Below are 54,400 nucleotides of genomic sequence, written 5' to 3'. Positions count from 1 at the left end.
AGCAGCCCGCCATGCTCCTCAGCCAGATCGAAATAATCGAGCGCACGGGTGATATAAAGGTACGAGTTCGCGTCGAACCGATCGACGAAACTCAACCCCTGGTGCCGCAAATAGCTCTCGACCTGGAAATCGGCATCGAAGCCGAAGCTCTTGGCGCCGTCCGGCCGGTCGGGCCGCGCCTGGAGCCGCCGCCCGAACTTCTCGGTCAGCCCCGCCTCGGACAGATAGGTGATGTGCGCCGCCATCCGCGCGACCGCCAGGCCGGCAGCGGGGGGATCGTTCGATTCGTAATAGGCCCCGCTGCGCCACTTCGGATCGGCCATGATCGCCTGTCGCCCAACCTCGTGAAAGGCGATGTTCTGCGCCGAATGCCGCGCGGTCGAGGCGACCATGACACACGCGCGCACCCGCTCCGGATAGGTCGCGGCCCAGCTGATCGCCTGCATGCCGCCCATCGAGCCGCCGACCACGGCCTTCAACGGCCCGACGCCCAGATGGTCGAGCAGCATGGCCTGCGCGCGCACCATGTCGCGGATGGTGATGACCGGAAAGCGCATCGCCCAGGGCTCGGCGGTCGAGGGATCGATCGTCGCCGGACCCGACGATCCCATGCAGCTGCCGATCACGTTCGAACAGATGATGAAATGCCGCGCCGGATCGATCGGCTTGCCCTCCCCCACCAGCCGGGTCCACCAGCCGGGCTTGCCGGTGCGCGGATGGGGCGAGGCGACATGCTGGTCGCCGGTCAGCGCATGGCAGATCAGGATGGCGTTGGAGCCATCGGCGTTCAACGTGCCATAGGTTTCGTACCCGATCTCGACCGGGGACAGCAGCCCGCCGCCGTCGAGCCGAAGCGGCCCCGGCAGCACGACATGGCGCGACAGACCGAAACGCCGGTCGTCGCTATGGGATAAAGCGGAAACGGAAGCGGCCATGGAGGAATATCCGCTAGGCCGCGATGCTTGGCAACGCAAGGGCGGGGCCGCTATGGCGTTCGCCATGACCGAGCACAAAGCCCCCGAACCGATCTCCTGGGTCAAGGCGATCGCGCCCTATGTCCCCGGCCGTGCGACGACCGATGACGGACGCAAGGTCGTCAAACTCTCGGCCAACGAGAATCCGCTGGGCACCAGCGAAAAGGCGCGCGCCGCCTTCGCCGCCGCTGCCGCGCATCTGGAGCGCTACCCCGACCCGGGCGCGACCGCGCTGCGCGAGGCGATCGGCGCGGTCCATGGCCTGGACCCGGCGCGGATCATCTATGGCACCGGCTCGGACGAAATCCTGCACCTGGCGGCGGGCGCGTTCGCGGGACCGGGGGACGAGATCATCCATGTCCGCTACGGCTTTGCGGTCTATGAGATCGCGACCCGGCGCGTCGGGGCGGAGCCGGTGGTGGTCGCCGATCATGACTATGCCACCGATGTCGACGCGATCCTGGCCGCGGTGACGGCCAAGACCAAGGTGGTGTTCGTCGCCAACCCCAACAACCCGACCGGCACCTATGCGGGCGCGGGCGAGATCGCGCGGCTCCATGCCGGGCTGCCGAGCCATGTCCTGCTGGTCCTCGACCAAGCCTATGCCGAATATCTGGAGCCGGGCGAGGATGATGGCGGTCTGGCGCTGGCCGAGCGCGCGGGCAATGTGCTGGTGTCGCGGACCTTCTCGAAAATCCACGGCCTGGCGGCCGAGCGGATCGGATGGGGCTATGCCGCGGCCCCGATCGTCGACGCGCTCCACCGTATCCGCGCGCCGTTCAACGTCACCATCGCCGGGCAGAATGCCGCGATCGAGGCGATCCGCGACCGCGCCTTTGTCGAGGCGTCGCGCGCGCACAATGCGAAATGGCTCGGCTGGTTCGAGGAGCAAATCGCGGGCCTGGGCAATGCGGGCCTGCGCTGCGTGCCGTCCAAGGCGAATTTCTCGCTGGTGCTGTTCGAGGGCGAGTTGACCGCCGAGCGCGCCTATCACGGGCTGATGGATGCGGGCTATATCGTCCGCTGGCTGCCAGGACAGGGTCTGGGCCAGGCCCTGCGCATCACCATCGGCACCGAGGACGAGATGAAGGGCGTGCTCGCTGCGCTGCGTGCCATGGTCGGATCAGAGGGGAAGCGGGCATAATGCTGCCCTTCGCGCGGATCACCATCATCGGGCTCGGCCTGATCGGCTCCTCGGTCGCGCGCGCGACGCGCAAGGCGATGCCGACCGCGCGGATCACCGCCTATGATGCCGACCCGGAGGTGCGCGAGACGGTCCGCGCGCTCGACCTGGCCGACGACGTGGCGGACACGGCGGGGGCGAGCGTGATCGACGCCGACTTCGTCATCCTGTGCGTGCCGGTCGGCGCGATGGGCGCGGTCGCGGCCGAATTCGCCGACGACCTCCCCCAGGACGCGATCGTCTCCGACGTGGGCAGTTGCAAGGCCGCCGTCCTGACCGCGCTGGCCGAGGCGCTGCCCGGCACGACGATCATTCCGGCGCACCCCGTGGCGGGCACCGAGCGCAGCGGACCGGAGGCGGGCTTCGCCACGCTGTTCCAGAAGCGCTGGTGCATCGTCACCCCGCCCGAGGGCGCAGACGAACTGGCGGTCGAGCGGGTGGCGGAATATTGGCGACGGCTGGGCGCCGATGTCGAGCTGATGGCCCCCGACCATCACGACCGGGTGCTCGCCGTCACCAGCCATCTGCCGCACCTGATCGCCTATACGATCGTCGGCACCGCCAGCGACCTGGAGGAAGTGACCCAGTCCGAGGTCATCAAATATTCCGCCGGTGGCTTCCGCGACTTCACCCGCATCGCCGCATCCGACCCGACCATGTGGCGCGACGTGTTCCTGACCAATCGCGAGGCGGTGCTGGAGATGCTCCAGCGCTTCTCGGAGGATTTGAGCCAGCTGCAACGCGCGATCCGCTGGGGCAAGGGCGACGAGCTGTTCGAGTTGTTCAGCCGCACCCGCGCCATCCGCCGCTCGATCATCGACCAGGGCCAGGACGATGCACGCGAGGATTTCGGGCGGAACCACGAGGGCTGAGATAATCCTCCCCTGCAAGGGGAGGGGGCCGCCGCGAGCGACGACCTGCATGGAAGCCCCCCTCCGTCAGGACTTACGCCCTGCCACCTCCCCGTGCCGGGGAGGATTCCAGCGCATTCATCGCCGCATGCACCTTCGCCTCCGCCTCCGCGCGCGGCAGGCCCGGGGGGATCACCTCACCGAAGCGCAGCGTCACCACGCCGGGCCGCTTCAGGCCCTTTCGCGGCCACACGATCCCCGAATCGGTCGCCACCGGCACCACCGGCATGTTCAGCATCCGATAAAGGCCTGCAAAGCCGGGCTTGAGCGGCGGCGTCTCGCCGGGCTTTACCCGTGTGCCCTCGGGAAAGATCATGATCGCGCGGCCCTGCTTCACCGCGCCCTGCGCATCGCGCATCATGCCGCGCATCGCCTTGGCCGAGGCGTTGCGATCGACGACGATCGCGCCGTATTTGCGGACCGTCCATCCCCAGACCGGAATATTGGCCAGTTCGCGCTTCAGCACCATTGCCGGGCCGTCCAGGATGCGTTGCAGCTCCATCGTCTCGAACATCGCCTGATGCTTGGCGGGATACAGCGCCGGGGTCGTCGGCCGCGTCCCTTCCACCCTGACCCGGATACCCAGGATCCAGCGGGTGCACAGCCGATGGAATGTCGTCCAGGCCGTGGCCCAGTGCACCACCGCATGACGCCCGCCGACCGCGATCAGCGGCGACAGCAGCGCCATGACCGCCGACACCGGATAGAAGATCGCGACGAACACGATGTTGCGAAGAAGAATCACGCGCCAATCCCCGTCCAAAGCGCGATCCTGCGCAGGATCAGCTTGTTATATTCATTGACCAACGTGCCCATGCGCGGCTCCGACGGCACGCCGTCGCCCAGCACCAGCACCTGCTTGTCGAGCGCGGCGGTCAATTCCATCTTCGCGCGCGGCAGATGCCAGTCGGAGGTGACCAGCCGCACGGTGCGATAGCGATGCTGACGCACCCAGGTCGCCGTTTCCTCGGCATTGGAGCGGGTGTCGACCGCCTCGCCGCCCAGGTCGATGCAGCACGCGAACAGCGATGGCGATGTGCGATAGGTCCGCGCCAGGTCGATCGGCCGCACGCCCGGCGCGACGCCGGTGACCAGCATCCGCTTGGCCTGATGCGCCTTGAGCAGCGCGATCCCGCGATCGATCCGCCCCGGCCCGCCGGTCGGCACCACGATCGCATCGGTGGTGTTGTTCTCCAGCGGGTGCGGCAGGGTCAGCATGAAGGCCGCGAAGCCCAGGCACCAGGCAAGCGCCGCCAGACCGATCAGCCGCAGCATCAGAGCATCCGCCGCATCTGGCGCAACACCGCCAGCCGCGCCGCGACGACCGCCAGCGCGACGAAGCCGAACGGCAACGCGGTCAACATGCCCAGGTCGGCGACACCCAGTTGCAGGCCGCCGAGCAGTTCGGATTCGAGCGTGCCGACCTGCCGTGCGATCAGCAATATGGCCCCGCTCGCGATCACGCTGCCCGCCACCGCGCCGATCCCGGCATCGAGCGCGATCCGCCGCTGGAACAGCCGCGCCACCTGTCGGTCGGTCGCGCCCAGCATATGGATGACCTCGATCGTGGCGCGGTGCGCCTCCAGCCCGGCGCGCGCCGCCAGCATGACGACCGCCCCGGTCGCCACCAGCATCAGCAGGATGATCGCTCCGGCCAGCCAGGCGGCGGTGTCGAGCAGCCGCCCGACCGGCCCCAGCCAGGTCGCATGGGCATCGACCCGCGCCGCCGGGCTGGCCCGCGTCACCGCCGCCGTCACCCGCGCGATCGCGGCCGCATCGTCGCTGTTCAGGTCGACATCGACCAGGGCCGGGACGGGCAGGCCCGCCGCCTCGGCATCGGTGCCCAGCCAAGGCTCCAGCATCCGCGCCAGATCGGCCTGCGCCACCGGCGTCGCCCGCGCGACATCGGGCAGGGTGCGCAGCACGCGCAGTACCTGCGCGGCGGCGGCGTCGCGGCGCTGCGTCTCGCCCTCGACGATCTGGACGGTCAGCCGCCCCGCCATCTGCCGATCGAGCGCGCCCGCCGCATGCGCGGTCGCCAGCCCCGCCGCGCCGGACAACAGCGTCAGGAACAGCATGATCGCGATGACCCAGCTCATGACATGCGCGCCGCCGCCATCGTCGAGCGCGCGCGCCTCCGCCCCGCCCCGCGTCGCTTTGGTCCGTGTCACAGGCCGCTCCGCACGACCGTCGATCGCGGGGCCAGAGGGGCCGGGGGCTGCGCTGGTGTCGGCACCTCGGGCCATTCGGCGTCGACCAGGCGACCGCGCTCCAGATGCAGGTGGTGTGCGCCCGGCACCCGTTCGATCAGGTGCCAGTCATGCGTCGCCATGACGACGGTGGTGCCCAGGCGGTGCAGCGAGCTGAACAGGTGAAGCAGCCGTTCGGCCATGGCGGGGTCGACATTGCCGGTGGGCTCGTCGGCGACCAGCAGTTCGGGCCGGGCGATGACCGCCCGCGCGATCGCCACCCGTTGCTGCTCACCGCCCGACAGGGTCGCGGGCCGCGCGCCCGCGCGTTCGGACAGGCCGATCCATGCCAGCATCTCGCGCACCGCACGCGCAATCTCCGATTCGCTCATGCCCGCGACGCGCAGGGGGAGCGCGATATTGTCCGCCGCCGACAGATGCGGGACCAGCCGGAAATCCTGGAACACCACGCCGATCCGCCGCCGAAAGCCCGGCAGCCGGTCCCGCGGCAGGATCACCGCATCCTCGCCGAACAGGCGGATGATGCCCCGGCTGGGCCGCTGCGACAGATAGAGCAGGCGCAGGAGCGACGTCTTGCCTGCGCCGCTGGCGCCGGTCAGGAAATGGAACTGGCCCGAGCGCAACGTGAAGCTGACGTCGCACAGGGTTTCCTCGCCCGCGCCGTACCGAAGGCCGACATTCTCGAACTGGACGATGTTCGCCATGCTCCCTCGGCCTTGGCATGGCCCGCCGCTCTCTTCAAGTTCCGCGCTTCATGCTTGCCACGGCTAGGGGCGGCGTGCTTACTGAATGGACGGGGGCCTGAACCGGATGGCCTGTCCGTCTGTGACCCGTCCTGTTCGTCCCCGTCCTGTTCGTCGAAGTGCCTGTCCGCATGATCCTGGAATGCCCTGAGTGCCGCACCCGCTATCTGGTGCCCGACAGCGCGATCGGGCTCGAAGGGCGGACCGTGCGCTGCGCGAATTGCCGACATAGCTGGTTCCAGTCCCCGCCCGAGCCGGAGGACGAGCCGCCCGTGATGGCGCCCCTGCCGCTGGGCGATGTCACGCACGAGCCCTTGGCCGAGCCGGCCGCCCCGCCGCCCCCACCGCCGCCGCCCGTGATCGCGCCGACGCCCGCGCCGCCGATCCTGGCGCAGGAGGATGCGGGCTTCGACGCCTTTGCCCATCGCCCGCCGTTCCGCGCCCGCCGCAACCCGGTGCGCCGCTGGACGATCGGTGCGGTCGCGGCCTGCCTGTTGCTGCTGCTCGCCACCGCCGCGATCATGTGGACGGGGATGCCGGGCATCGGCGGCTGGCTGGGCCTAGGCAAGACCGAGTCGGCGCTTGAATTGCGGTCGAACCCGATCGAGCGGCGCGAGCTGGAAAACGGTTCGGAGCTGTTCGCGATCTCGGGTCAGATCATCAATCCCTCGGCCAGCGCCCAGCGGGTGCCCGACCTGCGCGCCGAGCTGAAGGATGCGCAGGGCCGCGTCGTCTTTTCCTGGGCGATCGCGCCGCAGCAGCGGACGCTGGGCCCCGGCGCCTCGATCGACTTCAACTCGGCCAAGCTGGACGTGCCGCCCAGCTCCAAGCGGCTGGATCTGAGCTTTGCCGGAGAGGGCCGCGCAACGAACTGATGCGGGTTGCTGGCGTGGGCTTCGGCCTACGCCGCCCGCAACCGCCGCGCGACGACCGCAAAGCGCGTCCCGTGCAGCACCGCCGCCACCAGCATCCCCAGACCCGATGCCCAGGCGAGCGCCGACGCCCCCCACCCCGCCGATACCAGCCACCAGCCCAGCCCGCCGGTCACCACGAAATAGGCGATGATGCTGTTGATCCCCGCCACAACCTGATCGTTCAGCGAGCGTAGCGCATAGACCAGCACGACCTGCACCCCGTCGAACACGATGAACGGTGCCCAGATCATCAGCATGGCGGCCGCCGCCCAGTGCGCGTCGGGCAGGGCCGGGAACAGGCCGACCACCGTCTGTGGTACGGTCCACAGCCCCAGGCTGCACAGGCCCATCGCCAGCGCCGCCATGCCGACCGCCAGCAGGCTGCGCGGTACAGCGGCGCGCGGCGCGCCCTCGCCCACCGCATTGCCCGCCCGCACGCCTGCCGCCGATCCCAGCCCGATCGCCAGCGCGAAGGTGACGTTGTGCAGCGAGAAGACGATCTGGAAGCCATGCGCGGTCGCATCACCCAGCCGCGTCGACAGCGCGATCAGGACGGCGAACCCGGCCAGCTCCAGCCCCGATGCGACGGCAGGCACCGCGCCGAATCGCGCCAGCCCGGCCGCCCCGGCCAGCGTCGGGGCCCAGGCCGCCCGGTCCATCCGCCGGAGCCCGCGCGCCTGTCCACGCGGCAGGGTCACCGCGCTCGCCACCATCGCGACCGCCCCGATGGCCGAGGCGATGACCGTCGCCAGTGCCGCCCCCACCGCCCCGAGTGCAGGCAGCCCCACCTCGCCCCCCGCCAGCGCCCACGCGAGCAGCGCATTGATCGGCAGGATCGACAAATTGACCATGGTCACGCGGCGCGGACGGCTGATCCCCTCCAGAAAATAGCTGGTGGCGATCATCACCATCTGAAACGGATAACCCAGCGCCATGACCGCCACGACCCGCGCGCCCGGTGAGACCAGCGGCGGCGCCACCCCGGTCCCGGCGAGCAAAGGTGCCGCCCCCAGCCCCAGGATCAGCATCGCCGCGACCCCCAGCATCAGCCCCAACACCATGCCGTCGCGCATCGCCTGCCCCGTGGCGGGCAGGTCGCCCGCGCCGTCGGCCCGCGACGCGCGCACCAGCACCCCCGACAGCCAGGCCAGCCCGGTGACGATCGCGATATAGGTCAGCGAACGGCTCGCCGAGAGGGCGGCCACCTCATGCTCACCCACCCGGCCGACCACGACCACATCGGTGACGTGCAGGATCGTCCAGTTCAGGCTGGTCAGCATCACCGGCCAGGCCAGGCCGAGCAGATGGCGCGCCTCTGTCCGGTAGGGGGCCCGATCGGGGGCCGGGGGCCGAACCCCATCGGGGCGGAGGTTTTGCGTCATGCCCCACACCTAGGAACGAAGAAGGTTGGACGAAAGGCATTGCGCAGTCCGTATCGCTTTGCTAGGGGCACCCGCCTACCAGCCCTCCGGCTTGCCGGTGGTGACTATCGAGTGCGGTCGTGGCGGAATTGGTAGACGCGCAACGTTGAGGTCGTTGTGGCCGAAAGGCCGTGGAAGTTCGAGTCTTCTCGACCGCACCAGATTTTCCAGAGCAGATAGGTTGATGGACGGCTCCGGCCGTCCCCCCCTTTCCGGACGACCGGCGGAAGGATGATCCATGCCCTGTGCTGTCTGCGGCCGCGCGATTCCCGACAAGGCCCGTCGCTGCGTTCATTGCGGTGCCATGCAACCGGCGAACGATGGCGATGCGCCCGTACCGGTCAACCGGATCGGCCGCGCGATCGGCATCCTTCTGGCCGCCGCATTGATCCTGTTGGTCGTCCTTGGCCTGATGAACGCGCCGCGCTGACGCCGATCCCCTGCGGCTTGGCCTGGCGCGTCAGTCCAGCGCGATGATCGCGGCGAGCGCGTCGATGCGCAGCGGCGAGACGAAGCGGAAGCCGAAGCGGCCATCCTTCACCCAGCAGATCGTGCCCGGGATGGCGGTGCCCAGCGGGTGCACGACGATGTGCCCGGCAAGACCCGGCTGGACCGGGCCCGCCGCCTCCAGCTTGGCCCCGCCGGCCGATACGTCGATCATCGCGGCGGTGAATTTCCGATCGCCCAGGCGGACATCGGCCGTGCGCGCGACCGGGAAGCGTGGCGGGCGCGGGATGGTCCCGTCCTCATTCTCGTTCGAGAAAATCTGTTCATAGGGCTGGGGCGAATCGAACTGCACGCCCGCCTTCTGCCCCTTTACCCAGCGCACCGTGCCCGAGACGGGTGCCAGACCGCGCACCTCGACGCAGATCGCATCGCCTACGGTCGGCACGTCGACGAACCGCGCCATCAGGCCATTGGCCGAGATATTGTGGACCAGGCACACGCCGGGCCGATCGCCGCACAGCTTGCCCAACAGCAGGACCGCCGAATGCCGCCGGCCCGCCCGCCGCTCGGCAGACGTCCCTTGCTGCTGTTCGACCTGTTCCATGCCCGTCCTTTCGACCAGGATCGCCCCCGTGCGATTTCCGGTTTCGGGCCTGCTCTAACCCAACGGACCTAAAAAACCACCAACTTTGCGCGTCGCCCGCGCCGGTTCATCCTGCGCTCAGCCGCCCACGGGCATCGGCCGCTTGTGGTCATGTCCAAAGCCCTGTAATTCGCGAGCCATCCCATGCCTCGCGCGTCGTCCCCCCGGTCCTCCCGGCCCCGCTCCTCCAAGCCCCGCTCTCCCTGGCGGCGCCGGATCGTCGTAACCCTGCAGATCCTGATCGGCCTGGCCGTGCTGGCGGTCGGTGCGCTGGCGATCGCTGTCTTCGTCGCCAAGTCGCAGCTGCCCAGCTTCGACGAGCTGAAATCCTCGCCCAACGGCCAGATGATCCGCGTCCATGCCGCCGACGGGTCGGTGATCGTCTCGCTCGGGCCGAGCTATGGCGAGTGGCTGCCCTATGACCGCATCCCGCTGGTCATGCGCGACGCGACCATCGCGGTCGAGGATCGCCGTTTCCGCGAGCATCCCGGCGTCGACCCGATCGGCATCGCCCGGTCGGTCCAGGTCCGCCTGGAAAAGGGCCGGTGGAAGCAGGGCGGCTCGACCATCACCCAGCAGATCACGCGCACCATCTTCCTGAACAACCAGAAGAAGTTCGGGCGCAAGTTCCGCGAGGCGATCCTGGCGCTGGCGATGGAGCTGAAATTCTCGAAGAACCAGATCCTCGAGCTGTACCTGAACAAGGTCTATTATGGCGGCGGCGCGTACGGCATCGACGCGGCATCCCGCAAATTCTTCGGCCACGGCGCGGACCATCTGAACCTGTCGGAGGCGGCGGTGATCGCGGGCCTGGTCAAGGCGCCGTCCAACTATTCGCCGACCGCCGATGCCGAGGCCGCCGTAGGCCGCGCGGGCGTGGTGATCGAGCAGATGGAGCGCAACGGCTTCATCACGGCGGGGCAAGCCGCCGCCGCCGATCCGCAAGCGCTGAAGCTGGCCCCCGAGCCCAAGCAGAATTCGGTCCGCTACTTCACCGACTGGGCGCTGCCGCAACTCGACATGCTGATCGACGAGCAGACCGCGCCGCTCGACGTATGGACCACGCTCGATCTGGGGATGCAGCGCGCCGCCGACAGCGCGATCCGCGCCGATGCGCCGCCGGGCACGCAAGGCGCGCTGGTCAGCCTGGACCGCGACGGCGCGGTGCGGGCGATGGTGGGCGGCCTCGACTACGTCTCGACCAATTACAACCGCGCGACGACGGCGGTCCGCCAACCGGGTTCGGCCTTCAAGCTGTTCGTCTATCTCGCCGCGCTGGAGGCGGGCCACAAGCCCGAGGACCAGGTGGTCGACGAGCCGGTCACCATCGACGGCTGGAGCCCGCGCAACGATTCGCGGCGCAATTCGGGCAACGTGTCCCTGCGCACCGCCTTTGCCTATTCGTTGAACACGGTCGCGGCCAAGCTGGGCCAGGAGGTCGGTTTCCAGACGGTCGCCGACATGGCGCGCCGCTTCGGTATCTCGACCCCGGTCAACACCCACCCCTCGATGGTGCTCGGCACCTCGGAAGTGCGCGTGATCGACATGACCAGCGCCTTTGCCAGCGTCGCGAACAAGGGGGTGAAGGTCACGCCCTATGGCATCACCAAGGTGACCGCGAACGGCCAGACCATCTACACGCATGAGGTGGACCGCAGCCGGGTGCTGGTCGCGCCCTATGTCGCGGCGCAGATGACTGACCTGCTGCAGACCGCGGTCAACACCGGTACGGGGCGTGCCGCACAGATCGGGCGACCGGTCGCGGGCAAGACGGGCACGACGACCAGTTCGAAGGACGGCTGGTTCCTGGGCTTCTCCAGCGGGATCACCACCGGCGTGTGGATGGGCCGCGACAATGGCAAGCCGGTCGCCGGGCTGCACGGCGGCACCGCGCCCGCCAAGGCCTTTGCCGACTATATGAAGATCGCCACCGCCAATCGTCCGATCGAGCAGTTCGAGACTCAGGTCACCCTGCCCGAATGGCAGCTGGAACCCGACGAGGAGAGCTATTTCGGCCAACCCGACGACGGTGTCCCGGCGGTCGATGCCGACGGCAACCCGCTGCCGCCGCCCACCGCGGCACAGCCCGACGACGGCAGCGAGGCGGTCGAGATCCCGACCCGCCGCGAACCCGGCAGCCCTGCGCCGATCCAGCAGCAACCGGGCACGCCGGGCCAGCCGCAACCGGCCCCGGACCAGCAGCCCGCACCACAACAGCGACTGGACCAGGCGTGGATCGACCGGGTGACCGGTCGCGGCAACGGGGCGGCCCCGCGTGGTGACGGGCGCGACGCACGGGTGCCCCCCGCGCCCCCGCGCGGTTCACCGCGTGAGCGTCAGGACGACCGACCGTACCAGTGAAGCCCCGCGCCATGCTGCCGCAACCAGGCGGTGGCGGGCGCCGGGTCCTCGCCCAGCAGCTCGGCGACGAGCGCGTGGAAGGCGGGGGCATGGTTCATATGGACGCGGTGCGCGACCTCATGCGCCACCGTCGCGCGGCGTACCTGGTCGGGTGCCAGGATCAGCCGCCAGCTATACCGGATCGCGCCGGTCGAGGCACAGCTTCCCCAGCGCGCCTTGGGATCGGCGACGCTGACCTTGGAAACCGCGACACCCGCGACGCGCGCGACCTCGGCCGTCTCGCGCGCCAGCACTTCCAGCGCCTGCCGCTTCAGCCAGGCCTCGACCCGGCGGCTGAGCGTTTCCAGCGGGCCCGAGGCGATCAGCCGGTTGCCCTCGCGCTGGATCACGCGGGCGCGCCCCTCCGCCCATTCCAGGCGCAGCACGGCATCGCCGAACGGGATGTCCGATCCCGGCACGAACGGACGCGGCCGGGGCAGGCGCGCGCGCTGCTCGGCCAGCCAGTCCTTCTTCTCCTCCGCCCAGGCCAGCGCCTTGTTCAGCGCGGCGCGCTTGGGCACGACCAGACGCGCGGTGCCGGTGGCGGGATCGACGCTCAGGCGGATGGTCTTGGCGGTCGGATGACGGACGACTTCGTCGATCACAATTCGCGGTCCACGACATGGTTTTCGAAATCGCCCGCATCGTCCTCGCTGATCGTCCAGCCGCGCACCGACTGTCCGGCGCGGTGGACGGCCTCGCGGTCGCCGCAGACCAGGTAATGCCAGTCGGGCAAGGGCTCGTTCGCGGCGCGCAGGCGATAGGCGCAGGTGGTGGGCAACCAGTCGATCGAACGGACATTGCCCATGGTCAGCCGCACGCACTCGCTGACATAGGCGCGGCGATGGCGGTAATTGGAGCATTGCCCACTGCGCCGGTCCAGCAGGCGGCACGCGACGTTGGTCGGCACCAGTTCGCCCGTATCCTCATCCTCCAGCTTGTGGATGCAGCATTTGCCGCAGCCGTCGCACAGCGCCTCCCACTGTGCGCGGTCGAGGCTTTCGATCGGCTTTTCCCAGAACCGCTCCATCAGCGCACCCACTGGTCCAGCGTCTTCGCCACCGCCTCGGGCCCTTCGTCCGCCGGGACCAGCGCCAGGGGCTTGTTGTCCGGGTCCATCAGATAGACCTGGCGGCTGTGGTTCACCAGATAGCCACCGCCCGGCGCAGGGTCGCCCTTGGCCGACCAGATGGCATAGGCCTTTTTCACCGCGTCGATCTGGGTGGGCGAGCCGGTCAGCCCGACGATGCGCGGGTCGAAGGCGGCGGCGAAGCGGCCGACCACCGCCGCCGTATCGCGTTCGGGATCGACGGTGACGAAGATCGGCACGATGGCCTTCGCCTTGGCCGGTGTGCGCTTGTCCAGCAGCTTCAGGCCCGCAGCGATCGCCTGCATGTCGGTGGGGCAGACATCGGGGCAGAAGGTATAGCCGAAATACATGACGCGGTAGCGCCCGGCGAAATCGCGGTCGGTCACGGTCCTGCCCCGGCCGTCGGTCAGCCGGAACGGCCCGCCGATCTTCGCACCCGCCAGCGGCGCCCGCGCGTCGGGTTGCCCGCCGGAGGGATCGGAGGAGCCGCAGCCCGCGACCAGCAGGGTCAGCGATGCCAGGAGAGGCAGAAATAATCGGGTCATGACGCCGATAGCCTTGCTGTGATAAATCGCCCGTTGCAAGCCATGGGTCCTCATTCAGGCCCTCATTCGGGCCCCCTGTCAGGAATGCCGTTCATGCCCTTTCGCCCCCTGTTCGCCGCCGCGCTGATGGCCAGTGCGCTTACCGGTGTCGTTGCCGCCCCCGCGTCGGCCCAGATGATGCAGTCGGAAAGCTACAAATTCCTTCAGGCGGTCCGCGAGGCCAAGGGCAACGACGTGACCAACATGCTGGACCGGCCGGGTGCCAGCATCATCAACACCCGTGACGTGACCAGCGGCGAAGGCGCGCTGCACATCGTCATCAAGCGCGGCGACGAGACGTATCTGCGCTTCCTCCTTCAGAAGGGCGCCGATCCGAACCTGCGCGACGGGCGCGGCAACACCCCGTTGCTGCTGGCGGTGGCGGGCGGCCAACCCGACATGATCCGCGTCCTGACCGCGGCCAAGGCCAATCCCAATATCGGCAATTCGGGCGGCGAAACCCCGCTGATCCGCGCGGTCCAGCGCCACGATATCGGCATGGTCCGCGACCTGCTGGCCGCCGGGGCCGATCCCGACCAGTCCGACAATGTCGCCGGGCTGACCGCCCGCGACTATGCCCAGCAGGACGCGCGTAACACCGCGATCGCCAAGCTGTTCGCCGACACGCCCAAGAAGACGCGCGCGGCGGTGGCCGGGCCTAAGTTCTGACCCGAAACATCCTTCCCGGCACTCGGCACATCCGGTGCCGGGAGGGATCAGATCAGCCCCAGTTCCACCAGCTTGCCGACCAGCACCGGCGGCATCGTGTCGATCCCGCTCGCCGCGCCGTCCAGATCGGGCGGGGCGTCCGCCGCCTCCAGATAGCGCCAGCCCTGATGCGCGCGGCGCGGCTGCGCCTGGACCAGCACCAGCGCGGGGTCGATATGGATCGCGCAGCGACCGCCCTCCGCCTCGCCGAACGACAGGATCGGCGAGCGCGCGATCAGCTGATGCTTCAGGATCCAGAACAGCGAACCCTGCCCCGCCACCTCCTCGTGCCGCTTGGGCAGATAGCGCGTGGTCAGGAATAGCGGCCCTTCCTGCGCCCGCATCTTCAGCCGTTCCGCCAGATGATCGATACTGGTCGCCCCGAATGCGACCTTGGTCAGATGAAGCGCCATGTCGACGGGCGATGTGGGGACGGCGGCATCGAAACGCCAGACAGACCCGGCATTGACTCATAAATCTACATATGTGACGTTACATGGATGAAGCGAGCCCGCCGTCCATCCAAACAGATGCTGACCCTGATGGCGGCGCTAGCCGACCGGGGCGGGCAGTGGTGGCATGGTTATGACCTGATGAAGCAGACCGGGCTGCAATCGGGTACACTCTACCCCCTGCTGATGCGCATGACCGAGCAGGGCCTGATCGAGGCCGAATGGCGCGCACCCGAACAGCCCGGTCGGCCGCCGCGCCATGCCTATCGCCTGACCGCCGCCGGGGTCGCCCATATCCGCGCGCACGCCGCGCCGATCGACGGCGCACTCGGGCTGGCCGGGGCATGAGGCGCACGCCCGCCCGGATCGCGATGACCGCCGCCTTGGCGCTGATGCACGAGCGCGAGCGCGACTGGGCAGAGGCCATGGCGATCGAATTCGACCAGGCCGAATGCGACGGACACGGCCTGGGCTTTGCGCTGGGGTGCGTGACGGTCGCCTTGCGCCGCCTGGCGACCTCGTCCGCCGGGTGGCATGTCCTGACCCGCTATGGGCTGGCGCTGGTGCTGCTGCTGCCCATGGCGCTGTTCCATCTGGGATGTGCGGTTCACGGCCTGCGGTACTGGCTGTTCGACACCGATCCCTATCTGGCCGTGCTGGAGGCCGGGAATGCGGGCCAGCGGATGATGGCCGTCGCCTATCGCAGCTGGTCGCCAGTGATCATGGTCGGGCTGGTCACGCTGGGGACGCTCCATATCCTGATCGCCTGGTGGATCACCGCCTGCGACTGGCGGCGGGCGGGCCGGGCGATGATCCTGGCGATCGTCATCGTCGCCGGATTGATGTTCGCCATCGCCGCGATCCATCCGACCCCTTGGGGCATGGCGCTGCAAGGCATCGCGCTGATCGCCGAGATACTGGCCGTTCCGATCCTGATGGCATGGGATCGGCGGCAGACCCGCTCTCCCATCGGTTAGGCTTCTCAAACGGAGACGTTTTCATGAACCATCGTCATTTGACGGGATGGCTGTGCCTGGCGGCCGCCATCCTGCCGCTGTCGGCCGCCTCCGCGCGGACCGGTGATCCGCTGGCCCTGGTCGATCGATTCGAGACGGCGCGGCGCGACTTCGACCCCGTCGCCCTGGCCCGGACGCTGGCACCGGAATTCGTCGAGATTTCGCCGCGTGGCGAGGTCGATCCGCGCGACGCGGTACTGGGTTTCTACACGCCCGATCAAAAGCATTCCGTCCCACCCATGGACAGCGACGAAGCCACCGTCCGGCTCGCAGGCGACACCGCGCTGGTGACACGACGCCTGTCGATCATCCTGCCGGGCGCGGGCGGCAAGCGTTCGGTACGGGCGCTCTATGTCGCGCATCGCACCAAGGCCGGGTGGCAGCTCCTGTCGGCCCAATACACGCCGATATCGCCTCCCGTGTCGAAATAGGACGGTTAAGAGGGGGAGGCACCGGTCTTCCCCCAACCGCCCATAAAAACCCGATAGTTTCTGCTTTCGATACTGACTTGCAATAACACCAGGCCGGTCATAGGAGGCCCCCATAACAGGGAGTTTCCGAATGCCGATCCTGATGCCGCTGATGGCCAGCGCCGCCGCCATCACCGCCCCGACGCCCGCTCCCGCGGCAACCGATCCGCAGGTCACCCGCGACGATATCGTCGTCACCGGCCAGCGTACCGAGGGCACGGACGACTATACGATCGAGGGGCAGACCACCGCGACGCGTATCCCGCTCACCCTGCGCGAGACGCCGCAGTCGGTCAGCATCGTCACCCGCCAGCAGATCACCGACTTCCAGCTGAACGACGTCAACCAGCTGCTGACGACGGTGCCCGGCATCAACGTCCAGGCGAACGAGACCGACCGCGTCTATTATTCGGCGCGCGGTTTCGACATCCAGACCTTCCAGATCGACGGCATCGGCGTCCCCTTCGCCTTCGGTATCCAGACCGGATCGATCGACACCGCCATCTATGACCATATCGAGGTGGTCCGGGGCGCGCCCGGCCTGTTGTCGCCGACCGGCAATCCGTCGGCGGTCATCAACTTCGTCCGCAAGCGCCCGACCAAGGACCTGCAGGCCAGCGCCAGCGTGCAATATGGCTCGTTCAACAGCCTGCGCCTGGACGCGGACGTCAGCACCCCGCTGACCAAGGATGGCAGCGTGCGTGCGCGCGGCGTCGGCGTGCTGTCCGACGCGGACAGCTATCTGGATCGCTATTCCCTGCGTCGCTGGACCGGATACGGCGTGGTCGAGGCGGACCTGGGCCCTGATACCGTGCTCAGCGGCGGTTACGGCCATCAGGATCACCAGAGCCACGGTGCGATGTGGGGCGCGCTGCCGCTGACCTATACCGACGGCACCCGCATCGACATGCCGCGTTCGACCAATGTCGCGCCCGAATGGGCGGGCTGGAACGTGATCGACCGGCAGATCTTCGGCGACCTGACGCATCATTTCGCCGGTGGCTGGGTCGCGCGGATCAGCGCGGTGCGCCGCGCGACCAGCGAAGCGGACGAGCTGTTCTACGTCTATGGCAATCCGGTGCGCGGCGCGCCCAACGGCATCGCCCCGGACCCCGCGAAGCCGGGGCAGTTCCTAGGCATCAAGAGCTATCCCGGAGCCTTCCGCGCGCAGACCCGCAACCTGACCATGGAAGCCTATGCCACCGGCCCCTTCACGCTGTTCGGGCGCGAGCATCAGCTGATGTTCGGCGTCAACCGCAGCGCGCAGGATTACAAGCAGGGGTCGTCCTATGATTATTCCAAGGTCGGCCTGACCCTGCCCTTCCCGGACCTGTTCCAGGGGACGTTCCCCAAGGTCACGTTCCCGACGCCCTTTTCGACCGACTATGCGTCGAGCCAGAACACCCAGACCCGTCGCGAGACCGCCTATGGCCTGGTCCGCTTCAACCTGGCCGATCCGCTGAAGCTGATGCTGGGCGGCAACGTCACCCATGCGCGCAGCGTCGGCTTTTCGTACGATGTCGACACCAATTACGACAATACGCGCTTCTCGCCGTTCGCGGGCGTCACCTATGACCTGAACCGGGCGCTGAGCGTCTATGCTAGCTATACGACGATCTTCAATCCGCAGGACGCGATCGGCCAGGACGGCCGTATCCTGGCGCCGATCAGCGGCAAGAATATCGAAGCGGGGATCAAGGGCGACTGGTTCGGCGGACGGCTGAACGCCAGCGCGGCGATCTTCCGCGTCCACCAGAACAATACCGCCGAGAGCATCGGCTTCGTCAATGGCCGCTTCGTGTCGCGCGGCGTGAACGCCAAGTCGGAGGGCATCGAGCTGGAGGTCGGCGGACGGCTGGCCGAGGGCGTGCAGGTCACCGGCGGCTATACATTGATGCGGGTCGAGGATCAGAATGGCGACGCGGCGCGCCTGTTCGTGCCGCGCAACACCGGGCGCCTGAACATCGTCTATTCGCCGCCTGCCCTGCCCGCGCTGAAGGTCGGTGCATCGGCCCAGTATCAGAGCGTGATCTATACCCAGACCCGCTCGGTACGGCAGGACGGCTATGCGCTGGTCGACCTCATGGCGAAGTACGACATCACCCGCCGCATCGCGCTGTCGGCGAACCTGCGCAACCTGACCAATGCGAAGTATCTGACCGCGTTGACCTTCGACGGCGGCTATTATGGCGCGCCGAGGTCGATCCTGGGGACGGTGACGGTCCGGTATTGAGGCACGGCCATTCCTCCCCGGCACGGGGAGGGGGACCGCCGCGAAGCGGTGGTGGAGGGGTGTAACCGCTCGCGAGGAAAGACCTCGCTGGCCGGGACACCCCTCCGTCAGGCCTACGGCCTGCCACCTCCCCTGCAAGGGGAGGAATATTTACAAACGAAAAAGGGCGCCGGTGGAAACCCACCGGCGCCCTTTCCTGATTTCCGGCGCTAGCCGTCAGTCGCGAATTACGCGGCCTGCGGCAGAGCGGACTTCGCCTGTGCGACGATCGCCTTGAAGGCTTCGCCCTCGTGCATGGCGATGTCGGCCAGGACCTTCCGGTCCAGTTCGACGCCCGCCAGCTTCAGGCCGTGCATGAACTGCGAATAGGTCAGGCCCTCGGCCCGGACACCCGCGTTGATGCGCTGGATCCACAGACCACGGAAGGTCCGCTTCTTAACCTTGCGGTCGCGATACGCATATTGACCGGCCTTTTCGACGGCCTGGCGAGCGATGCGGATGGTATTCTTGCGACGGCCATAATAGCCCTTCGCCTGTTCCAAAATCCGCTTATGCTTCGCCTTGGTGGTCGTGCCCCGCTTGACGCGTGCCATATCTTTCTACCCTTCCAGAAATCAGTTCAGGCCGTAAGGCGCCCAGGCCTTCACGGTCTTGGTGTCGGCATCGGACAGGACCGAGGTGCCGCGGTTCTGGCGGATATACTTGCCGTTATGGCTGATCAGGCGGTGGCGCTTGCCGGCGACGCCGTGCTTGAGCTTGCCGGTCGCGGTGAGCTTGAAGCGCTTCTTGACGCCGCTCTTGGTCTTGAGCTTGGGCATTTTTTTCCTTTCGCTAGAGCTAAGGCAGAAACGGCCGCGGCAGCCCTGATGGCCGGGCCGTTCGTGACACCTCGCTCGGGAAGCGGGCCGCTTAGACGAAGCGGCTCCGGATTGCAACCGATGGCCGATGGAATCGCCCAAGGAACCAGCGCCTCGCTCGGGCGCTTGAAGGCGCCATGGATCAGGCGCCAGCGGCCGACAGTTCCACGCATACCGACGCTGCCCGTGCGGGGTGGCGCCGCTGGGCGTTGCGAATCGCCATCGGCCTGATCACCGTCCTCGCCGCGATCTGGCTGGTGCTGTTCGTGACCAAGGGGCGCTTCCTGCGCCATTCCTTCGAATCGGTCGTCGGACGGCTGACCCACCGGACGGTCAGCGTGGACGGCGACTTCCAGCTGTATTTCGCGCCGTGGCGGATCAAGTTCGTCGCCGAGAAGATCGCGGTTTCCAACCCCGGCTGGGCGACCCGGCCCAATTTGTTCACCGCCGACCGAATCGATTCGCGGATCGCTCCGCTGTCGCTGCTGTTCGGCAAGCGACGCTTTACCTGGCTGGCCTTGACCAATGGCGCGGTCGATCTCGAATGGACGCCCGACCACCGCACCAACAGCTGGACGTTCAGCGAGAAGAAGGGCGGCAAGCCGCTCGAATTTCCGCGCATCGATACCGCCGAGATCAACGGCACCACGATCCGGTATCGCGATCCCCGGATGCGGGTGACCGCCGACCTGACGCTGGCCGATTTCCGGTCGCAGGACGCCCGTATCGGCCGGGCGGTGGGGGTGCGCGGCAAGGGCGTGATCCGCGAGACGCCCTTCACCGTCACCGCGCGGCTGCTGTCGCCCGACGCCACCGCCAATCGCGGCAAGAACGAACTGGTCGCCCGGATGCGCGCGGCGGGCAATATCGTCGACGTGACCGGCACCCTGCCCTCGATCGCGGCGGTCGAGAATGTGCCGTTGCGCACCCGTGCGCGCGGCAAGGACCTGTCGACGCTGCTCGAGGTGATCGGCGTCGTCATCCCGCGCACCCGTACCTATGACATCCATGCCCAGCTGGTGAAGGACGGTGACGTCTATCGCTTCACGGGCATGAAGGGGACGTTCGGCGACAGCGACCTGACGGGCAAGCTGACCGTCACGCATGGCGAGCGACTGCACCTCGATTCCGTGCTGGCGACCCAGAAGCTCGACATCATCGATGCCGCGCCTTTCATCGGCTACAACCCCGATATCGTCGCGACCAAGGGCGCGGAGGCCGCCGCCGCAGCTACGGGCGTGGGGCCGCAGCGGCTGTTGCCCGACGCGGCGCTGCCGGTCGCGACGATGCAGCGCTTCGACGCCGATCTGAAATGGACGATTCGCACCGTCCGCTCGCGGCGGGTGCCGATCTCCGACGTCGACCTGACCCTGGCGCTGGATCGCGGCAAGCTGACCCTGTCGCCGCTGAAATTCGCCATGGCGCGGGGGAATGTGTCGTCCGACCTGCTGTTCGATACGCGCCAGCGGCCCAGCCTGGTGCGCTACGACATCCGCCTGGCGCCGACTGCGCTCGGCCGGTTGCTGGCGGGTTGGGGCGTGGCGGAGGCCGGGACGACCGGCACGGTCAAGGGCCGGGTCCAGCTGACCGGACGCGGCGACACCATCCACGATTCGCTGGCCAGTGCGAACGGGCGCATGGCGTTCATCCTGCCCGCAGGTTCGCTATGGACCCGCAATGCGCAGCTGGCCGAACTCGATATCGGCACCTTCGTTCAGAAGATGTTCGAGAAGCAGTTGCAGGAGCCGGTGCGGATCAATTGCGGCCTGATCGCCTTTACCGTGCGCGGTGGCGTGGCGGCGGCGGATCCGATCCTGATCGACACGTCGAAGAACGTCGTCACCGGGCGCGGCGGCTTCAGCTTCCGCAACGAGGCGCTCGATCTGGCGGTGCGCGCCGATGCCAAGACGTTCAGCCTGTTCTCCGGCCAGTCGCCGGTCGGCATCACCGGGATCTTCGCGCATCCCGGCATCAACCCGATCAGCGGCGACCTGGTGGCACGCGCCGGGGCCGGGCTGGGGCTGGCCCTGGTCGCGACGCCGCTGGCGGGTGTCCTGGCCTTCGTCGATGTCGGCGACGCCAAGGCGGCGGCCTGCGGCCCGGTCCTGTCCGGCGCGCGGGCCAATGCCCAGCGGACGGTGAAGGGCGCGCCGCGCAATGATGTTGGACGCGGCACCACCGCCAAGGCCGAGGACGGAAAAGGCAATCCGGGCGAGGCCAAGTCGCAGCGGAAGAAGTTTCTAGGAATTTTCTAAAGAGCGTAGCGAACCGTCGACCAGCATGGTTTCAACATCTTGAATGTCCTGCTGACCCAGGCCGCGAGTGGCGTGCCCGTGTTCGATCGTAATTCCATCGGGAAGCCCAATTCCAGGCCATAGCGGGCTTGAAAGCGCACGCGGTAACCCACACCGTCCAATATGATTTCGCCCCGATCATCCGGCAAGACCGGGTCGGGCATCGGAATGGACCGTAGATTGCGGACCGCATCAGCCGCCACGGGGCACGTTTGGCTATTGGCCCACTGAATACGCGGCGCTTCGCCGTGACGTCGCGAGACAAGCCGCAAGGCGACACCGCTCGCGTCCCCACGGCCTTCGGTGCGAAGTATTTCAATCGTCTCCGAAACACCGGCAAGGGACGCCGAGTAGGAAAGATCAGCCCACACGTCCCCAGGCAAGGACAATGAATCAGCGGCTTGCAGAAACAGGGCGATTATCAGGTAAACGTCCTCATCCATGCGAAACGATCGGGCATCGGGCCTGTCGCAACGTCTTCTCAGAACTCAATGATCGTGATGATCATGCCCGTGCGGCACGTTGCGCAGCGCCTCCAGCACCTCTTCGGTGCGCGCCGGGTCGCCGATCGCGAGCACATGGCCCGCGCTGTCCGCCGTCAGCGGATCGCCGTTCCAATCGCACATGCGCCCACCAGCGCCCTCGACCACCGGCACCAGCGCGGCGAAGTCGTGCAGCTTCAGCCCGGATTCGCACACGATATCCATATGCCCACTCGCGAGCAGGCCGTAATTATAGCAGTCGCCGCCATAGACCGGGCCCTGGCGCGGGGACTGGCCGCTGACCGCAGTGACCAGCGCCATGAAGTGCGGCACATCCTCGTCGTCGAACAGATGCGGGCTGGTCGTGGCGATCGTCGCGCCGTCCAGCTCGCGACACGCCCGGGTCCGCGCCGGCTGTCCGTTGAACAGCGTCGGCCGCCCGGCGACGCCCAGCCAGCGCTCGCCCGCGATCGGCTGGTCGATGATGCCCAGCACCGGCCAGCCATTCTCGACCAGTGCGATCAGCGTGCCGAAGATCGGACGCCCCACGGTGAAGCTGCGCGTCCCGTCGATCGGGTCGAGCACCCATTGGCGCCCTGTCACGCCGTCCTTCACGCCATATTCCTCGCCGTGAATGCCGTCGCCCGACCGCTCGGCATCCAGGATACGGCGCATCGCCGATTCGGCCTCGCGATCGGCCAGCGTCACGGGTGATCGATCGGCCTTGATCTCCAACCCCATTTCGCGGCGGAAATACGGACGGATGGCGGCACCGGCGGCATCCGCCAGCCGGAGGGCAAGGTCGATATCGGTCGCATGTACGGGCATCGCGTCATTGATAGAATAGCGAGCCCGTATCAGCAATGGACGCCGTCGCTGGGACACGATAGGCGTCAACGTGGTTAATTGGAGAGGACTGGCGCAATGAAGGCTTGGGTAGGCATTCTTTTGGCGGTGGCAGCGGCAATGCCCGCGTCGGCCGCGTTGCGGCCCGGCACGACTGCCCCCGACTTCACCACGCGCGGCGCGGTGGCGGGCAAAGTCTTCACGCTGCACCTGAAAGACCAGCTGAAGAACGGTCCGGTCGTCCTGTATTTCTTCCCCGCCGCCTTCACCAGCGGGTGCAGCGCCGAGGCGCGTGCCTTTGCCGAGAAGATCGACGCCTTCAAGGCTGCAGGGGCGCGCGTGATCGGCATGTCGGCCGATCCGGTGGACAAGCTGGCCGCCTTCTCCAAGGCCGAATGTGCGGGCAAGTTCCCGGTGGCGAGCGCGGGCCCCGCGATCGTCAAGGGTTATGACGTCGCGCTGGGCCGTCAGATCGAGGGTCGCGACATCACCTCGCGCACCAGCTATGTCATCGACCGCAACGGCCGCGTGGTCTTCGTGCACGACGACATGAACCCGGCCGAGCATGTCGCCACCACCCTGGCGGCGGTGCGCGACCTGAAGACGCGTCGCTGATCCAGGGATCCGGGGCGGAGACATGACCTTGGGGGGCCAAACGGGCGGAAAAATGCAGACGGCGGCGCAAGGCGCCGGTGCGTCCGATCGGCTGTACGATCGGATCGGCCGGTTCCTGGACGACCATCGGCTGTCGCCCGATCCGGCGCATTATGCCTTTGTCCACGCGATCCTGACGGATCCGAACGGATCCTTGGCGCGCGCGGTCGAGGCGTTGATCGACGGCGGCGTGCGGCTGCACCGGGACGACATCGCCCGGCTGGGCGGCCCGGCGGACGCCGCCCGCCCCGCTCCGGCGTCGACCCCGCGTCCCCCCGTCGCGCGTAAGATCGCCCCGCCGCCCGAGGCGACCCAATCCGACGCCCTGGCGGAGCAGACGCAGAACCAGGTCGAGACCTTTGCCGCCGTCATCCGCGCGATCCAGGCCGGCACGTCGGAATTCGGGGCCGATCTGGCGCGCAACGCCGCGGTGATCTCCCGCGGCGAGAGCATCGGTCTGGCCACGCTGGCGCAACTGACCGGCGAGATGCTGGAGCGGGTCGATGCGGCCGAGAACCAGATGAAACAGGCGACGGCCGAGGCGGAATCGCTGCGCGAGAAGCTGGCCGAGGCGCGGGCGACCGCGCGGCGCGATCCGCTGACCGGGCTGGCCAACCGCCTGGCGTTCAACGAGGCGCTCGTCCACTGCTTCCAGGCCGGGCATGACTGCCATCTGGCGCTGTGCGATGTCGATCGGTTCAAGCGGATCAACGACGAACTGGGCCATGCGGTCGGCGACCGGGTGCTGCATTCGATCGGTGCCATCCTGGCCGAAGAGGGCAAGGGCCATATCGTATGCCGTCACGGTGGCGAGGAGTTCGCCATCCTGATGCACGGCCTGTCGAACGCGGAGGCGACCGCCCTGATCGACCGGGCCCGCGATTCGGTGCGCGAACGGCGGATGCGGGTGCGCGAAACTGGTGAGCCCGTCGGGGAGATCACCTTCTCCGCAGGGATCACCGCCTTTCGCCCCGGCGATACGCAGGAAACGCTGTTCGCCCGCGCCGATCTGCTGCTCTACCGCGCCAAGAACGAGGGTCGTGATCGCGCCTTGAGCGACGGGTGATTTTCCCGCCATGTGATGGCGGGAAACACTTCGGCCCAGTGGCGGATTTTCCCAATTTTTACGCGCCGAAAAACAATATCGCTAGAAAACAGCAGCTTACAGAACTGGCACGGACCCTGCGTAGTCCCTGGTATCGGACGCCAAATGGTTTGGCGACCGGATCACCCAGGGAGTTACCACCATGTTCGCTTCGTTCCAGACCCGCCAGATCCTCGTCTCGGTCGTCGGCGCGCTCGTCTTCGCCGGCCTCGCAATCACCTCGGCCGCCCCGATCTTTCCGATCGCCTGAGCGCGATCGTGCGCCATCGCCTGTACGGCCGGGCCATCCCCTGATCCGGGTGCCCGGCCGTTTGCGAGACGGATTTCAGGCGGTTGCGACCGCCCCGACCGGCCCGACCGGCGCCTCTTCATCCCGCGAATAGGTCCCCGTCAGCACCCCGGCGGCCAGCACATGGCCCGCCATCGCCTCGACCAGCGCGCTGCGGCCCGGCGTCTCTCCGCCGATATCGACCGTCGCATCCAGTGCGAATAGCTGAAACACGTAACGATGCTCGCCATGCCCGCGCGGCGGATCGGGCGGCAGCCAGCCTTCGCCCAGATAGGAATTGCGCCCCACATCCCCGTCCTCTGCCGAGCCGGGTCCATCGGCGACGATCGCCCCTTCGGCCAGATCCCCGGCGTGCGGCGGCAGGTTCCAGACGATGGCATGGACCAGCGGCTGCGGCGTCGGTGCATCGGCATCCTCGACCAGCAAGGCCAGCATCGCCGTACCCTCCGGCGGATCACCCCAGACGAGCGGCGGCGACACGCCCGCCCCATCGGCGGTGAAGCGTTCGGGCAACCGCGCCATGTCGCCAAAGGCCGGGCTGTCCAGCCGCATCGCGGCGGGAGGAGTCAGTTCGCGGCGGACCACCGCGATCGATTCGACCCCGGCGCGCCAACCGCTCATCGCCTTGCCCAGCCAGGCGGGCAGATGTTCGAGCATCGTCTTCTCCTCTATCGCGGCGCGACGGGTTCGACCCGTGTGCGCCATACGGTCAAAGTGTCGATCGCCCCCCGGCATTCCGTCATCCGCGCCGCTTCGAGCAGGCGGAAGCGCGAGCCGTCCCAGCCGAACGTCTGGGCATCGCCACAATCGCCCAGCCCCCGGCCCTTCCCCCAACTGGACAGGCGACCGGCGGGTGACCAGGTGACGTTGACCAGGATTTCGGGCTGGCCGGGATCGGGGGTCTCACCGAAATGATAGGCGAAGTCGAAGCTGGCGGGCGTCAATCGCCCGTCGCGCCAGATCAGCGGCTTGACGAGATAATTATAGGCCCCCGCGCCGCAGGACATCAGGACGAGGGTCGATCGCCGGTCGAGCCGGTGCGCGTCGGCGCTGAACGGACTGCCATCGTCCACCACGCAACCATAGCGACGGCGCGCTTCGGCGATGGCGGTGGCGGGAACACTGGCCGCGCCACGCGGCGGCGTGACGACATGCACCAACGGCAAGGCGGGCACCGTGCCGCGATGGCGGGCAGAGCCGCGCGCGATCAGCGCGGTGGTCGTGCCCGCGCGCTTCTGCCGGTCGTCCATATAGCGCAAGGCCGCCGCCGCACCGTTCAGCGAGACACCATGGCTGGTCGGGGTCAGGATCGCGGCGCGCCGCCCCCGGCCGATCGCCGCGACCAGCGCGGTGGCGGGCGCGCCCTGCCACATCCCCTCGCCATCGCGGTCGAGCGTGGTCGAGGCGACCGTGCGCCCGTCGACCCGGACGCTGGCGGTCTTGGCGCGGCCGGTCATGTCGCGCACCCGCACGGTCACGCGCCCCGCGCCGTCACGCGCGACGATCAGACCGACATCCTGAAGCGCGCTGTCCTGCGTGGCGAGCGACGCGCTCTCGCACGCCCGGCCATTGTCGCAGGCGACGATCCAGTCGCGAAACAGCTTCAAACCGCCCGGACGCGGCGAACTGTCCGGCGCGGCGGCTACGGCGGGTGCCGCGATCAGTGCCATCCACAGGACAGGGCTTGTACGAATCATCCCCGATCAACCCCTCTGCTGGCGATCCCGTTCCGAACCGGATAGGGCAACGCTAAACGGCTTTGTGCCAAAGAATCAGGAGTGTGTCGCCATGCAGTCAGTGGGGAAATCGGTCGGCGTGATCGGCGCCGGACAGATGGGCGCCGGCATCGCCCAGGTGTCGGCGGCGGCTGGCTATGCGGTGAGGCTGGCCGATGTCTCGCTCGACCGGGCCGAGGCGGGCAAGGCGGGTATCGCCAAGGCGCTCGACCGGCTGGTGACGAAGGAAAAGACGACGCGCGAGGACGCCGACGCGCTCCTCTCGCGCATCGAAGCGGTCGGCACCCTGTCCGCCATGGCCGGGTGCGAGCTGGTGATCGAGGCGGCGACCGAGCGCGAGGCCATCAAGCGCGCCATCTTCGAAGAGGTGGGCAAGGGCATGTCCGACACCGCGATCCTGGCGACCAACACCTCGTCCATCCCGATCACCCGGCTGGCGCAGGCCGCGCCCGATGCAGGGCGATTCGTCGGCGTGCACTTCTTCAACCCGGTGCCCGTCATGGGCCTGATCGAGCTGATCCGCGGCCTCGCCACCGCGGACGAGACGGTGGCCAGGGTCGAATCGTTCGCGCAGGAACTGGGCAAGCGCGTCGTCCATGCCAATGACGCGCCGGGCTTCATCGTCAACCGCGTGCTGATGCCGATGATCAACGAGGCGATCTTCGCGCTGGGCGAGGGCGTGGCGACGATCCCCGATATCGACGCGGCGTGCCAGCTGGGGCTCAACCACCCGATGGGCCCGCTGACGCTGGCCGATTTCATCGGGCTCGACACCTGCCTGGAGATCACCCGCGTGCTGTTCGAGGGCACGGGCGACCCCAAGTTCCGACCCGCCCCCCTGCTGATCAAATATGTCGAGGCGGGCTGGTATGGCCGCAAGACCAGGCGCGGATTTTACGATTACACCGGTGCCGAGCCCGTGCCGACGCGGTAGTAAATTCCTCCCCATCTTCGATGGGGAGGGGGACCGCCGCGAAGCGGTGGTGGTGGGGCGAGGGGCTTGCCCCTCCACCACGCTCTACGAGCGCGGTCCCCCTCCCCAAGCATAGCTTGGGGAGGATCTCAGAATGCCCCGTGCACCCGCAGTGCGAGTATCTCGGCGGGCCCACGATCGCGATTGTAGCCCGGATTTTCCACGAACTGCGCGTCCAGCGTCACCGCGAGCGCTCGGGTCAGCCCGACATCGTAATAGGCCTCGGCAATCTCCTCCGCCCCCGCATTGGGGAGCTTGCCGTCGCCGACCAGCACGCCCAGGCCCCCCGCCGCCAGATAGCGGCGATGCTCGGCCGAAATGCCGTTGGCGATCAGCGCCAACCCGACCCGGTCCTGCGCGCGGCCCCAGTTCCTGCCGTTCAACGACGCGCCCAACTGGGCGGTCCGGTCGATATCGGTGAAGTCATAGGGCTCGATCGACCCGTCGCTGACCCCGATCCGCGCGAACAGGCCCAGCGTATCGGTCAGCGCCTGGTCCATGTTCATATAGCCGCCGACCCGCGTCATCCGCCGCCGGGTGAAGGACGGATCGACCGCCCCCCCATTGGCGGCGGCATAGGCCAGCGCCTCGTCGAAGCGGCTGAAATTGCCCCGGTTTCGGAAGAAGCCGACACGCACCGATCCGGGCCGCCCGGCAAGGCTGTGGCGATGCTCGACCTCGGCGTCGAGCTGATACTGGCCGAAACCATGTTCCAGCCGTTCGCCATTGGGTACGGTGGACAGGTTGAACAGGCCGGTGCGGAGCGTCCAGTCGCCGCGATAGAGTTCGGCCGCCAGCCCTGTGGTATAGCCCCAGGCATCGGCGGCATAATCGAAGCTGCCGGTATCGACCGCCGACCAGTTCAAGAAATCGCCGCGCGGGTCATGCGCATAGGGGTTGGTGTCGAACACGTCCCCGACGCCGAACTTGCCGATGGTCAGGACGACCCGGTCGACCGCACGCGACCCGCCAAGCTGGTTGGCGACGCCCGCCACCGCCTCGCGCCCGCCGCCCAGCCCGATGGTCTGGCGGAAGAATACGCGTTGCAGCCGGAAATAGGGTTCCGCCTTGCCGACCTTATAGGCCTCCGCGCTTGGAAAGCCCGCGACACCCAGCGTGTTGGACAGGCCGAAGCCCTGGTCGATTTCCGGATTTACCCACAGCTCGCCGCCGTTCCACGGCCGCGCGCCGATGAAGGCGGTGACGTCGGTGGTCTCCCTCACCTGGCGCGGGGTCAGGCTGTTGGGGCCGATATAGGGCGAGGCAAAGCCGCCCACCCCTTGCGCGACGAGGGTGGCTTGGCCGTGGATGGCGAAGTCTTCCGGCGGGGCGTCCTGCGCGAAGGCGGCGCGCGCGACGAGGAACAGGCCGCACAAAGCGGCCCGCGAAACGATACGGATCATGACGCTATCCCCGGATCAGGCGGATGGGCGGGTGCGGCGCATCGCCTGCGGCCGGGTTGACGCGACCAGGCGCAGCAATCGCGCGCGTTCACGGGGAACGCTCGCCATGACGGTGGCGAGGGAATGGGCGCGGACATGCGCGCGGAACAGGGTACGGGTCATGGCAGACCTCCTTCGGGTTCGTGTGGTCGAGCCCGGCGGAAGGTCGGCGAGGAACGGCGTTAGCGGGCCGACATCGTCGACCCCGTCAGGCCCGTCAGACGGTCGGCAAGAACATGGACGCCGAAGCGTCTACTGTCCTCGTCGCCGGACAAGGGACTAGATCGGGGCATTATGATCCTGTTTAGTGAGTCGGCCACGAGCGCGGCCGACAGGGCGCCCATAGCGCGCTTGTGATGGGGATCAACCCCGGAAAACTCTATTCCTCCCCCTTCCAGGGGAGGAAAGAGGCTTAACCGATCAGCAGGCCCGCCAGCGCCGCCGACATCAGGTTGGCGAGGCTGCCCGCGATCAGCGCGCGGATACCCAGGCGGGCGATCGTCGGGCGCTGGTTCGGGGCGAGACTTCCCGTCACCGCCATCTGGATCGCGATCGACGAGAAATTGGCAAAGCCGCACAGCGCGAAGGTGACGACCGCGACGGTGCGCGGCGACAACTGCCCGGCCTGCTTGCCAAGGTCGATATAGGCGACGAACTCGTTGAGCACGATCTTCTCACCGAAGAGGCCGCCCGCGATCCCCGCCTCGTTCCACGGCACGTTGAGCAGCGCCATGATCGGCTGGAACACATAGCCCAGCAGCGCCTGGAAGCTGAGGCCGGATATGCCGACCAGATTGCCCAGCCCCCCCAGCAGGCCGTTGGCGAGCGCCACCAGTGCGACGAAGGCCAGCACCATCGCGCCGACCGCGACGGCCAGCTTCACGCCGGTCTGCGCACCCTGCGCCGCCGCCATGATGATGTTGGCGGGCTTTTCCTCGTCGTGCGTGGCCTCGGCCAGCGCGATCCGCTCGTCCTCGATCACGTCGCCCAGCGGCAACTGGCCCGCGGGCGGCTCCATCCGGTCGGGCATGATGATCTTGGCCATCAGGATGCCGCCGGGTGCCGCCATGAAGCTGGCCGCCAGCAGATATTCGATCGAGATCCCCATCGAGGCATAGGCCGCCAGGATCGTGCCCGCCACGCCCGCCATGCCGCTGGTCATCACGGTGAACAGCTGCGCCGGGGTCAGCCCCGCCAGATAGGGGCGGATGACGAGCGGCGATTCGGACTGGCCGACAAAGACGTTGGCCGCCGCGCAGAGCGATTCGACCTTCGACACGCCGATCACCTTCTCGATCGCGCCGCCCAGCCAGCGTACGACCAGCTGCATGATGCCCAGATAATAGAGGATCGAGACGAGGGCGGCGAAGAAGATGATCACGGGCAGCGCCTGGATCGCGAAGTTGCGGCCCAGCGGATCGGATGCCAGCGCGCCGAACAGGAACTTGGTCCCCTCATTCGCATAGCCGAGAAGGCCCGCGACCCCGCCCGACAGCCATTGCAGCACCCGCTTGCCCCAGGGGACATAGAGGACGAGAACCGCGATCCCCGCCTGGAGCGCGAACGCCGCGCCGACGACGCGCAGGCGGATCGCCCGCCGATCGGTCGACAGGGCGACCGCGATCGCCAGAATGACCAGAATACCCGCGATACCGATGGCAAAACGATTCATGCGCGCTGCTTAACTATCCCGCTTGGGGCTGAGACCATGACGCGGCCCCCCGGCTGCGCGAAGAACGATCATACGCATGGAGCGGCACGACCGCCATAGTTTTGATCGGAGGGCGGTTTATGCCGCCATGCGCCGCAGGCGGGGTGGCGTCAGCGCAGGCTGACCGTCACCCCGTCGATCACGAACTGCACCGCCAGCGCGGCGAGCAACACGCCCAGCACGCGGGTGATCACCGCCTCGATCTTGGCGCCCAGCAACCGCATCAGCGGCCCCGCCGCCAGCAGCGCGACGAGCGTCAGCAGCAGGATCGACACCATCGCCGCCAGCACCACGATCGAGGCCTGAAGCCCCGAATTGCGGCTCATCAGCAGCATGACGGTCGCGATCGAGCCCGGCCCCGCGATCATCGGCATCGCCATCGGAAAGATCGAAACGTCCTCCGCCTCGTGCGGATCGTCGGCGACCTTGGCCGCACGGTCCTCGCGCCGCTGGGTGCGCTTCTCGAACACCATCTCCAGCGCGATCAGGAACAGCATGATGCCGCCCGCGATGCGGAACGCCGCCATCTCGATGCCCAGGCCGTGGAGCAGCGCCTCGCCGAACAGGGCGAAGACGAACAGGATGACCGAGGCGACCATGACCGCGCGGATCGCCATCGCCCGGCGATGCTGCGGCGTCGCCCCTGCGGAAAGGCCCGCATAGATCGGTGCGCAACCAGGCGGATCGATCACCACGAAGAAGGTGATCAGCGAGGAAATGAAGAGTTCGAGCACGACCTTACAGCGCCGTCTGGTCGATCGCGACGCCCTCGCGCCGTCCGGCCGAGACCAGCGTGTTGCGCAGCAGGACCGCGATCGTCATCGGCCCGACGCCGCCCGGCACCGGGGTGATCGCCCCGGCCCGCTGCGCCGCCGTGTCATATTCGACGTCGCCGACCAGGCCCGTCTCGGTACGATTGATGCCGACATCGATGACGCTCGCGCCCGGCTTGATCCATTCGCCCTTCACCAGCCCCGGCACGCCGACCGCCGCCACGACGATATCGGCGCGGCCGACCACTTCGGCCAGGTTGCGGGTGCGGCTGTGCGCGACCGTTACGGTGCAGCTTTCGCCGAGCAGCAGCTGCGCCATCGGCTTGCCGACGATGTTGGAGCGGCCGACGACGACCGCATCCATGCCCGACAGGCTGGGATGGATGCTCTTGAGCAGCATCAGGCAGCCGAGCGGTGTGCAGGGCACGAAACCCTCGCTGCCCGTCGCCAGCCGCCCGGCATTGACCGGATGGAAGCCGTCGACATCCTTGTCGGGGTCGATCGCCTGGATCACCGCCTGCGCGTCGATCTGGCCCGGCAGCGGCAGCTGGACGAGGATGCCGTCGACGGTCGGATCCTGGTTGAGCTGTTCGACCAGCGCCAGGAGCGTCGCCTGGTCGGTATCGACGGGCAGGCGATGCTCGATGCTCTCCATGCCCGCCTCGCGCGTCGCCTTGCCCTTGGACCGGACATAGACGCTGGAGGCCGGATCCTCGCCGACCAGCACGACCGCCAGGCCCGGCGCGCGGCCTGCCTGTTCGCGGAAGGTCGCAACCTGGGTGGCGATGCGGGTGCGGAGGGCGGCGGCGAACGCCTTGCCGTCGATGATCGTGGCGCTGGTAGTCATGGCTGACCGCCATAAAGCGCCTGCGCGATACGCGCCAGTGTATGCGGGTCCCCCGCGACGTGCAGCCGCTTCAATCGCGCGGTTTCGCCCGCGATGATGCTGACGGCGCGCTTGGGCACCCCGAAATGCTTCGCGACCAGCGGGATCAGCGCCGCATTGGCCGCGCCGTCGACCGGAGGGGCCGACAGGCGCGCGGCGAAATGTTCGTCCGTGCCCGCGCTCAGCGCATCGCGCCCACCACGCGGCGTGACCCGGACCGCGATCCGGATCCCGTCATCGCAGGGGCTCCATGCGGGCATCAGCCGACGACGACCGCGCCCCCGTACATCGCATTGGCGATGGCGGTATCCAGGATCTTGCCCAGGATGATCACCGCCAGCAGCACGACCATCGGCGACAGGTCGAGCGCGCCGAAATCGGGCAGGATGCGCCGGATCGGGCGATAGAGCGGATCGGTCATCTTCTGCAGCGCATACCAGACCGACCGGATGAAGTCGTTCGAGGTGTTGATGACGTTGAACGCGATCAGCCAGGACAGGATCGCCTGCACGATGATGATCCACCAGACGACGTTGAGCAGAATCTGTAGGATCTGAAGGATGAGGACCAACGCAGGGAGCTCCCATTTGCAATTCGGCCATATCTAGGGTGCGGGGAGCCCGGGGGCAACAATCGTGCGCGGTGGTCCTGACGCAGGCGGAACGAAGTTCCGATTCGCGCGTCGGACGGGGATGACACGGGAGAGGGGATGGCCGCGCCGGACGCGGGTGTTGGTCGGGTTGCTGGTTGGGCTCCCCTTGCTGTTCCTGTTGATCCTGGCGGTGTTTCCCTGGGGTATGCTGCGCGGCGCGGTGTGTCGCGCGGCGACCGAGCGGTTCGGGCGACCGGTGACGATCGGCTCGGTCCACCGCGTCGACGGCATCGGCTTTCACCCCACCATCGCGGTCGAGGCGCTGAAAATCCCGCAGGCCGGATGGGCGGGACGGGGCGATTTCGCGGCGGTGGAGCGGGCCGAGATCCGCTTCTCGGTCTGGCCGCTGTTGCGCGGGGCGTTCGTGCCCGAAGACATCCGGGTGTCGGGCCTGCGGCTGGCACTGGTCCGCGACAAGCAGGGCCGCACCAACTGGTCGCGCCCCGGCGAACCCGAAGAAGGTGGCAGCGCGTCCGATCTGCAAGGACTGACCGTCACCGATGGCGTGGTCCGCTACCGCGACGCCAAGGAGGATCGTGAGGCGATCCTGAAGGTCGCCGCCGACCCGGATCGCGGCGTCCGCGCCGAGGGGGAGGGCCAGGTGCGCGGTGCGCCGGTGCGGATCGCCTTCACCGGTGCGGCGGTGAAGCCCGGCCCCTGGCCCTTCACCGCCAACATCACCGGCGATCAGCTGGTCATGAAGGCCGTCGGCACGATGGACCGTCCGCTCGACACCGATGCGATGTCGCTGGACCTCTCCGCAAAGGCGGACGACCTGAAGCGGATCGACGCGGTGATCGAGGCCGGGCTGTTCCAGACCCGCGCCGTCCAACTGACCGCGCATGTCCGCCACAAACGCCCGCGCTGGACGATCACGGACCTGAAGGGTCGAATCGGCCGCTCCGACCTGACCGGACGGCTGACCGTCGACAAGAAGGGCGGACGCACGCTGCTCAATGGCGACGTGGCGGCCGGGCAGCTCGATTTCGACGACCTGTCCTCCGCGCAAGGTCGCGCCGAGGCCGCCGCGCTCGAAAGGCGGATCGGGCCGCGCCTGGTGCCCAACACACGGATCGATATCGGCAAGATCGACACCACCGACGGGACGATCCGGTTCAAGGCGGGCCGGGTGGTCAGCGCGCAGGGTGCCTCGCCGATCACCGGCCTGTCGGGGCGGATGACCATGGATCATCAGCGGCTGACCATCAGCGACATTCGCCTGGCCCTGCGCGAAGGCGTGGTGACGGGACAGGCGGTGGTCGACCAGAGCGGTGGGGCGAAGGTGCCGCGCCTGTCGGTCGACCTGCGCCTGCGTGGAGCGAGCGTGTTGTCGCTGTCGGGCGAGACGCGGATCACCGGCCGGGTCGCGGCACGCGCGGTGCTGGCGGGCATGGGCGAGACGGTGCGTGCGGCGATCGGGCGGGCGGACGGGCGGATCGGACTGGTCGTCGCCAACGGCACCCTGCCCGATCGTTATGCGACCGCGCTGGGCTTCGACGCCGGCGCGGCCTTCATGGGCGATGGCGGCCAGACGAGCCTGCGCTGTCTGGTCCTGGGCGTCGCGATGACCAACGGCACGGGACGCGTCGCGCCGCTGATCGTCGATACCTCGCGCAGTCGGCTGGACGGGACGGGGACGGTGCACTTTCCCGACGAGCGGCTGGCCCTGCGCCTGACCGGTGCGCCGAAACAGGGCGCGACGCTCCGGCTGGCAGGGGCGGCAACGGTGGGGGGCACGCTGCAGCAACCCGATCTGGTGATCCCGAAAGAGGTGAAGTCGGTCGGCAACATCTTCAAGTCGATCGGCCGGGCGATCACCGGTGATACCGGGCCGAAGGCGCAGAATGCGGCGTGCGGGGCGCTGGCGCGGCAGGTGCTGCGGTAACGCCTCGATGCTCCATTCGGCCTATTTCCCCACGCGGTTCAGGCTGACCCTACCCTCCGCTCAGGCGGAACGGAGGGTGGGAGTGTGGGTCATTTACCCTCAGCTTTAAGCGGCCGGGCCAATAGCGTCCCGATCACCTCGCCGACGGCCGCGCCTTCGAGCAACCGGCACACCGCCTCGCACACCGGCATGTCGACCCCGGCCTCCGCCGCCGCCTGGCGCAGGACGGGCGCGGTAAACGCGCCCTCCGCCACGGTCCGCCGGTCCGCCAGCAGTTCGGCGGCGGATCGCCCCTGCCCCAGGCCGACGCCCAGCGAGAAATTGCGCGACGCAGTCGACGAACAGGTCAGCACCAGATCGCCCAGGCCCGACAGGCCCGCCAGCGTCTCGGCCCGCCCCCCGCGCGCCAGCCCGAACCGTGTCATCTCGGCAAAGCCCCGCGCGATCAGGGCGGCGCGGGCATTCTGACCCAGCCCGGCGCCCTCCACGACGCCGCAACCGATGGCCAGGACATTCTTGATCGCCCCGCCAATCTCCGCACCCGTGACGTCGTCAGTGGCATAGGGCCGGAAATGCGGCGCGGCGATCCGCTGCGACAAGGCTTCGCGCAAACCCGCTTCCTCGCACGCCAGCGTCACCGCCGTCGGCAGGCCCGCCGCCACCTCATGCGCGAAGGTCGGGCCCGACAGGACCGCGATCGGCGCGTCGGGGTGGATCGCCCGCGCGACCTCGCCGACCAGCCGCCGGGTGCCCGCCTCTATCCCTTTTGAACACAGGACCAGCGGCCTGGACCCGACCGGCATCGTCGCCAGCACCGCGCCCACCGCCTGCGCGGGCGTCACGACCAGTAGCGCGTCCATGTCCGCCATCGCGGCCGGATCGCTGACCGCCTCGATGCCGGGCGAGAGCGCGATGTTGGGCAGATAGAGCGGGTTGGTGCGGGTCGTGTTGATCGCCTCGGCCACCGCCGGATCGCGCGCCCAGAGGCGCACCGGACGGCCTCCATGCGCCGCCACCTGCGCCAGCGCGGTGCCCCAGGCCCCCGCCCCGATCACCCCGATCCTCATGCCTTCACCCCGGCGCCGCGCACCGCTTCGGCCGCCGGATCGAGCGGCCAGCGCGCGCGCGCGGGCGTGTCGAGCGGATCGGTCAGCCCCGCACGGAACCGCTCCACCCCCGCCCAGGCGATCATCGCGGCATTGTCCGTGCACAGCCAGAGCGGCGGCGCGACGAAGCGCAGGCCATGCTCGGCAGCAAGTCCTTCCAGTGCGCCGCGGATCACGCCGTTCGCCGCGACCCCGCCCGCGACGACCAAAGCCGTCACCGGCGGCACCTCGGCCAGCGCCCGTCGGGTGCGGTCGATCAAGCAGTCGACCACCGCCTGCTGGAACGAGGCGGCGATATCCTCCGGCCGGTGATGCCCGACCGCGCGCGCCACCGCCGACTTCAACCCGGCGAACGAGAAATGCGGCTCGGCCGAGCCCTTCAACGGGCGGGGCAACGGCACCGCATAAGCGTTACCCTCCCGCGCCGCCGCCTCGACGCGCGGTCCGCCGGGATAACCCAGCCCGAGCAGCTTGGCGGTCTTGTCGAACGCCTCTCCGGCCGCATCGTCGATCGTCGTCGCCATCCGCCGATAGCGCCCGACCCCCTCGACCAGCAGCAGCTGGCAATGCCCGCCCGATACCAGCAGCAGCAGATAGGGATAGGCCAGCTCGCGGTCCGACAGGCGCGGCGACAGGGCATGGCCCTCCAGATGGTTGACCGCGATCAGCGGCTTGCCCGCCGCATGGGCCAGCGCCTTGCCGGTGACCAGCCCGACCATCACCCCGCCGATCAGCCCCGGCCCCGCCGTCGCCGCGATCGCGTCGACATCGGACAAGCGCACGCCCGCATCGGCAAAGGCGGCGGCGACCAGCGGCTCCATCGCCTCGACATGCGCGCGCGCGGCGATTTCGGGGACGACGCCGCCGAACGGGGCATGCGCCGCCTCCTGCCCGAGCAGCCGGTGCGCCAGCACGCGGCCGTCATCGGTGACCAGCGCGGCGGCGGTCTCGTCGCACGAGGATTCCAGTCCCAGGATCAGCATGAACCATCCCATACCCGCCCGTTGCCAACTTGTCGAAGGGGGGCGTGTTGCGGCAAAGGCATGTCCATGGTTCGTTTTCGGCTCGGTACGCGCGGTTCGCCGCTGGCCCTCACCCAGGCGCAGATGGTGCGCGCGGCGCTGGCGCAGGCGCAGGGGTGGAGCGAGGACGCGGTCGAGATCGTGCCGATCAAGACCACCGGCGACCGGGTGCAGGACCGTGCCCTGGCCGAGATCGGCGGCAAGGCGCTGTGGACCAAGGAGCTGGACCGCGCGCTGTACGACCGCGAGATCGACGCCGCGGTCCATTCGATGAAGGATGTCGAGACGATCCGCCCCGACTGGCTGCACATCGCCGCCATGTTGCCCCGCGCCGATGTCCGCGACCGGCTGATCGGCGCGGAAACCATCGCCGAGCTGCGCCCCGGCGCGGTGATCGGGACCAGCAGCCCGCGTCGCCGTGCACAGATGCTGTCGCATCGACCCGACCTGACCATCACCCTGTTGCGCGGCAATGTCGACACCCGCCTGGCCGCCGTGGCGAATGGCGATATCGACGCGACCCTGCTCGCCGCCGCCGGGCTCGACCGGCTGGGGCGCGAGGTCGGTCACGCGGTGCCGACCGACCAGATGCTGCCCGCCCCTGCGCAAGGCGCGGTCGGGATCGAGACGCGGGCGGACGATGCCGCCGCCACGATGCTGGTCGCCTCGATCGACCATGCCGAGACCCATGCCTGCGTCATGGCCGAGCGCGCGCTGCTCGCCGCACTGGCCGCCGATTGCCACAGCCCGGTGGCGGCGCTCGCATCGCTCTCGGGCGAGATGCTGACGCTGCGCGGCGAATTGCTGGCCGAGGACGGGTCGTCGCGGGTCAGCGGTTGGGTCGAGGGTGCGCTCGACGAGGAACTGGGCCCACGCCTTGCCGTCGACCTGCTCGAACGCGCCGCACCCGAAGTGCGTCGCCTGTTCGCCGGGGGCTGACCCGCATGGCCGTCGTCGTCGTACGGCCTGCACCCGGTCACGGCGCGACGATGGCCGCGCTGCATGCGGCGGGACTGACGGCGCGGTGGATTCCCCTGTTCGAGGCCCGCGCGGTCGAATGGACGCCGCCCGATCCTGATATGGTCGACGCGCTCCTCCTGACCAGCGCGCAAGCGGTGCGGCTGGCCGGGCCGGGACTGGATGACCTGCGGCACAAGCCGGTGGTCGCGGTCGGCGCCGCCACCGCGGCGACGGCGCGCGCGGCGGGGTTGTCGGTCGTGCTGACCGGCACGCGCGATGCCGCCGCCGTGGTGGCCGAGGCGAAGGCGGCGGGGTTGACCCGCCTGTTGCATCTGGCGGGGCGCGACCGGGTGGAGACGGGCGCGATGGTGCGGACCGTCTATGCCGCCGACCCCTGCGCCATCCCCCCCGAGATCATCGGCTCCCTGGCGGGCGAAACCGTCCTGCTCCACTCTGCCCGCGCCGCACAGCGCCTGGCCATGCTGCTCGACGAAGCGGGGCTCGCGCGCAGCATGGTGACCCTCATCGCGATCAGCGCCAAGGTCGCACAGGCGGCGGGCGCGGGCTGGGCCGGTGTCGTGGTGGCCGACGGACCGCGCGACGACGCGGTGGTGGCGGCCGCGCGGGCGTTGACCCGGACAGCCGCCACGGGGATAAGCAGCGCATGAACGATTTCGCGCCGATCGACCGACCGCCCCCGCGCGGCCCCCGTACGGGCGCCATCATCGCGCTGTTTCTGATCGCCTTTGTCGCAGGGTGCCTGCTGATGGCCTATGCGATGCGCAACATATCCTGGTTCGGCGGCACGACGGCCGCCACGCGCCAGGTCGCGACCACCAAGCCCGGCACCGGCACCACCCCGGCCAGCGACGCGGCGCGCACCTCCGCCGATCCGGTCGCACTCGCCAGCCGGGAGGCGACGCTCGCCGCGCAGTTGGCCGTGCTCGAGACGCGGGCCGCCACGCTCGCCACCGACACCGCGACGGCGGGAGCGCAGGCGGGCCGCGCCGAATCGATCCTGGTCGCCGCCGCCGCGCGCCGTGCGATCGATCGCGGCCAGCCGCTCGGCTATCTGGAGGAGCAACTGCGTATCCGGTTCGGCGCGACCGCGCCCAGCGCCGTGTCGGTCCTGATCGCGACGTCACGCCAGCCGGTCACGATCGAGGCGCTGCGCCAGGGGCTGGACGATCTGGCGCCCGATCTTGTGGTCAACGGCAATGACGGCTGGTGGGAAGGGCTTCGGCAGGAGCTGGGCCGCCTGATCGTCATTCGCGAGGCCAGCGCGCCCTCGACCAACCCCGTCGAGCGGCTGGCACGGGTTCGCCGCCTGCTCGACGGCGGACAGGTCGATGCGGCGCGGGCCGAGGTCGCGCGCCTGCCCGGTGCCGATGGCGCGCGCGCCTGGCAACATGCCGCGCAGCGTTACCTGCTGGCGCGCCGCGCGCTCGACGTGATCGAGAATGCCGCGCTGGTCTCCGCCGCCACGCCGTCGCCCGCGCAAGCCCCTACCCAGCCCCCGGCACAGGTTGCCCCGCCCATCGTGACGACACCGATGGCGGACGCGCCGCCCGCACCCGACGCCGCGACGACGCAGGCCGCTCCCCAGGGCACGCCGACGATCTGAAGCCGACATTCATTCGTGTCTTCTTTCCCTCTTCCCTGGACAAAGGCGAGGGAGAGCAAAGCGATCGTGAACGCCGATGGGCTGTAACCACCGTCCATCCGGGAAATTCCCGGATGCCGCGATGGCCCCGACCGGTCCAGACAGCATGACGATGACACCCTCCCTCCCCCTCGCCGCCGGTCGTGCCCGGTCGGCCATTCATGGGGAGGACCGCGCACCGCGGCGGCGCTGGCGGCTGGACCGGGACGACTGGATCGCGCTGGCGCTCTACAGCCTGGCCTTTGCCGCGACCCACCGCTTTTCGCAGTTGTGGAGTGGTTCGGGTTTCTACTCGCTCTGGTTTCCGGCGGCCGGGGTCCGCCTGGCGCTGATGTGGCGGATGGGCGCGCGGCTGACGCCGGCGATCGCGGTGATCGAGATCGCGGACAATGTCGTCTTCGGTTTCGTGACGCTGACCTGGGCGGGTTGGGGCATGACGATCTGGGGGATTACGCGCCCGGTCCTGGCCTACGGCCTGACCGTCACCGGTATCCGCTATCTGGCGAGCCATCGGCTCGGCACGCTGCTGACCGCGCCGATGCCGTTCGGGCTGGCCGCGACGCTGGCGCCGTTGGCGGGGGCCGCGCTGGCGGTGCCACAGGCGCTTTACAATCCCGAGCTGACCGGTGTCACGAACAGTCACGAGGTGATCCTCTCGCTTTCCGCCTTCGTGGTCGGCGACCTGCTCGGCACGCTGTTCGTCGCGCCGCCGCTGCTATGGATCGCCGAGGCGCTGGTCGGGCGGACAGGCGGGGGCGGGTCGTATCGATGGCCCAACCCGCTTGCGCTGGTCGAGGCGGCGGGGGTGCTGGCGCTCGGCATGGGACTGGCCTGGATGCTGGCCGAGGCCGGGCTGGGGATGCAGCCCGCGCCGGTGCTGGTCGCGGTCGCGTGGATCGGGCTGCGGTTCGGGCGGACCTTCGCTTGGCTCGCATTGCTGGTCGTCGTCCTGCTCGTCCTGCCCGACACGGCGGGCGCGATGGATACGCCCGAGCGGTTGCAGCGCCACCTGGCGCTCGCCACCATCGTCGTCGCGGGGTATCTGGCGGGCAGTTTCGCCGATGCGCAGGCGGCGGCACGTGCGACGCTGGAGCGGCGCGACCGGCTGCTCTTCCAAGCCGAGCGGCTGAAGACGTTGCGCGCCATGTCGGTGGCGGTGATCCACGAGATCAGCCAGCCGCTGTCGACCCTGGCGATCGAAGCGCGCCATTTGCACAAGCTGACCGCAACGCGCGACGACGCGATTGCCGAGGGGGCCGCGCTGATCGATCGCAAGGCGGATCACCTGGCCACGCTGATCCGGCGGCTGCGTCGCTTCGGCGGCCATGCCGAAGGCGGGCCGCAGCCGCTGGCGGTCGCCGTCCTGGTCGAGATGGTGGCGGCCATGGCGCGGGGCGAGGCGCGCGAGGCCGGGGTGGCGATGACCATCGCCCCGGTCGATCCCGCCTGGACCGTGACGGCGCATGAGGTCGAGCTGGCGCAGGCGCTGATGAACCTCGTCCGCAACGCCATCCAGGCGGCACGCGAGCTGCCCACCACCGCCTCGACCATCCCCGTCGCCCTTAGCGTCACGGTCGAGGGTGAGCGTGTCGTCATCCATGTCCGCAACCCCGCCGCTGCCGATCGCACCGGGCCCAAGGACGGCGGCATGGGCATCGGCACCCATGTCGCACGCGCCATCGTCGAGGCGCATGGCGGCCATCTGACCCGGATGCGGGACACCGATGGCCTGGTCCACGCCACCCTGTCGCTTCCCCTGATCGAGACACGCTGATGCCCTTTCGCCCCGCCCTTCCCGAACCCGCCGCGCCGGGCACCGTCCATGTGCTGGACGACGATGCCGACCTCGCCGCCTCGGTCGCGCGGATGCTGGCGCGACACGGATTCGTCGCGCGCGCCTTTGACGATCCGGCCGCCCTGCTCGCCGACTATCCGCACGCCGCCGCACACGCCGTGGTCACCGATGTGATGATGGGCGACTGGCATGGCTTCGGCTTTGCCGAGCGGCTGCGGACGCTCGACCGCCATGTCGCGATCCTGTTCATGACCGCCTGGCCGAGCGCGGCCCATGCGGTGGACGCGGTACGGCGGCATGGCGGCATCGACTATCTCGACAAGCCGATCGACGAGGACCGGCTCTGCGCGTCGCTGCGCGAGGGGATCGCGTGGTCCGGTGCCGCGCGCGCCGCCGCCGCCCGGCTGGGCGACCTGTCCCCGCGCGAGCGGCAGGTGTTCGACCTGATGGTCCAGGGGCATGGCAACAAGGCGATGGCGACGCTGCTCGGCCTTTCGACCAAGACGATCGAGGATCACCGTGCCGCGGTGTTCCACAAGACCCAGACGCAGAGCGTGGCGCAGCTGATCGCCCTGTCCCGCTGAGCTCGGGCGGGGGTTCGGGGCGAGAGGGAGCCCGGGCGGCGGGCGATGCGTTGATCGCCATCAACCCTGTCGGAGACTCCCCGTGAAACCGTTTGCCGCCCTTCTGCTCGGTCCCCTGATCCTGCCACTGGCCGCCTGCGGTGGCGGCGATGGCCGTGATGGCGAAGCACCGCGCAACATGGCGGCGAACGTTCCGGCTTCGACCCGGGAAGCGGACGCCGTCGTGCCCGACACGGCACCGAACGCATCGCTGCCCGCGCCGATCAAGCGGTCCGCCACGACCGACGCGGATGCCGTGCTGTCCTGCGCGGCGGAGCGCGGCCAGGCGGCGGCGCAGCGGTTGGTGAAGATCTGCACCTCGGTATCCCCCGCCACCCATCCGCCGTGCAATGCCGTCAACAACTGCGCGATCATCGAGGACGAGATCGCCCGAAGCTGCGCCCTGATCGGTGACGATGCCGCGAACACCCCGGGGTGCGCGGTCGATCCCCGGAGCAATGCGGCGGCCGCCGCCGTGGTGCGCCGCTATTATTCGGCGATCAACGCGCATGACTACAGCACCGCCTGGACCCAATGGGGCCCCGACGGCCGCCCCGGCCAGCGCTTCGCCGATTTCCAGAAGGGGTTTGCCGACACCCGCGCGACCCGCGTGACGATCGGAACCCTGCCGCCCAGTGAAGGCGCGGCGGGATCGACCTATGCGACGATCCCCGTGACCGTGGATGCGCAGCTGAACGACGGGCGGCAACAGCGCTTCGTCGGCCAATATGTCGTGCGCCGGGTCAACGACGTACCGGGTGCCAGCGCGGCGCAGCGGCAATGGCACATCGATTCCGCGATGTTGAAGCCGGCCAAGGGGTAGGTTCGACGGTTCTGGGGCGGGGGCGGGACGTACATCTCGACGTCGCTCAGGCCGAACGGAGGGTGGGGTTCGTTTCCCCACTCCGTTCGCGCCGCGCCGGGGCAAACGACCCGCCTCGCTTAAATCGGATGCCCCTCGGTATCGCGCAGCACTTCGCGCCGCCCGACATGGTCGGGCCGCCCGACGATGCCGTCCGTCTCCATCCGCTCGATCAGCCGGGCCGCCGAATTGTACCCGATGCGCAACTGCCGCTGGAGCCAGGAGGTCGAGGCCTTCTGGCTCTCGCACACCAGCTGGATCGCGGCGCGGTATTGCTGGTCTTCGGCGGTGTCCTCGCCGGTCGGCGCGCCGTCGAGCGCGAAGCTCTCGGCCGGTTCCTCGGTCACTGACGAGATGTAATCGGGCTGCCCCTGCGCGCGCCAGTGATCGGCGACGCGGTGCACCTCGTCGTCCGAGACGAAGGGACCGTGGACGCGCACGATGCCCTTGCCGCCGGGCATATAGAGCATGTCGCCGCGTCCCAGCAGCTGTTCGGCCCCCTGCTCGCCTAGGATCGTGCGGCTGTCGATCTTCGACGTCACATGGAAGCTGATACGGGTCGGCAGGTTGGCCTTGATGACGCCGGTGATGACGTCCACCGATGGCCGCTGCGTCGCCATGATCAGGTGGATGCCCGCCGCGCGCGCCTTCTGCGCCAGGCGCTGGATCAGGAACTCGACCTCCTTGCCCGCCGTCATCATCAGGTCGGCCAGCTCGTCGACGATCACCACGATCTGCGGCAGCGGCTCGTATTCAAGCTTTTCCTCCTCATAGACCGGCTGGCCGGTCTCGGGGTGATAGCCGGTCTGGACCTTGCGACCCAGGGGCTGACCCTTGGCCTTGGCCGCGCGCACCTTGTCGTTGAAACTGGCGAGGCTGCGCACGCCGACCGAGGACATTTGGCGATAGCGGTCCTCCATCGTCTCGACCGCCCATTTCAACGCGCGGACCGCCTTGGCCGGGTCGGTCACGACCGGCGAGAGCAGATGCGGTATGTCGTCATACATCGACAGTTCCAGCATCTTGGGGTCGATCATGATCATCCGGCACTGCTCGGGCGTCAGGCGGTAGAGCAGCGACAGGATCATGCCGTTGAGGCCGACCGACTTGCCCGAACCCGTCGTACCTGCGACCAGCAGGTGCGGCATGGGCGCCAAGTCGGCGACCACCGAGTCGCCCGCGATATTCTTGCCCAGGATGATCGGCAGCTGCGCGGCCTGGTCGGCAAAGCTTTGCGAGGCGACCAGTTCGTGCAGCGACACCATCTCGCGCTTGGCGTTGGGCAGCTCGATGCCGATCACGTTGCGCCCCGGAATCACCGCGACGCGCGCCGAGATGGCGGACATGTTGCGCGCGATATCGTCGGCCAGCGCGATGACGCGGTTGGCCTTGATGCCGGGTGCGGGCTCCAGTTCGTACATGGTGACGACCGGGCCGGGGCGCACCTCGACGATCGCGCCCTGCACGCGGAAATCGTCGAGGACGTTCTCCAGCAGGCGGGCATTGCGTTCCAGCGCCGCCTTGTCGATCGTGCCCGCCGGAGACGGCGGCGCGGGCGTCAGCAGGTCGAGGCCGGGCAACTGGTACGGCGCGTCGCGGTCCGCCGCCGTCTTGGGCTTGGCGGGGGCGGGCGCGACCTGGCGGTCGGCGATGACGGGGGCGGGGCGATCCTCGCGCACGGGCACCGCCTTGCGCGCCAGGGTCAGCGGTTCCTCGTCCTCCTCGTCTTCGTCATAGAGCGCCTCGTCCTCATCGTCCCAGGGCAGCGCCTCGCCATCCTCGCTCACCGCACGGCGGCGGCGCAGCCGCGCGAGACCGCGCTCGGCCAGGTCGAGTTCCAGGCTGCGTCCCCAGATCAGCGCACCGCCCAGCCCGAAGGCCAGGCCGATCGCCACCGATCCCCAGGTGACGACCGCCGCCTGTCCGGTGAAGCCCAGCGCCCAGTCGACCAGGCTGGCGACCGACAGGCCGATCACCCCGCCCCATCCCGCGGGCAGGGCCAGCACCGCCGAGTCGGACACGAAGGACAGGGCGCACGCCATCAGCGCCACGCCGATCACCGCCTGGCGCAGCATCCTGACCCAGTGGCCCGCCGGACGATCACGCCACAGCCGGGTCGCGATGATCGGCCCGACCGGCAGGATCAGCGCGACGGCGGGCCCGAACAGGGTCAGCGCGATATCGGCGATCCACGCGCCGGGATGTCCCATCCAGTTGGCGGGCACCGCACCCGAGGCGGTGTTGAGCGCCGGGTCGCTCGCCCGGTAGCTGGCCAGCGCCAGCACCAGCATCAGCGTCACGCCGAACAGGATGAGCGCGGCGACCAGCGCACCGCTGCGCACCGCCCCCGCCTTCACCGTCTCGCGCCATAGAACCGGCTGCGCGCGGCTGGCCATGGGTGTTGTCCTTCAGAAAATGTCCGAAAATACGGGAAAAATCCCGGAAAAATTATCGTCTCTGGCGGTTCCCACGTCAAGGCGCGGCGTCCCCCTCTATTATCGGGTCGCGCATTGTTTGGCGGATCGTGAAGGTCTAGGAGCATGGGCATGGATAGCGACGTCATCATCCTCGGCGGTGGCCTGGTCGGGGCCACTCTGGGTGTCGGTCTGGCCGCGCATGGCCTGTCTTCGATCATCGTCGATCCCGCCGATCCGGCGGTCACGCTGGCCCCGGGTTTCGACGGGCGCGCCTCGGCGGTCGCATCGGCGAGCTGGCGGATGCTGGACGCGATCGGCATCGGCGCGAAACTGGCGGGCAAGGGCTGCGAGATCCGGCATATCCGGGTCAGCGACGGGCTGGAGCCGGGCGCGCTCGACTTCATCCCCGATGCCGATGACGGCGCGCTGGGCACGATGTTCGAGAACAAGCTGCTGCGCCGCGCGATCAACGAGGCGGCGAACGAGGCCGAACTGGTCGACCTGCGCATGCAGACCCGCGCCACCTCGGTCGAGCGCGGTCCGGCGGGGGTCACCGCGACGCTCAGCGACGGCACCACGGTACGCGCCCCCCTGCTGGTCGCCGCCGAGGGTCGCCAGTCGCCAACGCGCGAGGCGGCGGGGATCAAGGTCGCGCGCTGGAATTACGACCACAAGGCGATCATCAGCGCCTTCCACCACGAGGTCGCCCACGAGAATATCGCCTTCGAGATCTTCTATCCCAGCGGCCCGTTCGCGCTGCTGCCGCTGCCCGATGACGAGATCGGGCACCGCTCGGCGATCGTCTGGTCGGTGCCGGGGCGTGACGGCGACGCGATGCTGAAGCTGTCCGACCGCGCCTTCCTGGTCGAGGCGGAGAAGAGTATGGGCGGGTTCCTGGGCACGCTGTCGCATGCCGCCCCGCGCTCTGCCTATCCGCTGGGCTTCCACCGGGCCGCGACGATGACCGGCGAACGGCTGGTGCTGGTCGGCGACTCGGCGCACGGTATCCACCCGATCGCGGGCCAGGGCGTGAACCTGGGCTACCGCGACGTCGCCGCGCTGGTCGAGGTGCTGGTCGAGGGCAAGCGCACCGGCATGGACCTGGGCGATGCCGCGCTGCTCCAGCGATATCAGCAGTGGCGCGGGCTCGACACGCTGATGGTGTCGGTGGCGACCGACAGCTTCAACCGCATCTTCAGCGTGCCCGGCAAGACCGCCAGCGCGGTCCGGCGGCTGGGCATCACCGCGATCAATCATATCCCACCGCTGAAGAACCGCTTCATGGCCGAGGCGCGCGGCGAGACCGGCGATTTGCCGCGCCTGTTGCAGGGCGTGATGGTTTAGTTCGGAGGGGCTGGTCCATAGAGTACCGTTCCCTCCCCCATCCCCTCCCGCCTGCGGGAGGGGCGTGCCTGGAGGCGCGCGCGGGGCCAACCAAAGACGCCCCGCTCCCCCAAGCGGGAGGGGATGGGGGAGGGAACGCCCCAAGCGACCCGCTTGAGATGATGCCAAACGGGATCCCAAATCCCGCTTTGACGTTTCACAAATCATGACCCCTGGGCTTGATCACCCCACTCGTTCCGTCCGAACCCCGATCCGCGACCGCCGCCAACGCGGCGTAGCGCGTGGCATGGCCGCCGCGCTGGTGGTCGTGATGCTGACCCTGCTGGTCGGATGGGGCTTCGGGCATCCGCTGTCCCCGACCGACCGGGTCCTGCGTGCGGTAGCGGCCTCGACCGTCGCCGCGCTCTGGCTGGCGGTGACAATCGGCCATGTCGCGGCGCTGCGGTTCGAATCGTCCGCCGACATCGACGCGGCGGCGGGTGGCAGCCCCGATTCACCGCATATCGCCATCGCGCAGGCGGTGTTGCGCAACACGTTGGAGCAGGTGGTGCTGGCGATTCCCGCCTATCTGGCGCTCGCCTGGGTGGTGGAGGGGTCGGGCGCGCTGATCCCATTGCTGGCGGCGCTGTTCTCGGTGGGGCGGACGCTGTTCTGGGCCAATTACGCACGCGGCGCGGTGGCGCGGGCGTTCGGCTTTGCGCTGGGCTTTTATTCCAGCGTGGCGGCGCTGGTCATCGTGCTGGTAGCTCTGGTCGGGCGGCTGATCTGATCCTCGCCGTGCCGGAGAGGATTTTAAAGCTCCCGCGCTTCCTCCACCAGCATCACCGGCACGCCGTCGCGGATCGGATAGGCGAGGCCCGCCGCCTCCGACACCAGTTCCTGGGCGGCCTCGTCATAGCGCAGCGGCGTGCGCGTCACCGGGCATACCAGCCGTTCGAGCAGCCACGGGTCCAGGCTCATTGCAGCGTCACCCGATCCTCGCCGTCATGGCGACCGAAGAATTGCATCAGCTGGATGATCAGCTCGGCACGCTGTTCCAGGTCCGCCGCCTCGAGCAGCGCCTGCTTCGCCGCCACGTCGAACGGTGCGATCTGGGCGATGCCGTTGACCAGGCTCTCGTCATCCAGCCGCCCGACCGCGTCCCAGTCGACCGCATAGCCCTGAAGCTCGGCGAAGCGGCGCGATTCCTGTTCCAGCGACGCCCGGCGGCCGAGCGACAGCAAATCCTCGTCGATCACCGGCAACAGCTCGGCCTCGACCTGGCGGAACGGCGTCGCCACCTCCAGCTCGCGGATGATACGGAACAGCGAGACGCCTTCGAGCACCAGATTATAGCGGCCGTCCTCCATCGCCTCGACCTCGGCGATGCGGCCGACACAGCCCATCTGGTAGAGGCTGGGCGTATCGCCCTCGCCCGAGGGCTGGACCATGCCGATCCGACGGTCGCGCGCCATCGCGTCGGACACCAGCGCCCGGTAGCGCGGCTCGAAGATGTGCAGCGGCATCGGCATCCCCGGAAAGAGGATCGCGCCCGCCAGCGGAAAGATCGAAAGCCGCGCCACCTCGCCTTACCCGAACAATATGGCGGACAAGCGCCGCCGCTGCTGCGAAACCCAGGGATCGGTCATGCCGACCACCTCGAACAGCTTCAAAAGCTGCTGGCGCGCGGCATCCTCGTTCCAGGCGCGGTCAGCCGCCACGATGTGAAGCAGATTGTCCGCCGCGCCGTCGCGGTCGCCCGCCGCCATCTGCGCATTGGCGAGGGCAAAGCGCTTTTCGTGATCGTCGGGGTTGGCAGCGACCTCGTCGGTAAGCCCCGCATAGTCCGCTGCCGGAGGAGCCGAGCGCGCCAGCGACACGGTCGCGATCGCACGGTGGATGGCGGGATCGTTGGCGAGCCCCTCGGGCAAAGCCTCGGTCGCGGCTTCGGCTTCCTCGATGCGGCCCGCACCCAACAGTGCGCGGATATGCCCCGACAGCACGGCGGGATGGTCGGGCGCCATCTCGAGCAGCTGCTGGAAGATGGACAGCGCCCGCTCGGCGTCGCCCGCGTCCAGCACTTCCTCGCCCATCGCGATCAGCGGTTCCAGCTCGGCCGCCGCGTCCGCCGCCTCCGACTGGATCGGCAACTGCTTGAGCAACTGGTCGAGCATGGTGCGCAGCGCGCTGTCGGTGCGCGCGCTGGTCAGGTCGGCGACCAGCTGGCCCTGGAACATCGCATAGACGGTCGGGATCGAGCGAATCTGGAATTGGTTGGCGATGAACTGGTTCTTGTCGGTGTCGATCTTGGCCAGCACGACGCCCTTGTCGGCATAGGCCTCGGCGACCTTCTCCAGCGTCGGGCCCAGTGCCTTGCACGGGCCGCACCATTCCGCCCAGAAATCCAGGATGACCAGCTTGGTCATCGACGGCTCGACGACATCGCGGCGGAAGGCGGTGACGGCTTCCTTGTCGGCGGGCGACATTCCCAACGTGGCCAAAAGACGCTCCTTTACGTGTTGCCCGCCTTATGTGGGCGAGGCGGTGCGGTAATGAAAGGCCGTACGGTAAATCAGGCGGACAGCCGCGCGATCGTCCGATCCCGCCCGATCAGCGGCAGCAGCGCGGCCATGTCCGGCCCCTGCGCCCGGCCGGTCAGCGCGAGTCGCAGCGGCAGGAACAGCGTCTTGCCCTTGCGTCCCGTCGCGTCCTTCAAGGCGACGGTCAGCGTAGCCCAGGGATCGTTCGACCAGTCGATGGCAGCCGCCACCTCGGCGGCCTGGGCCAGATAGGCGCGGTCGTCCTCGGCCGGCGCGGGCGCGTCGACCGGCCCCTCGATCACCTGCCACCAGTTGGCGGCCTCCGCCACGGTGTTGAGGTTGGGGCGCACCGCTTCCCACTCCGCCTCGCCCATGCCGGTCGGCAGGCGGTCGGCAACCGCCTCGAACGGTGTCTGGTGGAGGATGCGCGCGTTCAGCTGCGCCAGTTCCGCCTCGTCGAAGCGCGCAGGCGCGCGGCCGAAGCGCGTGAAATCGAATCCGGCGATCAGCGGCGCCATGTCGGCGACCGGCTCGACCGGATCGCTGGTGCCGATCCGCGCCAGCAGCGCGCGCACCGCCTGCGGCTCGATCCCTTGTCCACGGAAGTGATCGACGCCCAGCGAGCCGAGTCGCTTGGACAGCTTGCCCTCATTGCCGGTCAGCAGCGCGGCATGGGCGAATCGCGGCAATTCCGCGCCCAGCGCCTGGAACATCTGAATCTGCAAGGCGGTGTTGGACACGTGATCCTCGCCGCGCACCACCTGGGTCACGCCCATGTCGATATCGTCGATCACCGAGGGCAGCATGTAGAGCCATGTCCCGTCGGCCCGGCGGATGACGGGATCGCTCATCGTCGCGGGGTCGAAACGCTGGGGGCCGCGTACCGCATCGTTCCATTCGATGGGCGCACCATGGTCCAGCTTGAACCGCCAGTGCGGGCGGGTGCCCTCGCCTTCCAGCTTGGCGCGATCGTCCTCGGTCAAGGCCAATGCCGACCGGTCATAAACGGGGGGAAGCCCGCGCCCGAGCTGGATCTTGCGCTTCAGGTCGAGTTCCTGCGCGCTTTCATAGGCCGGATAGACATGGCCGCCCGCCACCAGTTCGGCAAAGCGCGACTCGTAGAGCGCGAAACGCTGCGACTGGCGCACCTCGCTATCGGGGATCAGGCCCAGCCAGGCCAGATCCGCCCGGATCGCATCGACATGGCGTTCCTCGCTGCGCTCGGCATCGGTGTCGTCGATGCGCAGCAGGAAACGGCCGCCGGTGCTTTGCGCGTACATCCAGTTGTGCAGCGCGGTTCGGATATTGCCGACATGCAGCCGCCCGGTGGGCGAAGGAGCGAAACGGGTCACGGTCATGCCCGCCGCCATAATCGGGGAATCACCTTTGCGCTATTGTGACAGCGCGATTAAAGGGGCCGCGACTAGGGACTGTCTGCGGGGACGGGATACAGCATGAAATTGATGACCGGCAATTCGAACCTGCCGCTGGCGAAGGCGATCTCCTCCTATCTGGAGGTGCCGCTGACCGAGGCGCTGGTACGCCGCTTCGCCGACGAGGAGATCTTCGTCGAGATCCAGGAGAATGTGCGCGGCGAAGACGTGTTCGTGATCCAGTCGACCGGCTATCCGGTCAACGACAACCTCATGGAATTGCTGATCATGATCGACGCGCTAAAGCGTGCGTCGGCCAGCCGCATCACTGCGGTGATCCCCTATTTCGGCTATGCGCGCCAGGACCGGAAGCCCGGTCCGCGCACGCCGATCTCGGCCAAGCTGGTGGCGAACCTGATCACCGTCGCGGGCGCCGACCGCGTCCTGTCGGTCGACCTGCATGCCGGGCAGATCCAGGGATTCTTCGATATCCCGACCGACAATCTCTATGCCGCGCCGGTCATGTCGGCGGACATCCTGGCGCGGTTCAAGAACGACAACCTCATGGTCGTGTCGCCCGACGTCGGCGGCGTGGTCCGCGCGCGCCAGCTCGCCAAGCGGCTGAACAACGCGCCGCTGGCGATCGTCGACAAGCGTCGCGAGCGTGCGGGCGAGTCGGAGGTGATGAACATCATCGGTGACGTCGAGGGGCGCTTCTGCATCCTGATCGACGATATCGTCGACTCGGCCGGCACGCTGTGCAACGCGGCCGCCGCGCTGCGCCAGGCCGGGGCGGAGGATGTCGTCGCCTATGTCACCCACGGCGTGCTGTCGGGTGGTGCCGTGGCGCGAGTCGATGGTTCGGAACTGCGCGAACTGGTGATCACCGACTCGATCGGCAATCACGAGTCGATCAACACGACGGGCAAGATCCGCCACCTGCCCATCGCCCCGCTGCTGGGCGAGGCGATCAAGCGCATTGCGGACGAAACGAGCGTGTCGAGCCTGTTCGACTGACGTTTGGAGAGAAATGCCGCGAGCATTTTGCTTGCGGCAAGCCCCACCCCTCCCTGCCGGGAGGAGGGGCTCAAGAAGGCGCAAGCGGATCGAACGGGGCACGCCCCTCCCGCAGGCGGGAGGGGATGGGGGAGGGTCGGACCTAGGCAAGACGCTTGCGGCTCACCCTCTTCAAAATTGTCAGCGATTCCCCAGGCTGATGATATGCTCGAACACCGCCGGGTGGAGCGGCTTCGAGAAGGCACAGCCATATTTGAAGCGGTCACGCCATGCGATCACCGCCTCGAGCGGCGCAAGACCCGGTACGGTCAGCCAGACGATCGTGCCGGGCCATAGCGTGAAGCCGGTTTCGGCGCGAAACCCCTCGGGCGACAGGTCGACCACGTCGATCTCGAAGCGGGTCTGCCCCTTGTCGCGCAGATGCGCACGCATCCGCACAGCATGCCGCAGCGAGCGGCGGAGGTCCTGGCCGGCGATCGGCTCAAATGGCGGTGTGAAGACCGGGTTATCCATAGCGCCCCCTCCATAAGGGAAAGAAGGTTACTTTTCCGCCAACGCCTCATGATCCTGACGCGCTCCCACCGGGCGGCGGACTCCGGCATGGGCGCGACGCTTCAACTCGGCCTTCAACTCCTCGGGCTTGGGGGCGATCAGAAAGCCGAAGCTGACCGTCCCCTTCTTCGTCTCGACGACGTGATGCAGCCGGTGCGCCTGAATGATCCGCTTCATATAGTCGGACTTGGGCAGATATCGGCTGGGCAGTCGCTTGTGGACGATAACGTCGTGAAAGCCGAAATAGATCGCTCCGTAAGCGGCGATTCCCGCGCCGATCCAGACAAATCCGCTCCACCAGCCCAGTTGCGCGCCGCCCAGGAGCATCACGAACGAGGGCACCGCGAAGATCGCGGCGTAGAGGTCGTTCCATTCCCAGTTGCCGGTACGCGGCCGATGGTGGCTTTCATGCAGGAACCAGCCGGGGCCGTGCATGATCCAGCGATGCGCCGCATAGGCGAATCCCTCCATGAAGATCACGGTGCCGACAAACAGGAGAATACCCAAGGTCCAGTGCATCGCACCGATATAGCGCATCCGCGGCCGATTTGCGCGTATTTCCCTTCATCGTGCTGATCGAACGACTCGCGGCACGGTCAAACGCACCTGCGATGCATTTGCAATAACGCCGTTTCGGGGTGGATTTGTGTGCCAGCCTGTGCTTTAGCCACACCCAATTTCCCTAGAACCACCCGAGAGGCGGAAGGCTAGCGCATGAACATCCACGAGTATCAGGCCAAGGAATTGCTCGCCAAGTTTGGCGTGCCCGTCCCCGCCGGCTTCGCCGCGATGACCGTCGAGGAAGCCGTCGAGGCATCGTCCAAGCTCCCCGGACCGCTCTACGTCGTCAAGGCGCAGATCCATGCGGGCGGCCGTGGCAAGGGCAAGTTCAAGGAACTCGGCCCCGACGCCAAGGGCGGTGTCCGCCTGGCCAAGACCGCCGACGAAGTGCGCGCCGCCGCCACCGACATGCTGGGCAACACGCTGGTCACCATCCAGACCGGCGATGCGGGCAAGCAGGTCAACCGCCTGTACGTGACCGACGGCGTCGACATCGCGAAGGAATTCTACCTCGCGCTGCTCGTCAACCGCGCGACCGGCCGTGTCTCGATGGTCGCCTCGACCGAAGGCGGCATGGACATCGAGACCGTGGCGCATGACACGCCCGAGAAGATCCACTCGATCGACATCGACACCGCGACCGGCTTCATGCCGCATCACGGCCGTGCCGTCGCCGCCGCGCTGGAGCTGACCGGCGACCTCGCCAAGCAGGCGGCGAACGTCGCGTCGAAGCTGTATGCCGCGTTCCTCGGCACCGATGCCGAGCAGATCGAGATCAACCCGCTCGCCGTCACCGAGGACGGCAAGCTGATGGTGCTCGACGCAAAGGTCGGCTTCGACGGCAACGCCATGTTCCGTCACAAGGACCTGATGGAACTGCGCGACACCACCGAAGAAGATGCGATGGAGCTGGAGGCGTCGAAGTACGACCTGGCGTACATCAAGCTCGACGGTGACATCGGCTGCATGGTCAACGGCGCGGGCCTCGCCATGGCGACGATGGACATCATCAAGCTGAACGGCATGTTCCCGGCCAACTTCCTCGACGTCGGCGGCGGCGCGAACAAGGAGAAGGTCACCGCGGCGTTCAAGATCATTCTGAGCGATCCGGCGGTGAAGGGCATCCTGGTCAACATCTTCGGCGGCATCATGCGTTGCGACATCATCGCCGACGGCATCGTCGCGGCGGCGAAGGAAGTGAACCTGCAGGTTCCGCTGGTCGTCCGCCTTGAGGGTACGAATGTCGAGAAGGGCAAGGAAATCCTCGCCAATTCGGGTCTCGCCATCGTCCCCGCCAACGATCTGGGCGACGCCGCCAAGAAGATCGTCGCCGAGGTGCAGAAGGTCGCCTAAAGCGCACCTTCGGCCCTGACGGACCGATTTGAAGGGGCTCGGGCGGAAACGTCCGGGCCCCTTTCTCGTTGGTCCGGCTGAATGCTTGCGATGCACTCGCAAGGCCGCTTAAGACGGCGGCATGACAGGCCATGAGGCTGGGAAGGAATCGCGATGAAGATCGTCGTGCCCGTGAAGCGGGTGTTGGACTATAACGTAAAGCCGCGCGTGAAGGCGGACGGGACGGGCGTCGATCTGGCGAACGTGAAG

Annotated in this window: 58 protein-coding genes, 1 tRNA gene and 1 pseudogene (1 of these 60 cut by a window edge); 27 read left to right on the top strand and 33 right to left on the bottom strand. The window is 68.4% G+C overall.

Annotated features, from left to right (window positions below):
• Positions 1-935 carry the 5' portion of a homoserine O-acetyltransferase MetX gene (metX, locus tag SOM26_RS15235; RefSeq protein ID WP_320453568.1) on the bottom strand. Its footprint begins 226 nt before the window's first position, so only the first 935 of its 1,161 coding nucleotides appear in the window; its start codon is at positions 933-935; its stop codon lies beyond the left edge, outside the window.
• A gap of 64 nt (positions 936-999) precedes the next feature.
• Here metX and hisC point away from each other — a divergent pair, with 64 nt between their 5' ends.
• Together hisC and SOM26_RS15225 are read left to right on the top strand one after the other, a co-directional pair.
• The gene (gene hisC, locus SOM26_RS15230; RefSeq protein WP_320453567.1) at positions 1,000-2,118 is read left to right on the top strand and encodes a histidinol-phosphate transaminase; all 1,119 of its coding nucleotides are present in this window, start codon (positions 1,000-1,002) and stop codon (positions 2,116-2,118) included.
• Positions 2,118-3,029, top strand: a complete 912-nt coding sequence (locus tag SOM26_RS15225) for a prephenate/arogenate dehydrogenase family protein (protein ID WP_320453566.1) — start codon at positions 2,118-2,120, stop codon at positions 3,027-3,029. The genes hisC and SOM26_RS15225 overlap by 1 nt, the downstream gene beginning before the upstream one ends.
• A gap of 73 nt (positions 3,030-3,102) precedes the next feature.
• Here SOM26_RS15225 and SOM26_RS15220 read toward each other — a convergent pair whose 3' ends face one another.
• From SOM26_RS15220 to ftsE, 4 genes are read right to left on the bottom strand one after another with little or no spacing between them, the layout of a single operon-like run.
• Complete coding sequence (locus SOM26_RS15220) at positions 3,103-3,813, bottom strand: lysophospholipid acyltransferase family protein (RefSeq protein ID WP_320453565.1); 711 nt, start codon at positions 3,811-3,813, stop codon at positions 3,103-3,105.
• Positions 3,810-4,346 carry a YdcF family protein gene (locus tag SOM26_RS15215; RefSeq protein WP_320453669.1) on the bottom strand — a complete coding sequence of 179 codons (537 nt, stop codon included), beginning with the start codon at positions 4,344-4,346 and terminating at the stop codon, positions 3,810-3,812. The genes SOM26_RS15220 and SOM26_RS15215 overlap by 4 nt, the downstream gene beginning before the upstream one ends.
• On the bottom strand, positions 4,343-5,239 hold the full coding sequence (locus tag SOM26_RS15210; protein ID WP_320453564.1) for a cell division protein FtsX: 897 nt from the start codon (positions 5,237-5,239) through the stop codon (positions 4,343-4,345). Before SOM26_RS15210 ends, SOM26_RS15215 begins: the two co-directional genes overlap by 4 nt.
• Positions 5,236-5,982, bottom strand: a complete 747-nt coding sequence (gene ftsE / locus SOM26_RS15205; RefSeq protein WP_320453563.1) for a cell division ATP-binding protein FtsE — start codon at positions 5,980-5,982, stop codon at positions 5,236-5,238. Before ftsE ends, SOM26_RS15210 begins: the two co-directional genes overlap by 4 nt.
• 170 nt (positions 5,983-6,152) lie before the next feature.
• On the opposite strand from ftsE, the gene SOM26_RS15200 reads away from it, so the two are divergent.
• Positions 6,153-6,896 carry an MJ0042-type zinc finger domain-containing protein gene (locus SOM26_RS15200; protein ID WP_320453562.1) on the top strand — a complete coding sequence of 248 codons (744 nt, stop codon included), beginning with the start codon at positions 6,153-6,155 and terminating at the stop codon, positions 6,894-6,896.
• Between the two features lie 26 nt (positions 6,897-6,922).
• On the opposite strand, the gene SOM26_RS15195 is transcribed toward SOM26_RS15200, so the two are convergent.
• Entirely contained in the window at positions 6,923-8,317 is a 1,395-nt protein-coding gene (locus tag SOM26_RS15195) for an MATE family efflux transporter (RefSeq protein ID WP_414712071.1), read from the bottom strand.
• Between the two features lie 113 nt (positions 8,318-8,430).
• On the opposite strand from SOM26_RS15195, the gene SOM26_RS15190 reads away from it, so the two are divergent.
• Positions 8,431-8,517 (top strand) — tRNA-Leu (locus SOM26_RS15190).
• 143 nt (positions 8,518-8,660) lie between these two features.
• Positions 8,661-8,786, top strand: coding sequence for a hypothetical protein (locus tag SOM26_RS15185; RefSeq protein ID WP_320453561.1), 126 nt, complete (start codon positions 8,661-8,663; stop codon positions 8,784-8,786).
• A 30-nt stretch (positions 8,787-8,816) separates the two neighbouring features.
• Here the strand turns inward: SOM26_RS15185 and SOM26_RS15180 are convergent, their stop codons facing one another.
• Positions 8,817-9,407 carry a PilZ domain-containing protein gene (locus tag SOM26_RS15180; RefSeq protein ID WP_320453560.1) on the bottom strand — a complete coding sequence of 197 codons (591 nt, stop codon included), beginning with the start codon at positions 9,405-9,407 and terminating at the stop codon, positions 8,817-8,819.
• 183 nt (positions 9,408-9,590) lie between these two features.
• On the opposite strand from SOM26_RS15180, the gene SOM26_RS15175 reads away from it, so the two are divergent.
• The gene (locus tag SOM26_RS15175; RefSeq protein ID WP_320453559.1) at positions 9,591-11,807 is read left to right on the top strand and encodes a transglycosylase domain-containing protein; all 2,217 of its coding nucleotides are present in this window, start codon (positions 9,591-9,593) and stop codon (positions 11,805-11,807) included.
• Here SOM26_RS15175 and SOM26_RS15170 read toward each other — a convergent pair.
• From SOM26_RS15170 to SOM26_RS15160, 3 genes are read right to left on the bottom strand one after another with little or no spacing between them, the layout of a single operon-like run.
• Positions 11,783-12,451, bottom strand: a complete 669-nt coding sequence (locus SOM26_RS15170) for a M48 family metallopeptidase (protein WP_320453558.1) — start codon at positions 12,449-12,451, stop codon at positions 11,783-11,785. The two genes, SOM26_RS15175 and SOM26_RS15170, sit on opposite strands and share 25 nt — an antisense overlap.
• Positions 12,448-12,876: a YcgN family cysteine cluster protein gene (locus SOM26_RS15165; RefSeq protein WP_320453667.1), complete on the bottom strand. Its 429-nt coding sequence runs from the start codon at positions 12,874-12,876 to the stop codon at positions 12,448-12,450. Before SOM26_RS15165 ends, SOM26_RS15170 begins: the two co-directional genes overlap by 4 nt.
• A complete protein-coding gene (locus tag SOM26_RS15160; RefSeq protein ID WP_320453557.1) occupies positions 12,876-13,481 on the bottom strand; it encodes an SCO family protein in 606 nt (201 codons plus the stop codon). The genes SOM26_RS15165 and SOM26_RS15160 overlap by 1 nt, the downstream gene beginning before the upstream one ends.
• 93 nt (positions 13,482-13,574) lie before the next feature.
• Between SOM26_RS15160 and SOM26_RS15155 the strand changes: the two genes are divergently transcribed.
• Positions 13,575-14,189 (top strand): ankyrin repeat domain-containing protein, encoded by a 615-nt coding sequence (locus SOM26_RS15155; RefSeq protein WP_320453556.1) that lies wholly within the window; start codon positions 13,575-13,577, stop codon positions 14,187-14,189.
• A 47-nt stretch (positions 14,190-14,236) separates the two neighbouring features.
• On the opposite strand, the gene SOM26_RS15150 is transcribed toward SOM26_RS15155, so the two are convergent.
• The gene (locus tag SOM26_RS15150) at positions 14,237-14,641 is read right to left on the bottom strand and encodes a DUF1489 family protein (protein WP_320453555.1); all 405 of its coding nucleotides are present in this window, start codon (positions 14,639-14,641) and stop codon (positions 14,237-14,239) included.
• 87 nt (positions 14,642-14,728) lie between these two features.
• Here SOM26_RS15150 and SOM26_RS15145 point away from each other — a divergent pair, with 87 nt between their 5' ends.
• The 4 genes from SOM26_RS15145 to SOM26_RS15130 all read left to right on the top strand — a co-directional run bounded on the left by SOM26_RS15145 (position 14,729) and on the right by SOM26_RS15130 (position 18,399).
• Positions 14,729-15,028: a PadR family transcriptional regulator gene (locus tag SOM26_RS15145; protein WP_320453554.1), complete on the top strand. Its 300-nt coding sequence runs from the start codon at positions 14,729-14,731 to the stop codon at positions 15,026-15,028.
• On the top strand, positions 15,025-15,657 hold the full coding sequence (locus SOM26_RS15140; protein WP_320453553.1) for a hypothetical protein: 633 nt from the start codon (positions 15,025-15,027) through the stop codon (positions 15,655-15,657). Before SOM26_RS15145 ends, SOM26_RS15140 begins: the two co-directional genes overlap by 4 nt.
• Before the next feature lie 23 nt (positions 15,658-15,680).
• A complete protein-coding gene (locus tag SOM26_RS15135) occupies positions 15,681-16,127 on the top strand; it encodes a nuclear transport factor 2 family protein (RefSeq protein WP_320453552.1) in 447 nt (148 codons plus the stop codon).
• 130 nt (positions 16,128-16,257) lie between these two features.
• Positions 16,258-18,399 carry a TonB-dependent siderophore receptor gene (locus SOM26_RS15130; RefSeq protein ID WP_320453551.1) on the top strand — a complete coding sequence of 714 codons (2,142 nt, stop codon included), beginning with the start codon at positions 16,258-16,260 and terminating at the stop codon, positions 18,397-18,399.
• A 227-nt stretch (positions 18,400-18,626) separates the two neighbouring features.
• On the opposite strand, the gene rplT is transcribed toward SOM26_RS15130, so the two are convergent.
• Together rplT and rpmI are read right to left on the bottom strand one after the other, a co-directional pair.
• Entirely contained in the window at positions 18,627-18,992 is a 366-nt protein-coding gene (rplT, locus tag SOM26_RS15125) for a 50S ribosomal protein L20 (RefSeq protein ID WP_320453550.1), read from the bottom strand.
• Positions 18,993-19,013: 21 nt separating this feature from the next.
• Positions 19,014-19,217 carry a 50S ribosomal protein L35 gene (gene rpmI / locus SOM26_RS15120; RefSeq protein ID WP_007406658.1) on the bottom strand — a complete coding sequence of 68 codons (204 nt, stop codon included), beginning with the start codon at positions 19,215-19,217 and terminating at the stop codon, positions 19,014-19,016.
• A gap of 176 nt (positions 19,218-19,393) precedes the next feature.
• On the opposite strand from rpmI, the gene SOM26_RS15115 reads away from it, so the two are divergent.
• Positions 19,394-21,511: an AsmA family protein gene (locus SOM26_RS15115; RefSeq protein WP_320453549.1), complete on the top strand. Its 2,118-nt coding sequence runs from the start codon at positions 19,394-19,396 to the stop codon at positions 21,509-21,511.
• Here the strand turns inward: SOM26_RS15115 and SOM26_RS15110 are convergent.
• Together SOM26_RS15110 and SOM26_RS15105 are read right to left on the bottom strand one after the other, a co-directional pair.
• Positions 21,508-21,993 (bottom strand): hypothetical protein, encoded by a 486-nt coding sequence (locus tag SOM26_RS15110; protein WP_320453548.1) that lies wholly within the window; start codon positions 21,991-21,993, stop codon positions 21,508-21,510. The genes SOM26_RS15115 and SOM26_RS15110 overlap by 4 nt on opposite strands.
• 45 nt (positions 21,994-22,038) lie before the next feature.
• The gene (locus SOM26_RS15105) at positions 22,039-22,860 is read right to left on the bottom strand and encodes an inositol monophosphatase family protein (RefSeq protein ID WP_320453547.1); all 822 of its coding nucleotides are present in this window, start codon (positions 22,858-22,860) and stop codon (positions 22,039-22,041) included.
• A gap of 96 nt (positions 22,861-22,956) precedes the next feature.
• On the opposite strand from SOM26_RS15105, the gene SOM26_RS15100 reads away from it, so the two are divergent.
• The gene (locus SOM26_RS15100; protein WP_320453546.1) at positions 22,957-23,493 is read left to right on the top strand and encodes a peroxiredoxin; all 537 of its coding nucleotides are present in this window, start codon (positions 22,957-22,959) and stop codon (positions 23,491-23,493) included.
• Between the two features lie 52 nt (positions 23,494-23,545).
• A complete protein-coding gene (locus SOM26_RS15095; RefSeq protein ID WP_320453545.1) occupies positions 23,546-24,598 on the top strand; it encodes a GGDEF domain-containing protein in 1,053 nt (350 codons plus the stop codon).
• A gap of 364 nt (positions 24,599-24,962) precedes the next feature.
• On the opposite strand, the gene SOM26_RS15090 is transcribed toward SOM26_RS15095, so the two are convergent.
• Positions 24,963-25,583 carry a YbhB/YbcL family Raf kinase inhibitor-like protein gene (locus tag SOM26_RS15090; RefSeq protein ID WP_320453544.1) on the bottom strand — a complete coding sequence of 207 codons (621 nt, stop codon included), beginning with the start codon at positions 25,581-25,583 and terminating at the stop codon, positions 24,963-24,965.
• An 11-nt stretch (positions 25,584-25,594) separates the two neighbouring features.
• Entirely contained in the window at positions 25,595-26,596 is a 1,002-nt protein-coding gene (locus SOM26_RS15085) for a DUF1176 domain-containing protein (protein ID WP_320453543.1), read from the bottom strand.
• Positions 26,597-26,714: 118 nt separating this feature from the next.
• On the opposite strand from SOM26_RS15085, the gene SOM26_RS15080 reads away from it, so the two are divergent.
• Positions 26,715-27,596 (top strand): 3-hydroxyacyl-CoA dehydrogenase NAD-binding domain-containing protein, encoded by an 882-nt coding sequence (locus SOM26_RS15080; RefSeq protein WP_320453542.1) that lies wholly within the window; start codon positions 26,715-26,717, stop codon positions 27,594-27,596.
• A 128-nt stretch (positions 27,597-27,724) separates the two neighbouring features.
• On the opposite strand, the gene SOM26_RS15075 is transcribed toward SOM26_RS15080, so the two are convergent.
• The 7 genes from SOM26_RS15075 to SOM26_RS15045 all read right to left on the bottom strand — a co-directional run bounded on the left by SOM26_RS15075 (position 27,725) and on the right by SOM26_RS15045 (position 33,018).
• Positions 27,725-29,038: a carbohydrate porin gene (locus SOM26_RS15075; RefSeq protein WP_320453541.1), complete on the bottom strand. Its 1,314-nt coding sequence runs from the start codon at positions 29,036-29,038 to the stop codon at positions 27,725-27,727.
• Positions 29,039-29,053: 15 nt separating this feature from the next.
• Positions 29,054-29,200 carry a hypothetical protein gene (locus tag SOM26_RS15070; RefSeq protein ID WP_320453540.1) on the bottom strand — a complete coding sequence of 49 codons (147 nt, stop codon included), beginning with the start codon at positions 29,198-29,200 and terminating at the stop codon, positions 29,054-29,056.
• Positions 29,201-29,489: 289 nt separating this feature from the next.
• The gene (locus SOM26_RS15065; RefSeq protein WP_320453539.1) at positions 29,490-30,749 is read right to left on the bottom strand and encodes a NupC/NupG family nucleoside CNT transporter; all 1,260 of its coding nucleotides are present in this window, start codon (positions 30,747-30,749) and stop codon (positions 29,490-29,492) included.
• Positions 30,750-30,898: 149 nt separating this feature from the next.
• On the bottom strand, positions 30,899-31,522 hold the full coding sequence (locus SOM26_RS15060) for a MarC family protein (protein ID WP_320453538.1): 624 nt from the start codon (positions 31,520-31,522) through the stop codon (positions 30,899-30,901).
• A 4-nt stretch (positions 31,523-31,526) separates the two neighbouring features.
• On the bottom strand, positions 31,527-32,408 hold the full coding sequence (gene folD / locus SOM26_RS15055) for a bifunctional methylenetetrahydrofolate dehydrogenase/methenyltetrahydrofolate cyclohydrolase FolD (RefSeq protein WP_320453537.1): 882 nt from the start codon (positions 32,406-32,408) through the stop codon (positions 31,527-31,529).
• Positions 32,405-32,707, bottom strand: coding sequence for a DUF167 domain-containing protein (locus SOM26_RS15050; RefSeq protein ID WP_320453536.1), 303 nt, complete (start codon positions 32,705-32,707; stop codon positions 32,405-32,407). Before SOM26_RS15050 ends, folD begins: the two co-directional genes overlap by 4 nt.
• Positions 32,707-33,018, bottom strand: coding sequence for a YggT family protein (locus tag SOM26_RS15045; protein ID WP_056438920.1), 312 nt, complete (start codon positions 33,016-33,018; stop codon positions 32,707-32,709). The genes SOM26_RS15050 and SOM26_RS15045 overlap by 1 nt, the downstream gene beginning before the upstream one ends.
• 157 nt (positions 33,019-33,175) lie before the next feature.
• Between SOM26_RS15045 and SOM26_RS15040 the strand changes: the two genes are divergently transcribed.
• Positions 33,176-34,984, top strand: coding sequence for an AsmA family protein (locus SOM26_RS15040; RefSeq protein WP_320453535.1), 1,809 nt, complete (start codon positions 33,176-33,178; stop codon positions 34,982-34,984).
• Positions 34,985-35,073: 89 nt separating this feature from the next.
• Here SOM26_RS15040 and SOM26_RS15035 read toward each other — a convergent pair whose 3' ends face one another.
• Both SOM26_RS15035 and tsaD read right to left on the bottom strand, forming a co-directional pair.
• Positions 35,074-36,051 (bottom strand): NAD(P)H-dependent glycerol-3-phosphate dehydrogenase, encoded by a 978-nt coding sequence (locus SOM26_RS15035; protein ID WP_320453534.1) that lies wholly within the window; start codon positions 36,049-36,051, stop codon positions 35,074-35,076.
• Positions 36,048-37,073 (bottom strand): tRNA (adenosine(37)-N6)-threonylcarbamoyltransferase complex transferase subunit TsaD, encoded by a 1,026-nt coding sequence (gene tsaD / locus SOM26_RS15030; protein WP_320453533.1) that lies wholly within the window; start codon positions 37,071-37,073, stop codon positions 36,048-36,050. Before tsaD ends, SOM26_RS15035 begins: the two co-directional genes overlap by 4 nt.
• A 66-nt stretch (positions 37,074-37,139) precedes the next feature.
• Between tsaD and hemC the strand changes: the two genes are divergently transcribed.
• The 6 genes from hemC (at position 37,140) to SOM26_RS15000 (ending at position 42,976) form a co-directional block, all read left to right on the top strand.
• A complete protein-coding gene (gene hemC, locus SOM26_RS15025; RefSeq protein ID WP_320453532.1) occupies positions 37,140-38,051 on the top strand; it encodes a hydroxymethylbilane synthase in 912 nt (303 codons plus the stop codon).
• A gap of 5 nt (positions 38,052-38,056) precedes the next feature.
• Positions 38,057-38,740 (top strand): uroporphyrinogen-III synthase, encoded by a 684-nt coding sequence (locus tag SOM26_RS15020; RefSeq protein ID WP_320453531.1) that lies wholly within the window; start codon positions 38,057-38,059, stop codon positions 38,738-38,740.
• Positions 38,737-39,696 carry a hypothetical protein gene (locus SOM26_RS15015; protein WP_320453530.1) on the top strand — a complete coding sequence of 320 codons (960 nt, stop codon included), beginning with the start codon at positions 38,737-38,739 and terminating at the stop codon, positions 39,694-39,696. The genes SOM26_RS15020 and SOM26_RS15015 overlap by 4 nt, the downstream gene beginning before the upstream one ends.
• Before the next feature lie 145 nt (positions 39,697-39,841).
• Entirely contained in the window at positions 39,842-41,509 is a 1,668-nt protein-coding gene (locus SOM26_RS15010) for a sensor histidine kinase (protein WP_320453529.1), read from the top strand.
• Complete coding sequence (locus SOM26_RS15005) at positions 41,509-42,114, top strand: response regulator transcription factor (protein WP_320453528.1); 606 nt, start codon at positions 41,509-41,511, stop codon at positions 42,112-42,114. The genes SOM26_RS15010 and SOM26_RS15005 overlap by 1 nt, the downstream gene beginning before the upstream one ends.
• 82 nt (positions 42,115-42,196) lie before the next feature.
• Complete coding sequence (locus tag SOM26_RS15000) at positions 42,197-42,976, top strand: hypothetical protein (protein WP_320453527.1); 780 nt, start codon at positions 42,197-42,199, stop codon at positions 42,974-42,976.
• A 119-nt stretch (positions 42,977-43,095) separates the two neighbouring features.
• Here the strand turns inward: SOM26_RS15000 and SOM26_RS14995 are convergent, their stop codons facing one another.
• Complete coding sequence (locus SOM26_RS14995; protein WP_320453526.1) at positions 43,096-45,411, bottom strand: DNA translocase FtsK; 2,316 nt, start codon at positions 45,409-45,411, stop codon at positions 43,096-43,098.
• A 150-nt stretch (positions 45,412-45,561) separates the two neighbouring features.
• Here SOM26_RS14995 and SOM26_RS14990 point away from each other — a divergent pair, with 150 nt between their 5' ends.
• Together SOM26_RS14990 and SOM26_RS14985 are read left to right on the top strand one after the other, a co-directional pair.
• Positions 45,562-46,776: a UbiH/UbiF/VisC/COQ6 family ubiquinone biosynthesis hydroxylase gene (locus tag SOM26_RS14990; protein ID WP_320453525.1), complete on the top strand. Its 1,215-nt coding sequence runs from the start codon at positions 45,562-45,564 to the stop codon at positions 46,774-46,776.
• A gap of 286 nt (positions 46,777-47,062) precedes the next feature.
• Positions 47,063-47,545, top strand: coding sequence for an MAPEG family protein (locus SOM26_RS14985; RefSeq protein ID WP_320453524.1), 483 nt, complete (start codon positions 47,063-47,065; stop codon positions 47,543-47,545).
• A gap of 23 nt (positions 47,546-47,568) precedes the next feature.
• Here the strand turns inward: SOM26_RS14985 and SOM26_RS14980 are convergent, their stop codons facing one another.
• The 4 genes from SOM26_RS14980 to gltX form a co-directional block, all read right to left on the bottom strand.
• Entirely contained in the window at positions 47,569-47,736 is a 168-nt protein-coding gene (locus SOM26_RS14980; protein ID WP_007405277.1) for a Trm112 family protein, read from the bottom strand.
• A complete protein-coding gene (locus tag SOM26_RS14975; RefSeq protein ID WP_320453523.1) occupies positions 47,733-48,338 on the bottom strand; it encodes an LON peptidase substrate-binding domain-containing protein in 606 nt (201 codons plus the stop codon). The genes SOM26_RS14980 and SOM26_RS14975 overlap by 4 nt, the downstream gene beginning before the upstream one ends.
• A gap of 6 nt (positions 48,339-48,344) precedes the next feature.
• On the bottom strand, positions 48,345-49,241 hold the full coding sequence (locus SOM26_RS14970; RefSeq protein WP_320453666.1) for a tetratricopeptide repeat protein: 897 nt from the start codon (positions 49,239-49,241) through the stop codon (positions 48,345-48,347).
• 86 nt (positions 49,242-49,327) lie between these two features.
• Complete coding sequence (gene gltX, locus SOM26_RS14965; RefSeq protein ID WP_320453522.1) at positions 49,328-50,653, bottom strand: glutamate--tRNA ligase; 1,326 nt, start codon at positions 50,651-50,653, stop codon at positions 49,328-49,330.
• Between the two features lie 96 nt (positions 50,654-50,749).
• On the opposite strand from gltX, the gene SOM26_RS14960 reads away from it, so the two are divergent.
• Positions 50,750-51,685, top strand: coding sequence for a ribose-phosphate pyrophosphokinase (locus SOM26_RS14960; RefSeq protein WP_042487036.1), 936 nt, complete (start codon positions 50,750-50,752; stop codon positions 51,683-51,685).
• 180 nt (positions 51,686-51,865) lie between these two features.
• Here the strand turns inward: SOM26_RS14960 and SOM26_RS14955 are convergent, their stop codons facing one another.
• Both SOM26_RS14955 and SOM26_RS14950 read right to left on the bottom strand, forming a co-directional pair.
• A complete protein-coding gene (locus SOM26_RS14955) occupies positions 51,866-52,117 on the bottom strand; it encodes a pilus assembly protein PilZ (protein WP_341850128.1) in 252 nt (83 codons plus the stop codon).
• A gap of 108 nt (positions 52,118-52,225) precedes the next feature.
• Entirely contained in the window at positions 52,226-52,774 is a 549-nt protein-coding gene (locus SOM26_RS14950) for a sterol desaturase family protein (RefSeq protein WP_320453520.1), read from the bottom strand.
• 177 nt (positions 52,775-52,951) lie between these two features.
• Between SOM26_RS14950 and sucC the strand changes: the two genes are divergently transcribed.
• Together sucC and SOM26_RS14940 are read left to right on the top strand one after the other, a co-directional pair.
• The gene (sucC, locus tag SOM26_RS14945; protein WP_294246001.1) at positions 52,952-54,151 is read left to right on the top strand and encodes an ADP-forming succinate--CoA ligase subunit beta; all 1,200 of its coding nucleotides are present in this window, start codon (positions 52,952-52,954) and stop codon (positions 54,149-54,151) included.
• Positions 54,152-54,304: 153 nt separating this feature from the next.
• Positions 54,305-54,400, top strand: a pseudogene (locus SOM26_RS14940) (electron transfer flavoprotein subunit beta/FixA family protein); the annotation flags it as partial.

It is taken from the genome of Sphingomonas sp. CFBP8993 (assembly GCF_034044895.1).
Classification (GTDB): Bacteria; Pseudomonadota; Alphaproteobacteria; order Sphingomonadales; family Sphingomonadaceae; genus Sphingomonas.
Note: the sequence above shows the minus strand (reverse complement) of the source record. Positions and strands in the feature narration are given on the sequence as shown.

Bases quoted from the DNA above. Each gene is read 5' to 3' on its own strand.
- SOM26_RS15140 (WP_320453553.1), top strand. From the start codon at position 15,025: ATGAGGCGCACGCCCGCCCGGATCGCGATGACCGCCGCCTTGGCGCTG.
- folD (WP_320453537.1), bottom strand. From the start codon at position 32,408: ATGACTACCAGCGCCACGATCATCGACGGCAAGGCGTTCGCCGCCGCC.
- SOM26_RS15130 (WP_320453551.1), top strand. From the start codon at position 16,258: ATGCCGATCCTGATGCCGCTGATGGCCAGCGCCGCCGCCATCACCGCC.
- SOM26_RS15065 (WP_320453539.1), bottom strand. From the start codon at position 30,749: ATGAATCGTTTTGCCATCGGTATCGCGGGTATTCTGGTCATTCTGGCG.
- SOM26_RS15160 (WP_320453557.1), bottom strand. From the start codon at position 13,481: ATGACCCGATTATTTCTGCCTCTCCTGGCATCGCTGACCCTGCTGGTC.
- SOM26_RS15095 (WP_320453545.1), top strand. From the start codon at position 23,546: ATGCAGACGGCGGCGCAAGGCGCCGGTGCGTCCGATCGGCTGTACGAT.
- SOM26_RS15105 (WP_320453547.1), bottom strand. From the start codon at position 22,860: ATGCCCGTACATGCGACCGATATCGACCTTGCCCTCCGGCTGGCGGAT.
- hisC (WP_320453567.1), top strand. From the start codon at position 1,000: ATGACCGAGCACAAAGCCCCCGAACCGATCTCCTGGGTCAAGGCGATC.
- SOM26_RS15090 (WP_320453544.1), bottom strand. From the start codon at position 25,583: ATGCTCGAACATCTGCCCGCCTGGCTGGGCAAGGCGATGAGCGGTTGG.
- SOM26_RS15165 (WP_320453667.1), bottom strand. From the start codon at position 12,876: ATGGAGCGGTTCTGGGAAAAGCCGATCGAAAGCCTCGACCGCGCACAG.
- tsaD (WP_320453533.1), bottom strand. From the start codon at position 37,073: ATGCTGATCCTGGGACTGGAATCCTCGTGCGACGAGACCGCCGCCGCG.
- SOM26_RS15225 (WP_320453566.1), top strand. From the start codon at position 2,118: ATGCTGCCCTTCGCGCGGATCACCATCATCGGGCTCGGCCTGATCGGC.
- SOM26_RS15020 (WP_320453531.1), top strand. From the start codon at position 38,057: ATGGCCGTCGTCGTCGTACGGCCTGCACCCGGTCACGGCGCGACGATG.
- SOM26_RS15070 (WP_320453540.1), bottom strand. From the start codon at position 29,200: ATGACCCGTACCCTGTTCCGCGCGCATGTCCGCGCCCATTCCCTCGCC.
- SOM26_RS15075 (WP_320453541.1), bottom strand. From the start codon at position 29,038: ATGATCCGTATCGTTTCGCGGGCCGCTTTGTGCGGCCTGTTCCTCGTC.
- SOM26_RS15110 (WP_320453548.1), bottom strand. From the start codon at position 21,993: ATGGATGAGGACGTTTACCTGATAATCGCCCTGTTTCTGCAAGCCGCT.
- SOM26_RS15050 (WP_320453536.1), bottom strand. From the start codon at position 32,707: ATGCCCGCATGGAGCCCCTGCGATGACGGGATCCGGATCGCGGTCCGG.
- SOM26_RS14985 (WP_320453524.1), top strand. From the start codon at position 47,063: ATGGCCGCCGCGCTGGTGGTCGTGATGCTGACCCTGCTGGTCGGATGG.
- SOM26_RS14960 (WP_042487036.1), top strand. From the start codon at position 50,750: ATGAAATTGATGACCGGCAATTCGAACCTGCCGCTGGCGAAGGCGATC.
- SOM26_RS15200 (WP_320453562.1), top strand. From the start codon at position 6,153: ATGATCCTGGAATGCCCTGAGTGCCGCACCCGCTATCTGGTGCCCGAC.
- SOM26_RS15145 (WP_320453554.1), top strand. From the start codon at position 14,729: ATGAAGCGAGCCCGCCGTCCATCCAAACAGATGCTGACCCTGATGGCG.
- SOM26_RS15035 (WP_320453534.1), bottom strand. From the start codon at position 36,051: ATGAGGATCGGGGTGATCGGGGCGGGGGCCTGGGGCACCGCGCTGGCG.
- SOM26_RS15115 (WP_320453549.1), top strand. From the start codon at position 19,394: ATGGATCAGGCGCCAGCGGCCGACAGTTCCACGCATACCGACGCTGCC.
- SOM26_RS14955 (WP_341850128.1), bottom strand. From the start codon at position 52,117: ATGCGTGCGCATCTGCGCGACAAGGGGCAGACCCGCTTCGAGATCGAC.
- SOM26_RS15155 (WP_320453556.1), top strand. From the start codon at position 13,575: ATGCCCTTTCGCCCCCTGTTCGCCGCCGCGCTGATGGCCAGTGCGCTT.
- rplT (WP_320453550.1), bottom strand. From the start codon at position 18,992: ATGGCACGCGTCAAGCGGGGCACGACCACCAAGGCGAAGCATAAGCGG.
- sucC (WP_294246001.1), top strand. From the start codon at position 52,952: ATGAACATCCACGAGTATCAGGCCAAGGAATTGCTCGCCAAGTTTGGC.
- SOM26_RS15085 (WP_320453543.1), bottom strand. From the start codon at position 26,596: ATGGCACTGATCGCGGCACCCGCCGTAGCCGCCGCGCCGGACAGTTCG.
- SOM26_RS14980 (WP_007405277.1), bottom strand. From the start codon at position 47,736: ATGAGCCTGGACCCGTGGCTGCTCGAACGGCTGGTATGCCCGGTGACG.
- SOM26_RS15080 (WP_320453542.1), top strand. From the start codon at position 26,715: ATGCAGTCAGTGGGGAAATCGGTCGGCGTGATCGGCGCCGGACAGATG.
- SOM26_RS15100 (WP_320453546.1), top strand. From the start codon at position 22,957: ATGAAGGCTTGGGTAGGCATTCTTTTGGCGGTGGCAGCGGCAATGCCC.
- hemC (WP_320453532.1), top strand. From the start codon at position 37,140: ATGGTTCGTTTTCGGCTCGGTACGCGCGGTTCGCCGCTGGCCCTCACC.
- SOM26_RS15195 (WP_414712071.1), bottom strand. From the start codon at position 8,317: ATGACGCAAAACCTCCGCCCCGATGGGGTTCGGCCCCCGGCCCCCGAT.
- SOM26_RS15175 (WP_320453559.1), top strand. From the start codon at position 9,591: ATGCCTCGCGCGTCGTCCCCCCGGTCCTCCCGGCCCCGCTCCTCCAAG.
- SOM26_RS14995 (WP_320453526.1), bottom strand. From the start codon at position 45,411: ATGGCCAGCCGCGCGCAGCCGGTTCTATGGCGCGAGACGGTGAAGGCG.
- SOM26_RS14990 (WP_320453525.1), top strand. From the start codon at position 45,562: ATGGATAGCGACGTCATCATCCTCGGCGGTGGCCTGGTCGGGGCCACT.
- SOM26_RS15150 (WP_320453555.1), bottom strand. From the start codon at position 14,641: ATGGCGCTTCATCTGACCAAGGTCGCATTCGGGGCGACCAGTATCGAT.
- rpmI (WP_007406658.1), bottom strand. From the start codon at position 19,217: ATGCCCAAGCTCAAGACCAAGAGCGGCGTCAAGAAGCGCTTCAAGCTC.
- SOM26_RS15185 (WP_320453561.1), top strand. From the start codon at position 8,661: ATGCAACCGGCGAACGATGGCGATGCGCCCGTACCGGTCAACCGGATC.
- SOM26_RS15010 (WP_320453529.1), top strand. From the start codon at position 39,842: ATGACGATGACACCCTCCCTCCCCCTCGCCGCCGGTCGTGCCCGGTCG.
- SOM26_RS14970 (WP_320453666.1), bottom strand. From the start codon at position 49,241: ATGTCGCCCGCCGACAAGGAAGCCGTCACCGCCTTCCGCCGCGATGTC.
- SOM26_RS15005 (WP_320453528.1), top strand. From the start codon at position 41,509: ATGCCCTTTCGCCCCGCCCTTCCCGAACCCGCCGCGCCGGGCACCGTC.
- ftsE (WP_320453563.1), bottom strand. From the start codon at position 5,982: ATGGCGAACATCGTCCAGTTCGAGAATGTCGGCCTTCGGTACGGCGCG.
- SOM26_RS15135 (WP_320453552.1), top strand. From the start codon at position 15,681: ATGAACCATCGTCATTTGACGGGATGGCTGTGCCTGGCGGCCGCCATC.
- SOM26_RS14950 (WP_320453520.1), bottom strand. From the start codon at position 52,774: ATGCGCTATATCGGTGCGATGCACTGGACCTTGGGTATTCTCCTGTTT.
- SOM26_RS15180 (WP_320453560.1), bottom strand. From the start codon at position 9,407: ATGGAACAGGTCGAACAGCAGCAAGGGACGTCTGCCGAGCGGCGGGCG.
- gltX (WP_320453522.1), bottom strand. From the start codon at position 50,653: ATGACCGTGACCCGTTTCGCTCCTTCGCCCACCGGGCGGCTGCATGTC.
- SOM26_RS15015 (WP_320453530.1), top strand. From the start codon at position 38,737: ATGAACGATTTCGCGCCGATCGACCGACCGCCCCCGCGCGGCCCCCGT.